We start from the raw sequence: 57,059 nt of genomic DNA on the forward strand, positions 1-57,059 counted from the left end.
AAGGGTCCGGGGCGTGACCGCAGGGGTTATCCGCGCGTACCCGCAGGTGGGACGGGCGGGCGTGTAAGAGCGCGGGCTCGGCCCGGCCGCCGCAGCCCGGAGCGAACGCACTACGCAAGACGTCCTTTCCGGGACTAGAGTGGACAAAAGAGGCTCCGGAGGCAACCAGCATCCGCATAGCCACCGTGATCGTCCGGATAAGAACCGGATCCCCACAGTCGTAATTGGTGCAGACATAATCTGCACCCGAGAGAGGTTTGCCGTGGCCGCAGAAGACACAACGGACATCCTGAGCGGGTTAACCAACCAGCTTCCGGACCGTGACCCCGAGGAAACCGCAGAATGGATCGAATCGCTTGACGAACTGATCCGTTCTCAGGGCACCGAACGCGCCCAGTACATCATGCGTTCGCTGCTTCAGCGTGCTGGTTCCCAGAGCGTTGGCGTACCGATGGTAACCACCACCGACTACGTCAACACCATTCCCGTCGACCAGGAACCGGAGTTCCCGGGCGACGAGGAAACCGAACGCCGTTACCGCGCCTGGCTGCGCTGGAACGCCGCCATCATGGTGCACCGCGCCCAGCGCCCGGGCATCGGGGTTGGCGGACACATTTCCACCTATGCCGGAGCAGCGACCCTGTATGAAGTGGGCATGAACCACTTCTTCCGCGGCAAGGACCATCCGGGCGGCGGAGACCAGATTTACTTCCAGGGTCACGCCTCCCCCGGCATGTACGCCCGCGCGTTCCTTGAAGGCCGGCTGTCCGAAGAGGACATGGACGGTTTCCGGCAGGAGAAGTCCCGTGAGGGCCACGCCCTGTCCTCCTACCCGCACCCGCGTTCCATGCCGGATTTCTGGGAATTCCCCACTGTTTCCATGGGCATTGGCCCGATGAACGCCATCTACCAGGCGCAGTCCAACCGCTACCTGCAGAACCGCGGCCTTAAGGACACCTCCGAACAGCATGTCTGGGCTTTCCTGGGCGACGGCGAAATGGACGAGCCCGAATCGCGCGGCCTGCTCCAGCTGGCTGCCAACGACAAGCTCGACAACCTGACCTTTGTGGTCAACTGCAACCTGCAGCGCCTGGACGGTCCGGTCCGCGGCAACGGCAAGATCATGCAGGAACTTGAGGCCTTCTTCCGCGGCGCCGGCTGGAATGTCATCAAGGTTGTCTGGGGCCGCGAGTGGGACTCGCTGCTGGAGAAGGACAAAGACGGGGAGCTGGTGGACATCATGAACTCCACCCCCGACGGCGACTACCAGACGTACAAGGCCGAAAACGGCGGATTTGTCCGCGACCACTTCTTCGGCAAGAGCCCAGCGACCAAGGAACTGGTCGCGAACCTCACCGACGAGGAAATCTGGCAGCTCAAGCGCGGCGGGCACGATTACCGCAAGGTTTACGCCGCGTACAAGGCCGCCATGGAGTTCAAGGGCAAGCCGACCGTAATCCTGGCCCACACGGTCAAGGGCTACGGTCTGGGCACGCACTTCGAGGGCCGCAATGCGACCCACCAGATGAAGAAGCTGACCCTGGATGACCTGAAGGCCTTCCGCGATCACCTGCGCATCCCGATCAGCGACGAGCAGCTCGAAGCCGATCCGTACAAGCCGCCGTACTTCAACCCGGGTCCTGACGCTCCGGAGATCAAGTACCTGCTGGAGCGCCGCCGCGAACTGGGCGGCAACGTTCCCGAACGCCGGGTGAAGCACAAACCGCTGCACCTGCCCGACGAGAAGGCCTACGAAGTTGCCAACCGCGGCTCCGGCAAGCAGATGGCTGCCACCACCATGGCATTCGTCCGCCTGCTCAAGGACCTGATGCGGGACAAGGAGTTCGGCAAGCGGATTGTGCCGATCATTCCGGATGAAGCCCGCACCTTCGGCATGGACTCGTTCTTCCCGACGGCGAAGATCTACAACCCCAAGGGTCAGAACTACCTGTCCGTGGACCGGGACCTGGTCCTGGCCTACAAGGAATCCCCGCAGGGCCAGATCGTGCACGTGGGCATCAACGAGGCCGGATCCATTGCCGCTTTCACTGCGGCTGGAACGTCTTACGCGACCCACGGCGAGCCGCTGATTCCGGTCTACGTGTTCTACTCGATGTTCGGCTTCCAGCGCACGGGAGACTACATTTGGGCGGCCACCGACCAGATGGCCCGCGGCTTCATGATTTCCGCGACCGCCGGCCGCACCACCCTGACTGGTGAAGGCCTTCAGCACGCTGACGGACACTCGCCGATCCTGGCCTCCACCAACCCTGCGGTGAAGACCTACGACCCGGCCTACGGGTACGAGATCGGGCACATTGTCCGCCACGGCCTCGAGCAGATGTACGGTCCGGATTCCAAGGATCCGAACGTCATTTACAACCTCATGGTCTACAACGAGCCGATCCATCAGCCCAAGGCTCCGGAAGAGCTCGACGTCGAAGGCATCATCAAGGGCATCTACCTTCTTGCTCCGGCAAAGATCGACGGTCCCCGTGCCCAGCTTCTCGCGTCCGGCGTTGCCGTGCCGTGGGCACTGGAAGCACAGAAGATCCTTGCTGAAGACTGGGGCGTATCCGCCGATGTGTGGTCCGTGACGTCATGGAACGAACTGCGCCGCGACGGTCTGGCCGCCGAGGAAGAAGCGTTCCTGAACCCCGACGCCGAACCCCGCGTGCCGTTCGTAACCCAGCAGCTCGCCGGTGCGACAGGTCCGATCGTTGCCTCGACTGACTATATGAAGGCTGTTCCGGACCAGATCCGGCAGTTTGTGCCGAACGAGTTCGCGACCCTCGGTGCGGATGACTTCGGGTTCGCCGACACCCGCGCTGCGGCTCGCCGGTACTTCAAGATCGATTCGCACTCCATGGTCGTACGCACCCTGGAAATGCTCGCCCGCCGCGGCGAGGTGGATGCCGGGGCTCCGGCCGAAGCGATCAAGAAGTATGACCTGCTCAATGTGAACGCAGGAACCTCCGGCAACGCCGGCGGCGACGCCTAGCGTTGAGGCCCGACTGATCGGGAGCCCTTGATTGGAGTCCTCTGGTCAAGGGCAAAAAGAAAAGAACCGTCGCACTGCGGCGGTTCTTTTCTTTTTGCCCTCTTGGGGCCGTCTTATTTAGCCGACTACCTGAAGCAGAAAACTCTCAAATCCTGCCCGGATCACTGGTACGTTCACGGCCTGGCGTCCTCACATATCGGTTTCGGCCACAAGGTCAATGTGCGCCTGCATTGCCTTCGCCGCTGCACCGGGGTCAGACGACCTGATCGCGTTGGCAATGGCTCGGTGCGACTCCAAGGACCGCTGCGGCCGCCCCGGCTGGCCCAGCGATGCCAGCCGGGTCTCGCGGACCAACTCTGAAATGAACGTCATCATGGACGCCAGGATGGATGAATGGGCAGCCGCAGCCACCGCTTGGTGGAATTGCTCGTCCCCAGCGGTTCCACGGCTTCCGGCAGCTATCTCCGCAGCCATGGTGTCCAAAGCCTTGTCGATGGCGGCCAGATCCGCTGCGGTGCGACGCTCGGCTGCGAGTTCGGCAAGCTTCACCTCCAAGGTGCTGCGGGCTTCAACGATTTCCGGCATCCGGTCGCGGTGCTCGCGCAGTTCACGCAGCACCGACGCGACACTTGGCCGATACACCAGCACCGCCCCGGTTCCGTGCTGCACATCGATCACCCCGAGGACTTCAAGGGCGACCAGCGACTGCGCCAGCGTGGCCCGGGAAACTCCCATCCGCTCAGCCAGATCCCGCTCTGCCGGCAACAGGTCTCCCGGCCCCAGACCGGCTGAGGCGATATAACCCAGAAGCTGTTCCACCAGCCGCTCATACAATCGGGGTCTTGAGACACGGACAAAACCGTTGCCGTCACCATTGCCGGGCATGGCATCCTCTTTCTACGTCCACCGGGCATCCCCACGGCTGGAACGAAGTATAGCCAGCATTGACAAAGAGACCGAGAGTCTAAGAGGCTAGTCCAGTGATGTGGCCTGCATCACTTATAGAACTGCGGCTGGCAGCCCGGGGGGAATGCCGGCGCCGCCTTCGAGCAAGGGAACAATGATGTCCGCTCCGCTCCTCTCCATCCTGATATTGGTGGCCATGTTCATTCTGGCCACGGTCCTCCCGCTCAACATGGGGGCGTTGGCCTTCGTGGGAGCATTTCTCCTGGGATTCGTCTTCCTCGGCATGACCACCGAGGAAATCCTCGCTAACTTTCCCGGCGCGCTGTTCCTCACCATCGTTGGCGTGACCTACCTGTTCGCGATAGCCCAAAACAACGGAACCATTGACCTTCTGGTCCGGGGCGCCGTGAAGCTCGTCGGCAACCGTGTGGCGCTGATCCCGTGGATCATGTTTGCCATCACTGCCGTCATCACCGCTGTCGGTGCACTGTCTCCCGCAGCCGTTGCCATCGTGGCCCCGATTGCGCTCGGCTTCGCCGCCAAGAACAAGATCAACCCGCTCATGATGGGCATGATGGTGATTCACGGTGCCCAGGCGGGAGGCTTCTCCCCCATTGCCGTTTACGGTGTCACCGTCAATGGAATCATCGCGAAGACGGACCTGGAATCGAGCCCGTTTGCGGTGTTCATGGCCAGCCTCCTCTTCAACACCTTCATTGCCCTCATCCTGTTCTTCGTCCTCGGCGGCACCAAACTGCGCCGCACCACCACCGGAGCTTTCGTTGAGCAGGTCGCTGAAGCCCGCATGAACTTGAGCGTGGCAGGACGCGCAGACGTTCCGTTCAAGGGAACCGGCTCTGACATCTACGGACCCCGTGACCCCGCCGGCGACGGTCTGAGCGCCACAAAGACACGCAGTGACTTGTTCCCCCAGCTCGCCACCATCGCCGGCCTGATTGCCCTGGCCGTCATTGCCCTCGGCTTCAAGGTGGACGTCGGCTTCGTCTCCATCACCATTGCCGTAATCCTCGCCCTCGTCTCCCCGCAGGCGCAGAAGGGTGCCGTCAACAAGATCAGCTGGACCACAGTGCTGCTGATCTGCGGGATGCTCACCTTCGTGGGCGTCCTCCAGGAAGCCGGCACGGTGGAATACGTGTCCGACGGCGTGGTGGGGCTGGGCATGCCCATGCTGGCAGCACTCCTGATCTGCTACATCGGCGCCGTCGTTTCGGCCTTTGCCTCCTCCACCGCGATCCTTGCCGCACTGATCCCGCTGGCCGTGCCGTTCCTGGCCTCCGGTGAGATCGGCGCCGTCGGCCTCATCTGCGCTTTGGCCGTTTCCTCCACCATCGTGGACGTTTCGCCGTTCTCCACGAACGGTGCCCTGGTCCTGGCCAACGCCCCCGAAAACCTGGATAAGGACCGCTTCTACAAACAGATCCTCTCCTACAGCGGCATTATCGTCGTCGCTGGACCACTGGTGGCCTGGCTGGTGATGGTGGTTCCCGGCTGGCTCTAGGACCCGCTCACCACCTGCACCCGCCACCTGCACCGGCGCACCGCCCGCATTCCCAACACAAAAGGAACTCCTCATGACCGCCCTTCCCACCTCCCGCGGACCGCTTGACGGCTACCTGGTAGTTGATTTGAGCCGCGCCCTTGCCGGCCCCCACGCCGGAATGATGCTTGCGGATCTCGGCGCCCGCGTCATTAAAGTCGAGACCCCGGGCACCGGTGATGACACCCGCAGCTGGGGGCCGCCGTTCGTGGGTCCGGAAGATGACCTGCAGGCCACCTATTTCCTTTCCTGCAACCGCAACAAGGAATCGATCAGCCTGGATCTCAAGTCCGACGACGGCGTGGGCGTGCTGCGGGATTTGGTCCGGCAGGCAGACGTCCTGGTGGAGAATTTCCGCCCCGGAGTGCTGGACAGGCTCGGCTTCTCGCCGGCGCAGCTGCACGAACTCAATCCCCGGCTGGTGATCCTGTCCATCAGCGGTTTCGGGCACGACGGCCCCGAGGCCACCCGCAGCGGCTACGACCAGATTGTCCAGGGCGAGGCCGGCCTGATGTCCCTGACAGGTTCCGGCCCCGAGGACCCCCAGCGCGTGGGGGTGCCCATTGCCGATCTGCTCTCCGGAATGTACGGGGCCTTCGGCCTGCTGGCGGCACTGCTGGAACGCGAGCGCACCGGCAAGGGACAAGTGGTCCGCACATCGCTGCTGGCCGCCGTCGTCGGCGTTCATGCCTTTCAGGGCACCCGGCACACCGTGGCCGGAGAGGTTCCGGCGGCTCAGGGAAACCACCACCCCTCGATCGCCCCCTACGGACTCTTTTCCTGCCGGGGCGGCAGGGTCCAAATCAGTGTGGGCAGCGAAAAGCTCTGGGAGACGTTCGCGGCCACCTTCGGCATCGACACCTCCCGCCCGGAGTTTGCCGGCAATGCCCAGCGGGTACGCAACCGCCAGGCTGTCATCGCCGCCGTCGAAGAAGCGTTCGCAGACTTCGACCCCGAGCCCCTGTTGGAGAAGCTGCGTGCCGCGGGCATTCCCGCCGGCAAGGTAAGGACGCTCGATGAGGTCTACGAATGGGAGCAGGTGCATTCGCAGGGTCTGGTGGTCGACGTCGAACATCCCGTCCTGGGAAAAGTGGCCCTCCCAGGACCGCCGCTGCGTTTCTTTGACGCGGAGGAAGGCACCGAGACCACCAACCGAAGCCACGCAGCGCCGCCGCTGCTGAACCAGCACGGGAGCGAGATCCGGAATTGGCTGGCTGACGCTACCGGGCAGGCAGGAACCGAAAGCCCAAGCCAATGAGCGTCCAGACACAGCCTCGGCGGCTCAATGCCCGCGCCCTGTTGGACCTGGTGGTGGATCGCGGGAGCTACCTGTCTTGGGACTCCCCGGTTACCTACACCCAGCACAGCGGGGCCTACGAAGCGGACCTCGGGGCCGCCCGGAAGAAGACCGGGGAAGACGAGTCCGTCCTGACCGGCGAAGGACTGGTGCATGGACGCCGTGTCGCGCTGGTTGTGTGTGAGTTTGGTTTCCTCGGCGGCTCCATCGGCGTGGCTGCGGCAGACCGCCTGACCGACGCCGTGGAACGTGCCACCCGTGAAGGCCTGCCCCTGCTGGCCGGACCGGCTTCCGGCGGAACCCGGATGCAGGAGGGCACCCTGGCCTTCCTCTCCATGGTGAAGATCACCGCCGCGGTCCGACGGCACAAGGAGGCAGGTCTCCCCTATCTGGTGTACCTGCGTCATCCCACCACCGGAGGCGTCATGGCGTCCTGGGGTTCGCTGGGCCACATAACCGTCGCCGAGCCGGGCGCGCTCCTGGGCTTCCTCGGCCCCCGCGTGTACGAATCCCTGTATGGCGAACCGTTTCCCGAAGGAGTGCAAACCGCGGAGAATCTGCAGGCCCGCGGGCTGGTGGACGCCGTGCTGCCACCGGAGGAACTCGCCGGCACCATCCACCGCGCCTTGTCCATGCTGCTTCCGGGGCCCGCGGACCCGGTGCCCGAGCCGGCATCCCTCACCGCTTCCCCTGCAGTGGTGCCGGCCTGGGAATCCATCACCATTTCCCGCAACCGCCAGCGGCCCGGCGTGCGCCAGCTGCTGCACTTCGCCGCCGACGACGTCCTGCCGTTGAACGGAACCGGCCAGGGTGAGAAAGATCCCGGACTGCTGCTGGCACTGGCCCGGTTCGGGCAGACCTCCTGTGTCGTTCTGGGGCAGGACCGCCAGCGCGGTGAGGAACAGCCAGCGCTGGGACCGGCTTCGCTGCGGGAGGCCCGCCGGGGCATGCGTCTGGCCGAAGAGCTGAACCTCCCCCTGCTCACAGTTATCGACACTGCCGGAGCCGCCCTGTCCAAGGAAGCCGAGGAAGGCGGACTCGCCGGGGAGATTGCCCGCTGCCTGAACGATCTGGTCGGCTTGGCCTGTCCCACCGTTTCCGTGCTGCTGGGCCAGGGAGCCGGCGGCGGAGCCCTCGCCCTGCTGCCAGCAGACCGGACGGTGGCCGCCCAGCATGCCTGGTTGTCATCCCTTCCGCCGGAGGGTGCCAGTGCCATTGTCTACCGGGACACCGACCACGGAGCCCAAATGGCCCAGGAGCAGGGCGTCACCGTCTCTGCCCTGGCTGCCCACGGCATTGTGGATCACGTTGTCCCTGAGGAGCCCGACGCCGCTGCGGAAGCGCCCCCCTTTTGCCGGCGGATGGGCGAGGCGGTGGAATACGAGCTCGCGTCGCTGCGGACAGTACCGTCCGCAGCGCGGCTTGAGCAGCGTACAGCCCGGTTCCGAAAACTCGGATCTGCGGGGTGATCTTCCGGCCTCATCCATACCCCGAGTTGTAGCCTTCGCACAAAATGGTGCTTGTTCAGTGAACCCCGTAAGCTCAGCTTTATGCCAGTGACTCGCAGCACAGCCGCGCCTCGACATGGGATGCGCGCCGAACCGGCGGATCCCCCCACAGTGGAACGCCTCAAAGCAAATATCGGAAAGCTCTCCACTGCCACCCTGAAACAGCTCGATCTATCCCTGCCCTGGTACCGGGGGCTGCGGCCGGACGAACGCTCCGCCCTGGGCATGGTGGCCCAGAAGGGCATCGCCTCCTTCGTGAACTGGTACGAGCGCCCGGCCTCCCCGGCCTGGGTCCTCAGCGACGTCTTCGGCACCGCCCCCACCGAACTCACCCGTTCCATCAGCCTGCAAAAAGCCCTGCAGCTGATCCGGGTGGTGGTTCAAGTGGTGGAGGACCGGGTGCCGGAACTGGCCGACGACGACGTCCAAGGCCCGCTGCGTGAAGCCGTCCTGCGCTATTCACGGGAAGTGGCCTTTGCCGCAGCAGACGTCTATGCGCGCGCGGCGGAAACCCGCGGCGCCTGGGACACGCGGCTCGAGGCGCTCGTGGTGGATGCCATCCTGCGCGGTGAAAGTTCCGATGCCCTGCGCTCCCGCATAGCCGCTGTGGGCTGGACCTCCACCGCGCGGATTACCGTAATGGTGGGCAGTTCGCCGTCGGACACCAATGCCTCCTTCGTCAATGAGCTGCGCCGCGCCACTGCCCGGCTCAGCGAAGACGCTCTGGTGGGAATCCAGGGTGAACGGCTCATCCTGGTGCTCGGCGGCCTGGATGAGAACTCCGGCGCCTACGCACGCCTCGCAGAACTCTTCGGCCCCGGACCCGTGGTTTACGGACCTCCCGCTGATTCCCTGGTCGATGCCGGGCCGTCGGCGCAGGCGGCCTTTGCGGGGCTCACCGCCGCGCGTGCCTGGCCTGCGGCACCCCGCCCGGTGGCGGCTGACGACCTGTGGCCCGAACGGGTGATGTCCGGCGACGACAGTGCCCGCAAGGCCCTGGTCCGGAGCATTTACCGGCCGCTGCTCGGCGCCTCCAACGGGCTGGCCGAGACCCTCTCCGCCTACCTGTCGCTGGGGCATTCCCTGGAGGCGACGGCGCGTGAACTCTTTGTCCACGCCAACACGGTCCGCTACCGGCTGCGCCGGGTCTGCGACGTCACCGGATGGGATCCGATGCTGCCGCGCGAAGCCTTCGTGCTGCAGACGGCCCTGGTGGTGGGGCGCCTCGCACCGCCGGGCAAAGCCGTGCCGGAGCGCCCCGCCAGCCGCTCCTGAGGCGGTTGCATCCGCACACTCGCCTTGTAGACTTCCTACAACGCCGCACCGGGAGCTTGGTCTACCCAAACACCCGGGATCTCACCGTCTCTTTGGAAAGCTTGATACGTGCTCGCAATTGTCTGCCCCGGCCAGGGGTCCCAAACGCCAGGTTTCCTTTCTCCGTGGCTGGAACTGCCCGGAGTCCGGGAACACCTCGAATCCCTCAGCGCCATCGCCGGCCTCGATCTGATCGCCCACGGCACCGTCTCTGATGAAGAAACCATCAAGGACACCGCAGTGGCCCAGCCGCTGATCGTCGCCGCCGGACTGATGGCAGCACGGTTGCTGGTGGAACCGCAGGCCATGACCGCTTCCACGGTTGTCGCCGGGCACTCCGTCGGTGAAATCACCGCGTCGGCCCTCGCCGGAGCGCTGACCGAAGCCGATGCCCTGATCTTCGTCCGGGAACGCGCCAACGCCATGGCCCGGGCCGCCGCGGAAACCCCCACCGGCATGAGCGCCGTCCTCGGCGGAGACCCCGATGAGGTCGCCGCCGCCCTGGCAGCTGCCGGCCTCACCGCAGCCAACGCCAACGGCGGCGGACAAACGGTTGCAGCGGGAACCTTGGAACAGCTCGCAGCTTTCGCAGCAGCACCGCCTGCCAAGGCCCGCGTCATCCCGCTGAAGGTTGCCGGCGCCTTCCACACTTCCCACATGGCACCGGCCGTCAGCGTGCTGGAGAACCTCCGCCCGCAGCTGCGCCCCGCAGCCCCCCGTCCCACGCTGCTCTCCAACTACGACGGCGCTGCCGTAGTCTCCGGCGAAGCCAACCTGGACAGCCTCATCAGCCAGGTCTCCCGCCCGGTCCGCTGGGACCTGTGCATGGAGTCCATGGCAGCCATGGGCGTCACCGGCATGCTGGAACTGCCGCCGGCAGGAACGCTTACCGGACTGGCCCGCCGCGGGCTCAAGGGTTTGCCCACCCTGGCCCTGAAATCCCCCGAAGATCTCGACGCCGCCCGGGAGTTCATTACTGAACATTCCGGCACGGCCGCCGCAGTAGCAGCAGCAACCACCACCGGAGAAGGTAACGCGTGAGCACGCCCACCCTGAAGCAGTCCCCCGTCCACCAGTTCAGCCGGATTCACGGCATTGGTGCGTTCCGCCCCGATGTCATCGTGAGCAACGAGGACGTCTGCCAGTGGATCGACTCCTCGGATGAGTGGATCCGCCAGCGCACGGGCATCATCACCCGCCACCGCGCCGACAAGGGAACGTCGGTGGTGGACATGGCGGAAGCCGCCGGCCGCGACGCCCTCAAGAGCGCCGGAATCGAGGGTTCGCAGCTTGGAGCCGTCATCGTCTCCACCGTGACGCACCCCTTCGCCACGCCGTCAGCGGCCGCTGAGATCGCCCACCTGCTCGGCGCTGCCCCCGCCCCGGCCTACGACGTGTCCGCAGCGTGCGCCGGCTACTGCTACGGCGTTGCCCAGGCCGACGCCCTGGTGCGCTCCGGCGCAGCCGAGTACGTGCTGGTCATCGGCGTGGAAAAGCTCTCGGACTTCATCGACAACACCGAGCGCACCATTTCCTTCCTGCTCGGCGACGGTGCCGGCGCCGTCGTCGTCGGTCCCGCAGACGCAGCGGGCATCGGCCCCTCCGTGTGGGGCTCGGACGGCAGCAAATCCAGCACCATCGGCATGACGCATTCCATGCTGGACATCCGCGAACTGTCGCTGGCCGCCGAAGCCGAAGGAACCGCCGTAGGCGTGTCCGAGGTGGCGGAACGCGACACCAAGCTGTGGCCCACCCTGCGCCAGGACGGCCAGAGCGTCTTCCGCTGGGCTGTCTGGGAGATGGCCAAGGTTGCCCAGCGTGCGCTGGATGCGGCCGGTGTCACGGCCGAAGATCTTGGCGCCTTTGTCCCCCACCAGGCCAACATGCGCATCATCGATGAAATGGCCAAGCAGCTGAAACTGCCCGAGTCCGTGATCATTGCGCGCGACATTGCCGACGCCGGCAACACGTCCGCTGCCTCGATCCCGCTGGCGACGCACCGCCTGCTGCAGGAAAACCCCGAGCTCAGCGGCAAGCTCTCCCTCCAGATCGGCTTCGGAGCAGGCCTGGTCTTCGGCGCACAGGTTATCGTTCTTCCGTAACCCGTCCGCCCCCTTTCACCACACCGCCCCGCGGTTGGACCACCCACGCCGGTTCTGCCGGCATCACGAGAAAAAGGAGCCAACATGGCTAGCAACGAAGAAATCCTGGCCGGCCTCGCCGAGATCGTCAACGAGGAAACCGGTCTGGCCCCCGAGTCCGTCGAGCTGGACAAGTCCTTCACCGATGACCTGGACATCGACTCCATCTCGATGATGACGATCGTCGTCAACGCCGAAGAGAAGTTCGGCGTGCGCATCCCGGACGAAGAGGTCAAGAACCTGAAGACCGTCGGCGACGCCGTGGACTTCATCTCCAAAGCCCAGGCGTAATCCGCCGGCGGCCGCTGCCTTCATTGGCGGCGGCCGCCGCGTCAGCGCAGTTTGCAGTTCCCGCACCACCAACGTCTTCGAGAGAGTGAATCATGGCCCGCAAAGTAGTCATCACCGGTTTGGGTGCCACCACGCCCATCGGCGGCGATGTTCCCACCATGTGGAAGAACGCGCTCAAGGGTGTCGCCGGCGCCCGCACCCTCGAGGACGAGTGGGTGGAAAAGTACAGCCTTCCCGTCACGTTCGCCGCACGCGTCACCACGCCGGCCACCGACGTCCTCTCCCGCGTTGAAGCCAAGCGCATGGACCCCTCCACCCAGTTTGCCGTGGTGTCCGCCCGGGAAGCCTGGGCCGACTCCGGCATCGAGGATGTCGACCATGACCGCCTTGCCGTGTCCTTTGCCACCGGAATCGGCGGCGTGTGGACCCTGCTCGACGCCTGGGACACCCTGCGCGAAAAGGGTCCCCGCCGCGTCCTGCCCATGACCGTTCCCATGCTGATGCCCAACGGCCCCGCTGCCGCCGTCAGCCTGGATTTGGGTGCCCGCGCCGGCGCCCACACCCCCGTTTCTGCCTGCGCGTCCGGCACTGAAGCCCTGCACCAGGGGCTGGAGCTGATCCGCTCCGGCAAGGCCGACGTCGTCGTTTGCGGCGGTGCCGAAGCTGCCATCCATCCGATGCCGATGGCCGCGTTCGCTTCGATGCAGGCCCTGTCCAAGCGCAATGATGATCCGGAACGCGCGTCCCGTCCCTATGACAAGGACCGTGACGGCTTTGTCATGGGTGAAGGCGCCGGCGCGCTCGTGCTTGAGTCCGAAGAGCACGCCCTCGCCCGCGGCGCCCGGATCTATGCCGAGCTCGCAGGCACGGCAGTCACCGCTGATGCCTACCACATCACGGCTCCTGATCCCGAGGGTCTGGGCGCGACGCGTGCCCTGAAAGCCGCGCTCTACGACGCCCGTGCCCAGGCCGAGGACGTGGTGCACGTCAACGCGCACGCCACCTCCACCCCCGTGGGTGACAAGCCCGAGTACACGGCGCTGAAAGCCGCACTGGGATCCCACGTGGATAACGTCGCCGTGTCGGCGACTAAGTCACAGACGGGTCACCTGCTTGGAGCGTCAGGTGCGGTGGAAGCCGTCATGACGGCCATGTCGGTGTTCGACCGCCAGGCCCCGGCCACCATTAACCTGGACAATCAGGATCCGGAGATCCCGCTCGACGTCGTCACCTCGGCCCGAACCCTGCCCGGCGGCGACATTGTGGTCCTGAGCAATTCCTTCGGGTTCGGCGGGCACAATGCCGTTATTGCCCTTCGCAGCTACTAGAAACCTGCCCGGCTGCCAAAGCCGGGCTCGCAGCTGAGCTCCAACAGTTAAAAAGCTGCGGCGGATTCCTTGCGGGAATCCGCCGCAGCTTTTTAGTGTCCAGCGGTTTGGAGGCGTCACCGCGGAATTCGAAGTTAGCCGACTTGATGCAGCCAGCGGACGTTGGCCCCGTCTGCGGCGTGCCGGAAGGGTTCCAGTTCATCATCCCAGGCCTCGCCCAGGGCGAGGGACAACTCGTGATAGACGGCGGAGGGGTCGCCGGCGCCGCTTTCATAGGCGTAACGGATCCGGTCCTCGGAGACCATGATGTTGCCGTGCACATCAGTGGCTGCATGGAAAATGCCCAGCTCAGGGGTGTGGCACCAGCGGCTGCCGTCAGCTCCGGGACTCTGGTCCTCAGTGACTTCGTACCTCAGGTGGGCCCATCCGCGCAGCGCAGAGGCCAGAAGCGATCCAGTGCCCTGCGGACCGGTCCATTCCAGTTCGGTCCGCAGCATTCCGGGAGCAGCCGGCTGAGGGGTCCACTGTAGATCCGTTCGCTTTTCCACGACGGATCCAATGGCCCACTCAATATGCGGGCACAACGCAGACGGGGCGGAGTGTATGAATAACACGCCGTGGGCCATCACAACAGACATTCCATCCTCCATAGCTGTAGGTACGTCTTCCCCAACGACCTTCAACTTGTGCGGAATCCTCGTGTTGCTTTTCCGGCTCCAGTACGAACTGCTCCTGGTTTTCCCTGCTGGTACCTTCCGATTTCTCTGAGACTTTCGTCCGGTGCGGACTTAGCCTTATTGTGCCGCAACTTAGCCGAATGCGCCAATAAATGGTGAAGGCCGATAATTGCACTCATTTCGCCTCCCCATGAAGCAGGTGTCAGGCCCTGGGATGGGCCTGCTGGTAACTGGCCTTCAGCCGGTCCACGGACACGTGGGTATACAGCTGCGTCGTGGCCAGCGATGAGTGTCCCAGGATCTCCTGCACCGCTCTCAAGTCTGCCCCGCCGTCGAGCAGGTGGGTTGCCGCAGTGTGCCGCAGCGCGTGCGGGCCGGTGGCACCGGTGTCCCCCAACGCGGCGAAGAGCCGGGAGACCACTGCGCGGATCTGACGCTGGTCCACCCTTCGGCCGCGCCGGCCCAGGAACAGGGCGGAGCCGCTTTCGGCAGTTGCCAGGGCCGGACGGCCGCGGCGCAGCCAATCATCAACGGCCGCCGCCGCGGGTTGCCCGTAGGGAACGGTCCGTTCCTTGTTTCCCTTGCCGATTACCGTCAGCGTGCGCCGTTCCGGGTTCAGGTCATCGATGTCCAGACCGGTGAGCTCCCCCACCCGGATGCCGGTGGCATAAAGAAGCTCCACGAGTGCCAGGTCCCTGATTGCCACCGGTTCCCCGTCACCAGTGGCTGCTGCGAGCGCTTCGAAGAGTTCCCCGATCTGTCCTGCCCGCAGCACAGCAGGCAGAGTTCCTTCCCGTTTCGGTGCACGGAGGCGGATTGCCGGGTCAGTGCTGATGAGTTCCTCACGCAGCGCCCATCCGGTAAAGCTGCGGGCTGTGGCGGCCCGCCGTGCCAGTGTTGACCGGGCCAGGCCGGCGGCGCTGAGCTCACCGAGCCAACCGCGCAGAACCCCAAGATCGATTCCGTCCAAGGTCCGCACGCCTACGGCGAGTGCATAGTTCAGCAGCTGGGCAACGTCACTCTCGTATGCCCGGACCGTGTGCTCGGAACGGCCGCGTTCGCTGGTCAAGTAGCGGCTGAACCGGCGCAGGGCACGGCTGAACTCGCCGGGCCAGGCCGGGGTCTCGGGAATCGGATCGCTGCCTGATGATGTCACCCCTTTACTGTCCTCGCATCACCGCCGGTCCTCAAGCAGGCACACCGGCGGCGTCTGCACACTGCATGCGCAGCGCCGCGGTTGCCTCTGATTTTTCGTGCTCCAAGAGGAACCTCTTGGTATCTATGCCGGAGGAATAGCCGGTGAGTGAACCACGAGATCCCACGACCCGGTGGGTGGGGATGACGATGTTCAGCGGGTTGCGGGAAAGAGCAGCGCCAACGCTTCGGGCCTTTGCCGCATCCCCAAGCCGAATCGCCAGCTGCTTGTAACTGCAGGTTTGGCCGTATGGAATGGCTGACACTTCAGCCCACACCAGGCGTTGGAAATCCGTGCCCTTTATGTCCAGATCAAGATCGAAACAGCAGCGCTTGCCGTCGAAGTACTCGGCGAGCTGGCGTTCCGTTTCCTCAAAACCCTCCTCGACAATACGTCCCAGCCCGTGATCGGAAGCGGGATCGGGCACCCCGGCGAAAACGGCCTTAAGATATCCCTCCTCGGAAGCGAGGGTGAACACCCCCAGCGGTGTGAGAACACTCTTGTGGATTTGCACGGCAGTTCCTTTCATTCGGGAAAGCATGGTTGGTGGTGGTGACGGTTGGGTGGTCAGGCGTCCGCAGAGTGCACTCATCCGCGGCTCCGCCTCCACTTGTCAGGCCCGTCCCGTGCCGCGAGGCCTTCGAGCTCCAAACGTGCCAGGCCCGCCCGGACGGCGGACACCGACAACCCGGCAACGGACGCCAACTTTTCAACAAGTGATCCGCTGCGCAGCGGAAGTGCGTCAAGCAGGAGCATGTCCTCGATCGTGAGCCCGTCGTGAACGGCTTTTACCTCCTCGTGAGTGCTTTCCGCAGCGTCCCCGGTCGAACCAATCGGGCTGCCCAGTTCAACGATCTCGGCGGCATCCGTCACGCAGACAGCGCTCCCGTCCCGCAGCAGACGGTGACACCCGGCTGAGTTGGCTGAATACACGGATCCGGGGACTGCGCCCACTTCGCGCCCCAGCGCCGCTGCATGGTGTGCCGTGTTAAGGGCGCCGGAACGCCATCGTGCTTCAACCACGACCGTCACGGCACTGAGGGCGGCAATAATCCGATTGCGCTGAAGGAACCTCCAGCGGGTGGGTGCGGAGCCTGGCGGGACTTCCGAGAGGAGGAGACCATGGCGGACAACTTCGCGAAGGAGTTCCTCATTGCCGGCTGGATAGTAGCGGTCGACCCCGCACGCCATGACGGCGATGGTGGGAATCCGTGCCTGGCTTCCGGTGACCAAGGCTGCACGGTGTGCCTGGGCATCGATGCCGTAGGCCCCGCCGGACACCACTGTCCATCCCCGCGTCACGAGCCCGGCAGAGATGTCCCCGGTCACCGATGCCCCGTACCCCGTGCTGTCGCGTGATCCAACCACGGCGGCGGTCTGGTGCAGCGCCGGAATGCCCTTGCTCAAGTCTCCCCGGGTCCACAGGCACAACGGCATGCCGAGCCCCAGATCCCGCAGAGCTTCCGGCCAACGGGAGTCCTCGGGAATGAGAAGCTCCCCTCCTGCCCGTCCAATCATGCTGAGGTCACGGTCGGGGGCCAGGTCAGGGACTCTGGTAATCCACCGTTCCAATGCGGACGACAGGCTGTTTCCTGTGGCCGGTATACCGGCAGCGGTCAGGACCTCCAACACCTCACGGGTAAGCGCCTCACCGGCGCGGATGGCCCCGGTAGCCACCCGGAGTGCATCTCCCGGTCCGGCCGCTTCGACAAGAGCGAGGCCAACGTTGTCCGAAGGCTCGAACATCCGGGAAAGGGCTGCACGTGTGCGCAAGAGGTCCATCCGCTCGCCGTTCATGCTGCTTCTCCCTGCTGCTGCCGGAACCCCAATGCCTGGCCTACGTCATCGGCGTCGGGCGCTGTATGGCCGGCGAGATCGGCAACGCTCCAGGCGACCCGAAGTACCCTGTCGTAGCCCCGGGCGGTTAGTGTTTGCCGTTCCATGGCACGATCCAGTGAAACAGTGGCTTTCGGCGGGGGCCGCAACGGTCCTCGGAGCAGGTTTCCGGCCACCTCCGCATTGGTCCCGTAGCCCCAGTCCTTCAACCGGGCATGCTGGACTTTGCGTGCTTCGTCGACGCGCCGGGCTATAGCGGCACTGTCCTCGGCACGGCCGTCACCGGCAAACTCCCTCAGCGAGACCCGTTGCACCTGGAGCTGCAGATCCACCCGGTCCAGCAACGGTCCTGACAGCCGGCTGAAGTATCTGCGCCGTTGCTGCGGAGTGCAGGTGCAGTCGATACCCTTTCCGGATGCCAGCCCGCAGGGGCAGGGGTTCGCGGCCAGGACCAGCTGGAATCTCGCCGGATAGGTGGCCGTTCCCGCGGCCCGGTGCAGTTCAACCTTTCCGCTTTCCAGCGGCTGACGCAGGGCATCCAAGACGCGCCGATCGTATTCCGGCGCTTCATCAAGGAAGAGGACACCGCGGTGGGCGCGGGAAGCGGCTCCCGGACGGGCAATGCCTGAGCCCCCGCCGATAATCGCAGCCGACGAAGCAGTGTGGTGGGGGCTCTCAAACGGCGGACGCCGCAGCAGCTGGGAACAGGTGCGGCCGCCTGAAACCAGTGAATGGATGGCGGTCACTTCCATGGCATGGGCGTCGGAAAGATTGGGCAGCAGGCTGGGCAGCCGCTCGGCCAACATCGTCTTGCCCGCTCCTGGCGGCCCCGTCATCAGTAGATGATGTGCGCCTGCGGCCGCCACCTCTACGGCGAACCTTGCTTCGGACTGACCCGCGATATCCGACATGTCCCGACTCCGACCTGGTGCTCCCAGCGGCTCATCGCCCCCGCCTTCGGCTGGCCGGTCCGGAATCTGCGGCGGAAAAATCAGCCGCTCGGGAGCTGCGCCCAGGAATGCGGCTACTTCGGCCAGCGAACCGAACCCGTTCACCTCGGCGCCGGGGACGAGTGCGGCTTCATCCGCGTTTGCTTCGGCGACGGTGATTTCCGGGTATCCGGCTTCCACCGCTGCCATGACAGCCGGAAGGATTCCCCGAACCGGCCGCAGCCTGCCGTCAAGGCCGAGTTCGGCGATGAAGACGCGGCGGCCGCTGCATCGGATGTCGCCCGCGGCAGCGAGGGCTGCCATCACAATGGCCAGGTCGAAACCGGAACCGCGCTTGTGAACGTCAGCCGGCATCAGATTGACCGTGATCCGTCTGCGGCTCAGCGGCAGGCCGGCGTTCTTGGCTGCGGATCTGACCCGGTCCTTGGCTTCGTTCAGGGACGCATCCGGCAGGCCCAGCAGAACAAAAGACGGCAGGGTCTGGCCGATGTCGGCTTCAACTTCCACCATCCGTCCGTCCAGGCCGACGAGCCCCACGCCGTAGGTTCTGCCCAGCGTCACAGCGCAACCTCTCTCAGGTGTTCGATGACAGGTGCGCCCGCACCGTTGTCAAGAACTGAAACCGCATCCACCCGGAACGAGGGAAAATGCCGCGATGATGCCCGCCTCCATTTGCTGGCGAGCAGGTAGAGGCGGGCGAGTTTCGCCGGTGTAATGGCCTCCAGCGGGTCCCCGTAGTCCAATGAAGAGCGCGTTTTGACCTCAACGATCACCAGCGTGTCGCCGTCGACGCCAACAAGGTCAATTTCGCCGTCGGAACACCGCCAATTGCGGTCTATTACTTCGATACCTGTCGCCGCCAAATAGACAGCGGCCAGGTCCTCGCCGCGCCGTCCCAGTGTGTCCTTAGCTCTCATGTGCCAACCCTGCGCCGTTCGAAAGATCTTTACGGAGCAGCGGCCGCCGGTTGTGGACGACGTCGTCCGTTCCAGCGCGGGACGCGGCTTGGGGAGGAATTGTGGTGCAAATCGAGTCTTGCCGTGATCTTGATGCCATCTTGAGTCCGTGCTGAGAGTACTGGGACACGATGGGCTGGCCCCCCGCCAAACGACCGAAGCTTTCTACTGATTGCCGAAGGAACCATGAACAACGTTTTTAAAACCACGGCTGCTGCCGCCGCCACTGCTGTTGTGATCGGCGGATTTTCTCTAACAGCCATCCAACCGGCCGTTGCAACCGTCCCCGATAACGGCGGGGACACTGTTCCTCACGTGTCTCAGGAGGTAGGTGCATACGTCTACCTGAAAAAGGACCCTGCCAAGCCTGCCGCTTGGGAAAACTCCGGCCCGCAGCGCCTCCTGGACACCAAAGAGGGAACCGCTTGGTTCGAGAATCTGATTAGCCTGCTGCCCGCGGATGTCTGCGGGCCGGGCTGGGGCATCCAGCAGGACAAGCTTGACATCACGGGAGAGTTCGTCTGGCCCAACACACTCGTCTATCCTGAGCTGTTTGCAGCCAATGCCGTCTTGACGGATGACAAGCATGAGGACCTTGAGGTCTACGGTCAGGTTCCGGATTGCGACCCTGAGCCTGAGCCTGAGCCCAGCGTGCCGCCGGCACCTGTACCCACGCCGGACCCCAAGCCGACACCGGATCCGAAACCGTCACCCGAACCCACGCCGGACCCGACACCGTCACCCGAACCCACGCCGGACCCGACACCGTCACCCGAGCCCACCCCGGATCCCAAGCCGACACCGGACCCGACACCGTCGCCCGAACCCACACCGGACCCGACACCCACACCGGACCCCAAGCCGACACCGGACCCGACACCGTCGCCCGAACCCACACCGGACCCGACACTCACACCGGACCCCAAGCCGACACCGGACCCGACACCGTCGCCCGAACCCACACCGGACCCGACACCCACACCGGACCCCAAGCCGACACCGGACCCGACACCGTCGCCCGAACCCACACCGGACCCCAAGCCGACACCGGACCCGGAATCTACCGTTCCGACCGAGGACCCGACGGCACCACCGGCAGTGAACACGGAGCCGCGGCTGCCGAACACCGGCGCCAGTTCCACGATGGCCGCGCTGGCCGGAGCCGGTGTCCTGGTTGCCGCCCTGGGCGCCACCGTTCTGGTTCGCAACCGGCGACGCGCTGGTCTGAGCAACGACTAACTGAAGTAGCAACATAAACGTTCGGCCCCGGTGCATTCACCGGGGCCGAACTCTTTTAGGTGCAACGGTGCAACGCTTTATTCCAAGACCGTGTACACCACCGGCATGGACTCCAAGCGAACCGTGGCCGGTATCGGGGCTCCGGCAACCGGAAGGGAACCGCCCTGCACACCACGCGTCGGCGCCGGCAACGTTCCAGCAAAACCGCGGGCCAGGGTGATGTGGGGGCGAAGGCCGGAAGCAAACATGAAATTGGGATCTGCAGCAGTGAATGCGGCCGCGTCCTCGATCCCGCAGCTGTGCAGGAAATCGACAAGTACCCCATAGGCCCGTTCATGGGCGGACATGAGGGCCGACGAGGGAAAGTACTCCAGGACCAGCGTCCGGCCGTGCCGCCCGAATCGGGACAGCACCGCCGGCTCCAAAACAACGGGCTGCCGCGGCATGGCGGCTTCGGTCTCCCTTACGTAGTCCGCGAGGAGCTCCTCGTACGTGTGCCAGGAAACCTCCGCGGCGGCTGAGACCGCAGCGTAAACATCCCTGACCTTGCCGAAATGGATCAGTGTCAGGTGGATCTGCCGCTCGGGTATCCAGCGGGGACGGCCGCCGTCGTTCACTCCAGGGTGCTCCGCCAGGGACTGCTGCAGCCGCTTCACCTGTTCCAGTGAGTCCGCGTCCGGCCTTAACTGAGCATAAAGGCGCCGGTTTTGGGCCAGGTACCCGGTCAGCGGAGGGTCAAGAGGTGCCATTGCAGCAGTCTAGGAGATGCACGCCAATGCGGCATCCGTGGCGCTAAGGTAGGTCCATGCCTTTTGACATCCCCGTCCTGTCCGATCGAGACCTCACGCTGCGCCCGCACAACGAGGACGATATTGATCCGGTGCTTTCCCGTTCCGTCGATCCGGTGTCGCAGCAGTGGACAACCGTTCCGCTGGAGTACACACGGGAGATGGCGGCGGAGTATGTCGCGGCGATTTCCCGTCCCCAGGAAAAGGAGATTTCCTGGGCGCTGGATGTCAACGGCGCTTACGTCGGAACCCTGGATCTGCGGTTCAAGGGTGACAACTCGGGCGACCTGGGATTCGTCACCGCCCCGGAGTACCGGGGCAGGGGGCTGATGTCGCGCGCCGTCGGCCTGGCGGTCACCTATGCCCTGGATAATCTCGGTTGGGACCTGGTGAGCTGGTCGGCGAATACCGGGAACATCGGCAGCTACAAGACGGTGTGGCGAAACGGTTTTCCGCCGCCGATCGCTGTTCCGAATCTTCTGCCGCACCGCGGACGGATGGTCGACGGCTGGGTTTCGAGCCTCGCCGCCGGAGATCCGCGGGAGCCCTCAGGAACGTGGGCAGCATGGAACGACGTCGCCGCCAACCTTCCGCCGCTCCCGTCAACGACACTTCGGTCCTGACGGGGCACAGCGGACTCAGCCCAGTTCGTCGGCCTTGGGGATGGTCAGGTCATCGTTGCGCGTGAGTTCCTCGACGTTGACGTCCTTGAACGTGATCACCCGAACGCTTTTGACGAACCGGGCTGAACGGTAGACGTCCCAGACCCAGGCATCCTGCAGGGTCAGGTCGAAGTAGATCTCGCCGTCCGCGGAGCGTGCCTGCAGGTCCACGTGGTTGGCCAGGTAGAACCTGCGCTCGGTTTCCACCACGTAGCTGAAGAGTCCCACCACGTCCCGGTATTCACGGTAGAGCTGAAGCTCCATGTCCGTTTCATAGTTCTCAAGGTCTTCGGCACTCATAGTTCCATCATCCCCCAACGACGCTCTCATGGTCCCGGGCATCCGCTTCCGGACGCGTTCCCAACTGCCAGGACATCCGGTGCAGGGGCGTGGGCCCAAACTCGTCTATCGCCAGCCGATGGGACGCCGTGGCGTATCCCTTGTTCACTTCCCAGCCGTACTGAGGATGTGTCACAGCGTAGTCCACCATCATCGTGTCCCGCTCCACCTTCGCCAGAACGCTGGCTGCGGCCACGCTGAGGCAGGTCATGTCCGCCTTGATTTTGGTGTGTACGGGCGCCTGGCAACCGCCGTCGTCGTTCCCCGGCAGGTCAAAAAGGCTCGCCTGACGCGCCGGGGAAAGCCAGTTGTAGTTGCCGTCCAGGAGCACCACGTCGGGGGTCAGGTCCGCGCAGACCCGGTCCCAGGCGCGGGTGCCGGCGAGCCGCAGGGCACCCATGATGCCATGCAGGTCGATTTCCGCGGCGCTGGCATGGCCGACCCCCCAGCCCCGGGCCCATTTCTTGATCTGGGGAACCAGCGTTTCCCGGTCGCTCTGGGAAAGCAGCTTGCTGTCCCGCACACCCTTGAGTGAACGGACGGTGGCCAGGTCCACGGCTACGAGGCCCACACTGACCGGACCGGCCAGCGCGCCCCGGCCCACTTCGTCGCATCCTGCCAGCACCTTGTAGCCGACGGCGGCGAAGGACCGCTCGTGCCGCAGCGTGGGAGCCTTGCTTCCGGCACCCGTCTTAGGGCGCGGCCGGGCGGAAACGGCGGTCATTTGGATCCGGCCGGAAGGGAGCTGGAAGGATCCGGGATGTTCTCGAAGACTTCCGGATAGCTGCCGATGAAGCCGGCGCGGTTCAGCGGCCAGGCCGTCACTGCGGCCTTGCCCTCGATGTCCTTGACGTCGATGAACCCGCCGCCGGCATCCTGGAGGTGCTCGCGTGAATCAGCGGAGGCGTTGCGGTGGTCCCCCATGACCCAGACTTTGCCTTCGGGAACAACCACGTCAAACGGAATGTCGGAAGGGGACGCGCCCGGATAGATGTAGGGCTCGTTTAGGGGTTCGCCGTTGACCGTGATCCGGCCATCGGCGTCGCAGCAGACCACGTGGTCGCCCTCGGTGCCGATGACGCGCTTGACCAGGTGTTGCTCCGAGGTGTCCGGAACCAAGCCCACAAAGATGAGCGCGTCGCGGATCCACGCGCCGGGACCTTCAGTGGCCGGAGGAAGCTCGGGCAGCCAGCCCTGGGTGTCCTTGAAGACCACCACGTCGCCGCGGTTCAGGTCGAAGGGTTCGGGAACCAGGAGGTTTACGAAAATCCGGTCATTGATTTCCAGAGTTTCTTCCATGGAGCCTGAGGGAATGTAGAACGCCCGGAACAAAAAGGTCTTGATGAGGAAGGACAGGAGCAGGGCGATCACAATGATGGTGGCCACTTCGCGCAGCCAGCCGCCGAAACCGCGGTTTTTGTCCTTGCCGTTCCGGTCCGGACCTGCTGCCCGGGGACGCGCTGAATGCGCTCCGTGAACGTTGGGTCCGGGATTCCGGGTGGGCTCGTCAGGGACGTCCTGAGCCATGTGCTGTCCTCTTATTCCGCCGTGTTCCACTCGGCTCCTAACTCTAGCCGCTCGATATCCGAACCGCGCTCCAGCGGCCACAAGATTGCCGTCGCACGTCCGATGACGCGTTCCTCCGAGATGAGGCCGCCGCCCGGGGCGCCCAGAAGTGACCGCGAATCGGTTGATTCGGACCGGTGGTCGCCCAGGAGCCACAGCCTTCCCTCGGGAACGACGACGTCAAAGTTGTTTTCGCTGGGAGCGTCTCCGGGATAAACGTACGGCTCCTCCACCGGAGTTCCATTAACGGTCAGCCGCGGTTCCTCCGCCGAGCAGCAGGTGATCCGGTCCCCCGGAACTCCGATCACCCGTTTCACGTACACTGTGCCGCTGCCCATCACGCCCGCCCAGCGGGCCAGGGACTTCACCGCCGCAACCGGGGCGGCATCGCCGCTGTTCAGCGGTGCGAGGGAGCCCCTGCCGTCAAAGACCACCACGTCTCCGCGCCGGATCTCATCGGAGCGGTACTGGGTGCGTGAGACAACCACGCGGTCGCCCGGTTCCAGCAGCGGCTGCATCGATTCTGAGGGGATGTAGTAGACGTCCACGACAAACGCGCGGACCAGTGCCACCAGCACAACGGCTGCGGCGAGGGCGCAGAGCACGAAACGCCAGCCCACATACGTGGACCGGCGTTTCATGTGCTTCCCGGGAGGGTCCGAAGATTCCCGGGAAGCGGATGCTGCGTGGATCAAGAAATTACTTGGCGGGACGTGCGTCGCGCTTTTCCTTGATCTTGGCTGCCTTGCCGCGCAGGTCGCGCATGTAGTACAGCTTGGCGCGGCGGACGTCACCCTTGGAGACGACCTCGATCTTGTCGAGAACCGGGGAGTGCACCGGGAAGGTACGCTCCACGCCGACGCCGAAGCTGACCTTGCGGACCGTGAAGGTCTCGCGCAGGCCGTCGCCCTGGCGCTTCATGACGAAGCCCTGGAAGACCTGAACACGGGTGTTCTTGCCTTCGATGATGTTTACGTGAACCTTGACCGTGTCACCGGCGCGGAACTCGGGGATGTCTGAACGCAGCGAGGCTGCATCAACAGAATCTAGGATGTGCATTGTTTATCACTCCTGGTGAACGCCACAGGTCATCCACTTTGGTAACGGCAGGCAAGGATGCGGCCACGGGGGCCGCACAGATGCTGCCGAAGCTATAAGACCGGCGAAGCCGAGGATTGGCTGCCGGTGTGCACTCTGTTGGCCGCGCTCCCCCTGTGGCAGGTGCGGACCCAGATGACACAGTTATCCATTCTGCCACACCCGGCCTAACGCCACCAATCAACCGCGGGGCAGGATCCGGTCCTTCGTCACTTCGTATCCCAAGGCCGTAAGGGCTGCCTTGTCGGCCTTGGTCAGCTGGGAGGCGTCGAACTTATCCAGCAGGTCCGGCCGGCGGGCTGCGGTGCGCTGCAGCTGCTGCTCCCGGCGCCACTGGGCGATCTTGCCGTGGTTGCCGCTGAGCAGGATCTCCGGCACGTCCCGCTCGCGCCAGGACGAGGGCTTGGTGTACACCGGGTACTCCAGCAGCCCGTCGGAGTGCGATTCCTCCACCAGGGATTCCGGATTGCCGACGACGCCGGGCACCAGGCGGCCGATGGCCTCCACCATCGCCAGGACAGCCACTTCTCCCCCGTTGAGGACGTAGTCTCCCAGGCTCACCGGGCGGACGTCGAACCGTTCTCCGGCCCATTCCAGGACGCGTTCGTCGATGCCTTCGTACCGCCCGCAGGCGAACACCAGATGCTTCTCCTCGGCCAGTTCGTAGGCCATGGCCTGGGTAAACACGGCGCCGGCGGGCGACGGAACAATCAGCACGGGGCGGGTGCCGCCGTCGGAGGTGCCGCCGTCGTTCGCCGTGCCGCCGTCGGTTCCTGCGTCGGCGACGGAGGCCAGTGCCTGCGCCCAGGGTTCGGCCTTCATGACCATGCCGGCGCCGCCGCCGTAGGGGGTGTCATCCACGGTGCGGTGGCGGTCCGTGGTGAAGTCCCGCAGGTCGTGGACATTGAGGTCCAGCAGCCCGTCCTGCCGGGCCTTGCCGATCAGCGACAGATCCAGTGCTGCCAGGTACTCCGGGAAAATGCTGACTACATCAATACGCACTTAGCGGCCGGCCTCGTTCTGAGCGTCCTTGTCCTTGCTGCCGCTGTCCTTCTCCGGCTTGTCCTTCTTGTCCTCGGGAAGGTTCAGTTCAAAGAGTCCCTCCGGAGGGGTGAGCAGCACGTAGCCGCCCTCGATGCTGACCTCGGGCACGATGGCTTCGACGAAGGGAACGAAGACCTCGCGGCCCTCATTGTCGTCAATCACCAGCAGATCCTGGACGGTCAGGGTGCGCAGGCCGCTGACAGTACCCACGACGTCGTCGCCGATCTTGGCCTTCAGGCCAACCAGCTCGTGCTCGTACCAGCCCTCGTCGTCGTCCTCGTCATCCAGCTCGTCGGTGTCCACGGAGAGCATGGCCCCGCGCAGTTCCTCGGCACCGTTGCGGTCCACTACTTCATCGAAGCCGAGCAGCAGGATGTCCTTGTTCCAGCGTGCGCTGATGACGGTGAGCGGGCCCTTGGACGCGGGCTCGACGGTGAGCTCGGTTCCGGGCACGAAACGGTCCTCGGGGGCGTCGGTCAGGACCTGGACGGTTACTTCGCCGCGGATGCCGTGCGGCTTGCCGATGCGTGCCACCTGTAACTGCATGGGGAATTCTCCTTGTTGTGGTGCGGCGGGGTGCTGCAACCGGGGTTGGGCAGGTTAGGACCCGGAAAACACATCAGGCCCCTCCACCATTATCTGGTGCAGGGGCCGGATGCCGTGAACTGCGTTCAACTGGTAATGCTATGAAAGTGCTGTGAACTGCCGATGCAGTCCGGCCGTGCCGCGGATTGTCAGCGGCGGCGGTCGGTATCCACTACGTCGACGCGAACCGGCTCTCCGTTCGCGAGGGCGGCGATCACGGTGCGCAATGCACGTGCCGTCCGTCCCTGGCGTCCGATGACGCGGCCCAGATCATCCTGATGAACTCGCACCTCGAGGGTTTCCCCGCGGCGGTTGCTCTTGGCGGAAACCTTGACGTCCTCAGGACTGTCAACGATTCCGCGGACGAGATGCTCCAGCGCTTCGGCCAGCAAGTTACTCAGCCTCAGCCTCTGCGGAAGCCTCGGGAGCCTCGTCCTTCTTGGCCTTCGGGGTGATGGCCTCGGGAACGATCACGGACTTCTTTTCGGGAGCCACGAAAGCTTCCTTGGGAGCCTTGACCTGGAGGGTGCCCTCCTGGCCTTCGATGTTCTTGAACTTCTGCCAGTCACCGGTGATCTTCAGCAGAACTGCAACCTGCTCGGTGGGCTGGGCGCCGACGCCGAGCCAGTACTGGGCGCGGTCCGACTTGATGTCGATGTACGACGGGTTCTCGGTCGGACGGTACAGTCCGATTTCCTCGATGGCACGGCCATCGCGCTTGGCACGGGAATCCATGACAACAACGCGGTAGTGTGCTGAGAACTTCTTGCCGAGGCGCTTAAGGCGAATCTTTACGGCCACTTTTGTGGTCACTCCTGATCTGAAATGGGGCGAACCCGTACTTCTGCTCCCGTGGGGCGGGCCATAACGTTGGGGTTCAAAAAGGACAAGATGCATGCACGGAGAGAGGGGCCGCGCAGATCGAGTACCTGACCATTGTGCCAGATGACTCCATGTTTGGCGACTCGGGTGCAGGCAGCACTAAAACGGGCGGATTAGCCGACGGCGACGCGCAGCCGGTTGCGCCAGGGATCCTCGAACCGCAGTTCCGCGCCCGTGTGGTGACTGGAGATACCGGCCACCGTCAGCCGGTCGGCCAGCCCGGCGACGTCGTCGGCGGAGGGAACACTGATGAGCACCTCTCCAAGACCCAGGGTGTCCCGGCGGGGACCTGCCCCGCGGCTGTTCCAGACGTTCATCGCCATGTGGTGGTGATACCCGCCGGCGGAGACAAACAGCGCCTGCCCGTGGAATCCGGCGGTCCGTTCAAATCCGAGGGTGTCCACATAAAACGCTTCAGCCGTGGCCGTGTCGCCCACCTGCAGATGCACGTGGCCCACCCCGGCAGCGGAGGTCTTGAGGTCAGCCAGTGCCTCTTCGGTGAGGTGTTCGCGGAAGTACGCCTGCGGCGGGAGGGCCAGCGAGGCCATCCGGACCTCGCGGCCGGACGCGGTGTCGTCCCAGCTCCAGCTGTCCCGGGGCTTGTCGTAGTACAGCTCGATCCCGTTGCCCTCCGGGTCGGTGAAATAAAATGCTTCACTCACCAGATGGTCGGCCGCACCCACGAAGGCAGCGGGGTCATACTGCGCGGCGGCGGCCACCGTGGCGGCCAGAGCGGCCTGCGTCTCGAAGAGTATGGCCGTGTGGTAGAGCCCCGCTTCGCCTCGGGTTGCCACGCGAAGTCCGGGCGCCGGAGCCAAATGGACCACGGGAACGGTTCCGCGGCCCAGGTACTGGCCGCCGTCGGCTTCCGCTACGACCTCCAGGCCGAGGGCACCGCGGTAATACGCGGAAACCTTGGCCATATCGCCCACCTTGAGCATGACCGTGCCCATGGACAGCTCGGCGGGCAGGAGATCCGAAGAATTTACTTGAAGGTTCATGCAAAGAGTTTACTTGAAGCTTCATCTAAAGCCAAAGACGCACGACGACGTCGGCATTCCGCCGGGCGGGTCCGGTTGCCGTTGTGGTTGTGGTTGGCCTACTGCAGGTTCAGTTCCTTAACCATCGCCACACGCGGCCCCAAAGCGTCCAGTCCGAGCTGCCGCTCGTGCTCCCGCAGGGCACGCAGTTCCCCGTGCAGGTCATCCACCGGTTCGAAACCGCAGCTCCGATAGAACGGAGCGTTGAACGGAACGTCGGCAAAAGTGCACAGCGTCATGGACCGGTAGCCCTGCTCCTGCGCCCACCGCAGCGCGGACTGCACCAGCAAACGGCCCGACCCGGCACCGGCAGCGGAAGGATGAACGGACAGCTGCTCCAGATGTGCCTGACCATCCACTTCCTCGATACGGGCAAATCCCACCGGAGGCTTCCCCGCCACCAGGATGTGGAGCGCTGCGGCCAGCTCGGCCGTGGTGGCCGGCGCCGGCAGCCCGTGGGAGCGAATGAGCACCCCGTCCAGCTCCGTCACCCCGTCCAGGAGGGTATCCGATGCCGCCTCCAGCTCGGGAAGCCGGGCGAGATCTTCGGCTCCGGCGTCCCGGATTGCAGGCACCGCGCGGGGCTTCATTTGCCGCCCGCCTCGGTCCGGCGGGCACGGGCGAGGAAATCCCTGATGGCCTTGCGGCCGCCGCCGGTGTCCTGCGGGCGGTGATTTCCTCCCACCTGGCTGTGCTCGGCCCCGGTGGACACCAGGAAATCCGCGACCTCCTCATACAGCGGTTCCCATCCACCGGTGAGCACCAGGGTGGGCACTCCCGGAACGATGTCCAGCGGCGCCTCCCAGGGCGGGGTTTGCAGCCGTAGCCGCGCAGCCGAACGCCTGGCAGCCTCATCGGCAGGCGCACTATGGCCCGGCCGGGCGGCACGTCCTGCGGCGGCCGCGTCGGCGGCAAAGACCCGGCGGACGTATTCGCGCTCATACTCCTCGTCGCTCATCTCCGGCGCCGCGTCAAACAACGGCTGCAACAGCTCCCGGTGGGCCCTGGTGGCGGGCAGGTCGCGGGTCAGGGAGAAGACCGCCGGCTCGCAGAGAATGAGGGAGAAGACTTTGCCCGGATCGCGCAGGGCGGCGAGCATGGCCGGAACGGCCCCCTCCGAATGCGCCACAAGGTGCCCGCCCTCGCCCAGGGCTTCACGGATGATGGCAACATCAGCTTCGAGATCCGGAGCCTCCGGCGCCGCAACGGCATCGAAGCCGTGCCGCTTGAGGAACAGGCAGTCATAATCCAGGGCCAGTCCGTGCTGCCGAGGCCAGGCTGCGGCTCCGAAGGTTCCGGCACCGTGCACAAATACCACTCGTTCAGAGGAAATGCGGGACTCCTAACGTCCTAGAATTCCGGAAAAGCCATCCACCTGCGGCATCATCCGGCGCGGCGGCGGCGCCAGGACATGTCCGCCCCGGGCCGGCGTGCCGTCAATCAGTTCCATCACGGTTCCCAGGTCCAGGGCTTCCATTCCGGCGACCAGCAGGCCTGCCGTCGCAGCGGCGAAGACCTCCGTTCCCTCCCCCAGGGCAACAAAACGGGCCTCGCGCTCACCTCCGGCTCCGCTGAACCCGGTCACCGATGTGGCCAGCGTGCCGCCGTCGAACACAAAAGCGATGGAGTCCCCCTGTCCGCCGCCCTGCCGATCCCCGCCCTGAACGTAGTCCAGCACCAGCACGCGCCCGACGTCGACCCCGGCTCCCAGCGCCTCGCCCGCCCCGCGCCGGGCAGCCGAACGGGGGTCCTCCCCGCCCTTCACCACACCGCCGGGAAGCTCCCAGCCGCCGTTGCCGGAGCGCATCATCAAAATCCGCCCGTCCGCGGTGCGGATCAGGGCGAAGGCAGCGGTGCTGCGCTTGAATACCGACCCGTAAAAGCCGTTCAGACCCTGTGCTGTCACGCTTGGCCTCTCCCCTGCTGCCGGACTTCCCCAATGTGCCGCGTCAAAGCCGGTGCCTCACGCACCGCCGTCTGGCCCGGCAGCCAGCATACGCCGGAGCCTTAAACACGCACCGCCGGACTGATGGTCCGGCGGTGCGTAAAGTGAAGCAGTTACTTGCCCAGGAACTTCTCGAAGCCCTTGGGGAGATTCAGCGATGAAGGATCGAAGTCCGCGTCCTGGCCGCCGAAGGCGCTGCCGGTCGGGAGCGCCTTGCGGGCGCCGGCGCGGCGCGCCTCGGCCTCGGCCCGCTCCTGGGCCGCCTTGGCCGGGTTACCCGACTTGGCTTTCTTCTTTCCCTTGGCCGCCTGCTGCTTCTTCCGCGAGCCGCCGAATCCGCCGGGGCCAGCCATGCCGGGCATGCCCGGGACGCCGCCGCCGGCAGCCATCTTCTTCATCATTTTCTGCGCCTGGACAAAGCGTTCCAGCAGCCCGTTAACCTCGGAAACGTGCACGCCGGAACCGCGGGCGATGCGGGCGCGGCGGGAGCCGTTGATGATCTTCGGGGCGACCCGCTCGTGCGGAGTCATGGAGCGGACGATGGCTTCGACACGGTCGATTTCGCGCTCGTCGAAGTTTTCCAGCTGCTCACGCATGCCGGCGGCACCGGGCATCATCATGAGCATCTTCTTCATGGAGCCCATTTTGCGCAGCTGCTGCATCTGCTGGAGGAAGTCATCCAGGGTGAAGTCTTCCTGGTCGGCGAACTTCTTCGCCATCCGGGAGGCTTCGTCCTTGTCCCAGTTCTGCTCGGCCTGCTCGATGAGAGTCAGGACGTCGCCGAGGTCCAGGATGCGGCTGGCCATGCGGTCCGGGTGGAAGACCTCGAAGTCGGTCAGGCCCTCACCGGTGGAGGCGAACATGATCGGCTTGCCGGTCACGGACGCAACGGACAGTGCGGCACCGCCGCGGGCGTCGCCGTCGAGCTTGGTCAGGACCACGCCGGTGAAGTTGACGCCCTCGTTGAAGGCCTGCGCCGTGTTGACGGCGTCCTGGCCGATCATGGCATCGATGACAAACAGGACTTCGTCCGGGTTGATGGCGGCGCGGATGTCCGCGGCCTGCTGCATCAGTTCGGCGTCCACGCCGAGGCGGCCGGCGGTGTCCACAATAACGACGTCGTACAGCTTGGTGCGGGCCTCTTCGATGCCCTGGCGCGCGACGGCGACCGGGTCACCGGTGGCGGACTCGAACTCGGAGGAGACGCCCGGATGCGGCGCGTAGACCGGCACGCCGGCGCGTTCGCCGTTGACCTGCAGCTGCTTGACGGCGTTGGGGCGCTGGAGGTCAGCGGCGACCAGCAGCGGGCTGTGGCCCTGGGACTTCAGGTGCTTGGAGAGCTTGCCGGCTAGCGTCGTCTTACCGGCACCCTGCAGACCAGCGAGCATGATGACCGTGGGCGGGTTCTTGGCCAGGCGCAGCCGGCGGGTTTCGCCGCCGAGGATGCCCACGAGCTCCTCGTTGACGATCTTCACGACCTGCTGCCCCGGGTTCAGCGCCTGCGACACCTCAAGGCCGAGCGCGCGCTCCTTGACGGAGGCGGTAAATGCACGGACCACGGGCACGGCGACGTCGGCGTCCAGCAGCGCGCGCCGGATCTCGCGGACCGTGGCGTCGACGTCGGCCTCGGTCAGCCGGCCCTTGCCGCGGAGGTTCTTGAAGGTTGTAGTCAACCGGTCAGACAGTGAATTGAACACGTGCCGCGCACTTCTTTCGTCAGATCTTCGCCATGTTTGGCAGGCCCAGCTGTTAAGGGTACCAAGGCGGGTTGGAAAACTTCCGCAAAACCCTAACCGGTTGTGCGGCCCGGATGGCAGGGTGGATCCATGAGTGAAACTTCTCCCCTGCGCACCCTTCTGATTCTCGGCGGCACCGGCGACCTCTCCAAGCGGCTGCTGCTGCCGGGGCTGGGCCAGCTGATCGGCAGCGGCCGCGCCCCCGCTGAGCTCCACGTCATCGGTTCAGGTTCCCGGGACTGGGACGACGCCACCTGGCAGGACCTGCTGAAAGAGTCCTTCGCCGCTGCCCGCAGCGAGGCCGACGACGACGGGAAGGAAGCGCTCGACGCCGCGGTCCGAAACGGCAGCTACCAGCAGGTGGACCTGAAGGATCCGGAGCGGCTGGTGAACGACATCCGCAGCCTGGACACACCGTTGGCCGTCTATTTCGCGCTGCCGCCGGAAGTTACGCAGTCCACCGTGGCGGCGCTGAAACCCGGAGACCTGCCCCAGGACACGCGGCTGGTGCTCGAAAAGCCGTTTGCCAGCGACGAAGCCTCGGCCCGCGAGCTGAACCGGATGCTGGCGGACCTGCTGCCCGAAAGCGACGTCTACCGGGTGGACCATTTCCTGGGCATGGCCACGGTGATGAATGTTCTGGGGCTGCGGTTCACCAACCGCATCCTGGAGCCGGTGTGGAACAACCTCCATATTGAACGCGTGGAGATTGTCTTCGACGAGAAACTGGGGTTGGAGGGACGCGCGAAGTACTACGACGGCGCCGGCGCCCTGCGCGACATGATCCAGAGCCACCTGCTGCACACCATGGCGGTCATTGCGATGGGTGCTCCGGCAACCCTCGGCCAGCGGGATGTGCGGGACCTGATTGCGGCCACTCTTCGGGCGTCCAGTGTGCCGGAGGACTATAAGCGCAGTACGCGGCGGGCCCGGTGGTCTGCCGGGGAGATCGACGGCGAAGAAGTTGAGGCATACGCCGATTCCCCCGGGGTTGATCCGGACCGGGAGACGGAGACACTCGCAGAAGTTGAAATCCGGGTCGAGAATGACCGCTGGGCCGGTGTTCCGTTCATCCTGCGCTCGGGCAAGGCTCTGGGTAAAACGCGGCAGGAAGCCGTCATTACCTTCAAGCCGGTGAGCCACCTGCCCGATGGATTCACCGGTTCGGCCGGTGAAGCCTCCAGGCTGCGGATCTCCTTCGCCCCGGCCCGGCTGGAACTGGAGTTGAACGTCAACGGTCCGGAGAGTGTCTTCACCCTGGAACGGACCGGGCTGAGTGCTCCCATGCACAAATCGGCGATGACTCCGTACGGCGAAGTGCTGGACGGCATCCTTTCGGGTGATCCGCTCGTCTCCGTGCGCGCGGACATCGCGGAGGAATGCTGGCGGATTGTGGATCCGGTACTTAAGGCATGGGCGGCCGGCGAGGTTCCGCTTGAGGCATACCCTGCCGGAACCATGGGCCCGGCGGAGTGGGAATCGAGCCGCGCGGGTTTGTGACCGCTCTTACCGCTGTCTCACACCGTTCCCGCTCTCGGTCGATTTGATCGCTTTTGAATTTCCTCTGGTGCACTGTGGATAACTCCGTATGCTGTCGTCCAGGCTCGTAGCATTGGCGTCACATCCAGTCCCGCACCATTTTTCCCGGGGGTAATTCGATGATCCGTACTTCTGTCCGTTCTGCTGTTCCCGCTGCACGGTTTGGAGTGTTCGGACTGGCTGCCGTTCTGGTGCTCGGCGGATGTTCCGGATCCGGCGGCGACCCCAACGCCGAGGCAGCCGAGAACAACTCCAGCAGCCCTTCAGCGAGTGAGAGGCCCACGGAGAGCGCTACTCCCTCCGCGACGCCAACCCCAACTGCCGCCTACAAACCGGCAACCGCTGAGGGCCCCGCCGAGAATGTGCCTCTACCTGTCATGCCCGAGGTTGCGAAGGAAGAGTCCGCGGAGGGACTGAAAGCCTTCGCCACCCACTGGTACGACCTGATGAATTACGGGTTTGAAACGGGGGATGTGGAGCCACTGAAGCAGATCAGCGGCCCGGACTGCGTCGTTTGTGGCAACGTATACAGGCTCCTGGGTAATGGCTACGACGAAGAAGATTGGATATTCGGCGGGGAGCTGGTGGTTATGTCGACCAAAACAAATTATGTAGTAACCAGCAAAGGTGTATACCAAGTTCTGATACAGATAAGACAAGACCCTTATGAGTTCCGCGGCCCTGGGGGCCTTTTATATGGGGAAAATGATGGCGTAGAAGGAACTACTGTTCAAATGATTGAAGCAACCTACAATAATGGACAGTGGTTCGCCCACAATGCTGTTACGATTCAGTAAGGCCCGAAATGAAACTCAAAGTTTCCGCCATTGTGGCGTTTATCGCACTTTTCCTATCTGCCGGCGCCCCAGCTAGCGCTAAAGACAACGGCGGTGGAAGCGGAGAGGGCGGGGTGGACGACGATAGAGTTTATGTTGGTGCATACTTTGAAATTCCTGGAAGCGGTGAATGGTCCCACTTTGACACGGGGGTGCCAGAGAATCTGACTGAATACAGGTTTGAGCTAAAATGTTTTGAGGGAGACGTCGGCAACATACTCTGCCTTAATGAGAATGAAAGATATTGCAAGGCTGCGGCGGGCGGTAAATTGGTCTATTGGTTCTCACGACTAAAAGACAGCGGGCAAGCCTGGAATCCTCTGAGCCCTGATCCGTCCTGCATTTACGCAGAAAAACCACGGGATATTGGCGACCAGATTCGAGAAACCATACTCAACGAGTTCCAGTCACGACCTATATTGCCGGGCACACTTGCGTTGCAGCCAAGTCCTCACACCCTGATTGGTGCGCACACAAACTTCTACGTAGAAGCGACTGAACAAGTTTTTGACTTTGCAATGTTTGAACAAGATATTCGAATTGTCGCTCGACCAACAGAGTACGAGTGGAGCTACGGAGACGGCACCGTTTACGGTCCTGCATCTCCGGCCGGAGGACCCCTCCCCCCAGGCCGCTGGGGTGAAGAGACCTCGACTAGCCATGTATACCGGGCAACGGGAAACTTTCAAGCCTCCGTCACGGTGTACTTTTCAGCGGAGTATTCGATCAACGGCGGCCCCATGGTGCCCATCGACGGCCGAGCTACGGTCCCGTCTGCCCCCGTGGCCATCAGCGTGTGGAAATCAGAATCCCACAACGTCGCCGATGACTGCCGGGTAAATCCGGCTGGCTACGGCTGCTGAGTTGGCGTCACATCTCAGTCCCGCACCTGTTCCAGGGGGTAATCCGATGATCCGCACTTCTGCCCGACCTGCTGTTCCCGCTGCACGGTTTGGAGTGCTGGGACTTGCAGCCATCCTGGTGCTCGGCGGATGCTCCGGATCTACCGGCGAGCCCAACGCTGAAGCCGCCGAGAACAGCTCGAGCAGCGCTTCTGCCACTAACAGCTCCGGCCCGATTGAAAGCGCCACCCCCTCTACGGCGCCGGCACCCGCTGCCGCCTACAAGCCGGCGACCGCTGAGGGCCCAGCCGAGAACGTGCCCCTGCCGATCATGCCAGAGCTTGCGAAGAGAGAATCCAAAGAGGGCTTAATAGCTTTCGGGGCCTACTGGTTCAGCTTGTTGAACTACGGCTACGAGACCGGAGACGCTTCACCGGTAAAAGCACTAAGCACACCCGAGTGCCAGCTCTGTGAGCTCTACTACGTGGATCTGGAGGAAGGATACGAGAATGACGACTGGATCCAAGGCGGGAAAATAAGTATTTCCTCAAGCGGTTCTCAATTTCAGAAAACATCGGAGGGTCGCTACCAGTTGCTGCTGTCAATCCGGCAGGGCGCAGGGGTGAATCGGGGCCCAAACGGAGTGATCTACGGTGAAGGTTCCGCCGGCGATAAACAAGCAACAGCACAAATTATGGAGGCAACGTACGTCTCCAACCACTGGGTCGTGAACTTGGTTGAAAATATGTAACCACTGAAGGCATCTGGCATCATCCTGTGGATAACTCCGGATGAGTGCCGCAGCCTCATACCCTTGCTGTCACAAGCAGTCCCGCACGATTGTTCGCAAGGGGTACTTTGATGATCCGTTCTGCTGTCGCTCCGCTCCGGCTGGGTGCCCTGGGCCTGGCCGCCATCCTTCTGCTCGGCGGATGCTCCGGATCTACCGGCGAGCCCAACGCTGAAGCCGCCGAAAACAGCCCGAGCAGCCCTTCCTCCAGCGAAAGCACCAGCCCGATGGAAAGCGCCGCTCCCTCTGCGACACCGACGCCCACTGCCGCCTACAAGCCGGCGACCGCTGAGAGTCCCGCCGAGAATGTGCCTCTGCCTGTCATGCCTGATGTTGCGAAGGAGCAATCGAAGGAGGGTCTCGAGACTTTCGGAGAGCACTGGTTTGACTTGGTGAATTACGGGTACGAAACCGGGGAAACTTCACCTGTGAGAGCGATAAGCGCACCGGACTGTGAGCGGTGCGAGTCATTCTATGCGGATGTGAATGAGGGGTATGTCAATGACGATTGGATTCAAGGTGGACATCTCAGGGTAATTTCTCGCGGCACTCAATTTATCCAGACGCCTGAAGGACGGTTCCAGTTAATTCTGTCAATCAGACAAGATGCTAGCTTCAATCGTGGTCCGAACGGCAAGATTTATCATGAAGCCGCTGCCGATGAAGAATCCTCCGCATTCATTATGGAAGCAACGTACGTCTCCGACCACTGGGTCGTGAACTTGGTTGAGAACATGTAACCGCTGAAAGCATCTGACATCACTCTGTGGACAACTCCGGATGCGTGCCGCAGCCTCGTACCCTTGCTGTCACAACCAGTCCCGCACCACTGTTCGCAAGGGGAACTCTGATGATCCGTTCTGCTGTCGCTCCGCTCCGACTGGGTACCCTGGGTATTGCCGCCATCCTGGTGCTCGGCGGATGCTCCCGATCCAGCGGCGAACCCAACGCTGAAGCAGCCGAGAACAGCTCGAGCAGCCCTTCCTCCAGCGAACGCACCAGCCCCACGGAAAGCGCAGCTCCTTCTGCCACACCCACCGCCACCTACAAGCCGGTAACCGCTGAGGGGCCCGCGGAGAACGTGCCTCTGCCTGTGATGCCCGAGGTTGCGAAGGAAGAGTCGAAGGAAGGGCTGATCGCCTTCGGTGAGCACTGGTTCGACCTGGTGAACTACGGGTACGAAACCGGAGACGCTGCGCCGGTAAGGGAAATCAGTGCACCCGACTGCGAGATCTGCGAATCATTCTATGACGATCTGGAAAAGGGATACGTGGACGGCGACTGGATCCAGGGTGGAAAAATAAACGTTCTCCAGACCGGAACCAAGTTCATCCAAACTCCAGAGGGACGCTACCAACTCCTCTTGTCGATTAGGCAGGATGCGAGCGCTAACCGAGGACCTAACGGGAAAGTGTATGTTGAGGCTCCGATTGATGAGTCAACGACTGCACAAATCATGGAGGCAACGTACATCTCCGACCACTGGGTCGTGAACTTGGTTGAAAATATGTAACCACTGAAGGCTTCTGGCATCACTCTGTGGATAACTCCGGATGAGTTCCGCAGCCTCGTACCCTTGCTGTCACAACCAGTCCCGCACGATTGTTCGCAAGGGGTACTTTGATGATCCGTTCTGCTGTCGCTCCGCTCCGGCTGGGCTCCCTGGGCCTAGCCGCCATCCTTCTGCTGGGCGGGTGCTCCGGAGGCGAAACGGATCCCGAAGCACAGGCTGCCGATCAAACCACGAACAGTGCCGAGCCAAGTGAAACCACTGATGCCGGTGAAACCGCTGTTCCAGCCCCGCCTCCAACACCTACCGCTCCCGCATACAAGCCTGCGAGCGTGAAGGGTCCTGCCGAGAATGTGCTGCTGCCGGAAATGCCTGAGCTCGCAAGGCAGGAATCCCGGGAAGGTCTCGAGGCCTTCGCAGCGCACTGGTACGAGTTGGCCAACTACGGTTATGCAACCGGAGACGTTGAACCGGTACGCACCGTCAGCGGTGACACCTGTCTTGTCTGCGACGGTTACTACCGCACCTTGGCCAGCGGGTACGTGGACGGTGATTGGATGGCCGGGGGCAAAGTCCACGTCGAAGGTGTCACCACCCCTTCCTTCGACTTCGTTCCAACCGTTGATGGTTACTTCCAAGCGATCATCACGATCACCCAGGAACCTTTGGTGTATTACGGTCCGGAAGGCTACCAAGGGACAACCAAGGGCATCGGCATTCCCATTGAGCAAATCATGGAGGCCGAGTTCCTTGATGGTGGCTGGCATGTCAGGACCTTGGAAACGCTGCAAGTGCAACAGTGAATGCGTGCGCGCGACCGGCGCAGCCGGCCCGGTCCTTGTGGAGACAAAAGAATCGAGAAGACCCCTCGGGTTGGCTGCAACCACACAGCCTTCCCAAGGGGTCTTCCTGTCCCCCACACCTACAGCGCGGAGTCCCCGCGTTCGCCGGTGCGGACCCGGAGGGCTTCCTCCACGTTGACCACCCACACCTTGCCGTCGCCGGCGCGGCCGGTGTTGGCCGTGGAGACCAGTACATCCACAATGTCGTTGAGCCATTCGTTGGCCACCAGGACCTCAATGCGGATCTTCGGCAGCAGGTCCACGGTGTATTCGGCGCCGCGGTACACCTCGGTGTGGCCGCGCTGGCGTCCGTAGCCGTTGGCCTGGCTGACGGTCAGCCCCTGCACGCCGTAGCTTTCCAGGGAACCGCGGACGGCATCGAGTTTTTCGGGCCGAACAATGGCCGTTACGAGTTTCATGAGTTGACGCTCTCCTTCGTGGCGGTGCGGACGGCTTCGTGAGTGGGACGGAAGGAACCGCCCACGCCCAGGCCGCCGAATTCGTAAGCGGTTTCTGCGTGTTCGCTCAGGTCCACGCCATTGACTTCCTGCTCCTCGGAGACCCGGAAGCCGATGGCCTTATGGATGGCCAGGCCGATCACCAGGGTCAGGACGGCGGAGAAGAGGATTGCTACGACCATGGCAACCAGCTGTGCACCGAGCTGCGCGAAGCCGCCGCCGTAGAACAGGCCGCCGCCTTCACCCTCGATTGGAAGCGCAATGAAGCCCAGCGCCAGGGTGCCCACGATGCCGGCCACCAGGTGCACGCCCACCACGTCGAGTGAATCGTCATAGCCCAGCTTGTACTTCAGGCCGACGGCGAGCGCCGAGAGGACTCCGGCCAGCAGGCCCAGCCCGACAGCGCCCAGCGGGCTGACGTTGGCACAGGCCGGAGTGATGGCCACGAGACCGGCAACAATGCCGGAGGCGGCGCCGAGCGACGTCGGGCGTCCGTCACGGATGCGTTCGGTCAGCAGCCAGCCGACCATCGCAGCGGCCGGAGCGGCCATGGTGTTGACCCAGATCAGGCCGGCTTCCTCGGCGCTGCCGGCGGCTCCTCCGTTGAAACCGAACCAGCCGAACCACAGCAGGGTGGCGCCCAGCATGACAAACGGAATGTTGTGGGGACGCTGGCTCGGGTCCTTGCCGAAGCCCTTGCGCTTGCCGATGATCAGGGCCAGCACCAGGGCTGCCACACCGGCGTTGATGTGAACCACGGTGCCGCCGGCAAAGTCGATGGCTTCTCCGACCACCGAGCCGATGGCGCCCTCTTCGCCGAGCAGTCCGCCGCCCCAGACCATGAAGGCCAGCGGGCAGTACACCAGGGTCACCCAGACGGGAACGAAGACCGCCCAGGCGCTGAACTTGGCGCGGTCCGCAATGGCGCCGCTGATCAGGGCCACCGTGATGATGGCGAAGGTGGCGCCGAAGCCGGCGCTGATGAGGTCTTCGGTGCCGATCAGGGACTCAAGTCCGAAGGAAGTGAAGGGGTTGCCGAACAGCCCGCCCACGCCGTCGCCCCCGGTCATGGAGAAGCCCCACAGAACCCAGACAACCCCCACAAGGCCGATGGAGACAAAGCTCATCATCATCATGTTCAGTGCTGCCTTGGCGCGGGTCATGCCGCCGTAAAAGAATGCCACTCCGGGCGTCATGAGCAGCACCAGTGCCGCCGAAATCATCACCCAGACGTGACCTGCTGACAGATCCATCTTCACGTCCCTTCACCTACCGCGGGCCCTTCCCGCACCATGAACTCTGCCGGTGCAAGATTTCGGCAATGGCCCGGGGAGGTTGCCGGAACATTACAAACCGCGGGTCGGTGTAAACAGTCGGTGACGGAAAAGTTTCCGCTGCGTTTCGCCGCTTGTCCGGGGACCAGTGAGGAGGGCCCCGGCGGGCCTTCGGTCGCCCTGCCCGCCGCTAGGATGGTTCCTAAGTCTCACCAACCGGAGGTACATCCTTTATGCCCGAGCAGTTTCCGCCAGCCGGCGGTCCAGATTCCCTGGCCGCCGACGACGGCCAGAACAAACCCCCCGGCAAGAACAAGAAGAAATCGTGGATCATCTCCGGGACAGCTCTGGTGGCCGTGCTGGCCGCCGGAGCCGTTGTGGCACCGATGGTGATGAACGACGCCGATCCCGCCCCGGCCGCGGCTCCCTCCCCCACCGGAACCCCGTTCACTGTGTCGGCCGAGCCGACGCTGCCCCCTGCACCGGCTGTCACTTATTACGACCAGGTTGGTCCGCCTGCCGGATCGCCGCTGAATCCCGTGGAGCCGCTGAGCATCAATGTCGCTGCGGCGAGCACCGGCACTGCCCTGCCGGACGGACTGATCGGGCTCTCCCTGGAGGCCACGGACCTGGCGGATCCTTCGCTGTCCGGTGACAATCCCGAAATGGTGGAGTCGATTTCAGGTCTCGGCCGGCCGCTGCTGCGCTTCGGCGGCAACGCGGTGGACCGGCGCTTCTTCTGGACTTCCGCCGGCGAAGCCATTCCCGGAAACCTCTCCGGCGATAAGGCCCATCCCGTCCGCGCCGTCACCCCCGCGGATCTGGAGCGGGTCAACACCCTGCTGGAAGCCGTTGACGGGCAGATTGCCCTGACCGTGGATCTGGGCAACTACGATCCGGCCCGCGCGGCCGACATGACCAAGTACGCCGCCGCAGCGTTCGGCGAGCGCCTGGTCGGGATCACGGTGGGCAACGAGCCCAACGGCTTCGCCAAGACCGGACTTCGGAACTCCGGCTACGGTATTCAGGACTACCTGACCGAGCTGAAGGCCTACGCGGAGGCCATGTATGCCGTGGCTCCGGAAGTCCCCATCGTGGGCCCGGGCACCTATGAGCAGACCTGGTGGGGTCCGTTCACCGAGGTGGAACTGCCGCAGAAGAAGATCCTCTCCTTCCACCACTACCCGCTGTCCTCCTGCGAAGGCGCGGATCCGCTGGGCGAGCCCATCCTGGCAAACCTGACCACTCGCCACCTGCATGACCACGCCAACAACTTCCGCGGCGCGGCCATGGAACCGGCCCGGACGGCGGGATTGGAAACCTGGATCCCCGAAACCGGCGTCTCGGCCTGCCCCGGCTCCAACGAAACCACCAAAACCCATGCCTCGGCTCTCTGGAGTGCGGACTACGCACTGAGTGCCGCACAGATGGGCATCTCCCGGGTCAGCTTCCACAGCTCGCTGATCACCTGCCAGGGCGGACCGCCCATGTCCGCCATCTGCGCCGGCGGCGCCTACCTGCAGCCCAACGGAGCAGTGGATGAACGGGCCAACTACTACGGCCTGTCCATGGTGGCCGAAATGCCGGCCGGCGAATTCCTGCAGCTGGATACCACCGGCGGCGGCCTGTCCTACCCGTACGCCGTGCGTCACGCGGACGGCAGCATCAGCGTGGCAGTGGTCAACAACAACAACCCCGAAACGGATGCCCAGACCCAGGTCACTCTCGAGCTCCCCGGCAAGGCACTGACCGGGACCATGTCCCAGATGACGGGCACCTCCTACACGGCCCAGGACGGCACCCTGATCGACGGCGCTCCCGCCGAAGGCACGCCGGCCGCCGAGCGTCTCACGGTGCCGGGCTTCGAATACGGTTCCAGCACGCAGACCTTCCCGCTCACCGCGGGCACGGTGACGGTGCTGAACTTTACGTTCTAGCCAAAAGCCGTCCGCAGGGAGCAATCCTGCAACGGCAAGACAAAGGGCTCCGCACTTCCCCTCGGGGAAAGTGCGGAGCCCTTGGCGTTTTGGGGAGGTGCCTAGCTCAGCAGCGCGTCCACAAAGCCGTCGGCTTCGAACGGCGCCAGGTCATCGGCGCCTTCACCCAGGCCGATGAGTTTCACGGGTACGCCCAGGGTGCGCTGGATGGCGACGACGATGCCGCCCTTGGCGGTGCCGTCCAGCTTGGTCAGGACAATGCCGGTGATATTGACGACCTCAGAGAAGACCTTGGCCTGCATCAGGCCGTTCTGGCCCGTGGTGGCGTCCAGGACCAGGAGGACCTCGTCCACCTCGGCCTGCTTTTCAATGACGCGCTTGACCTTGCCGAGCTCGTCCATCAGGCCAACCTTGTTCTGCAGGCGGCCGGCGGTGTCGATCAGCACCACGTCCACCTCGCCGTCGATGCCGGCTTTCACTGCTTCGAAGGCAACGGAGGCGGGATCGGCACCGTCGATCTCGGAACGCACGGTGGGAACGCCCACCCGCTGTCCCCAGGTCGCCAGCTGTTCCGCGGCGGCGGCACGGAACGTGTCCGCAGCACCCAGCAGCACGTCCTTGTCCTCGGCCACCAGCACGCGGGCCAGCTTGCCCACCGTGGTGGTCTTGCCGACGCCGTTCACGCCCACCACCATGACGACGGCGGGCTTGTCCGCATGCCGGGTGACGGCCAGGGAACGGTCCATGGTCGGATCCACGATCTTGATGAGCTCCTCGCGGAGCATCTGGTGGACTTCCTGGGGGTCGCGGCTGCCGGAAATCTTTACCCGCTCGCGCAGGGCATCGACCAGTTCCATGGTCGGTTCGGTGCCGAGGTCCGCCAGCAGCAGCGTCTCCTCGATCTCGTCCCAGACATCCTCGTCAATCTTGTCGCTGGACAGCAGCGCCAGCAGCGCCTTGCCCAGGGCATTGTTGGACTTGGACAGGCGGGCGCGCAGGCGGGCCAGTCGGCCCTGCACCGGATCGGGGGTTTCCAGCGACGGTGCCTCGGGGGCGGGTGCCGCTTCCTCCAGATCGCGCAGGTCATCGGGCACGACGACGTCGGTCTCCGCCGGGGGCGCATCCAGGACGTCGGTGCCGGCAGCGTGCGCACCGGTTCCGGTCACGGGATCATTGGCGTCACGGGTGGTGGGATACATCCCCTTGGGGGTTCGGCGGGTCCGTACCAGCAGAGCTGCCACGGAGCCGACGACGGCAAGGGCGATGACCACATAGATCACAATCGCAAGAGTCTCATTCACGCTCTTTAGCATGTCACACCGGTGTGTTTCCGGGCACCCGTGCACCGGTGTGCGCAAGCGCACGGCCGGTCCCTCCATCGTCCGCCCCGACACGCATTCGGGAGGCGAGAGTGTCTGAGAGAATCAGAGCATCATGGTCCGACCTCCCCGTCTCGCGATTCCGCGGGAAATCAAAGTCCTCATTGCCGCTGCGTTTGTCATCGCCCTCGGTTTCGGCCTCGTGGCCCCGGTGCTGCCGCAGTTCGCCCAGAGTTTCAACGTGGGTGTTGCCGCGTCCTCGGTCATCGTCAGCGCGTTTGCCTTCACCCGGCTGATCTTCGCCCCGGCCGGCGGAGCGCTGCTGGAGAAGTTCGGCGAGCGCCCGGTCTACATAGCGGGGCTGCTCATTGTTGCCGCCTCCACTGCAGCCTGCGCCTTCGCTGAAAGTTACTGGCAGCTGCTGGTCTTCCGCGGCCTGGGCGGCATCGGCTCCACCATGTTCACCATCTCGGCCATGGCGCTGATCATCCGGCTGGCCAAACCCGCGGTCCGCGGCCGGGTATCCGGCGCCTATGCCTCGTCCTTCCTGCTCGGCAACATCCTCGGCCCCCTCGCGGGCGGGCTGCTGGCCGGATTCGGGCTGCGCGTGCCCTTCCTGGTCTACGCGGGGGCGCTGGTGGTGGCCTCCGCCGTCGTCGCCTTCCAGCTCAAGGACGCCCGGCTGGCCAGCGGCGCGCCCAAGCCCGCCGCCCGGCCGGTCCTGACGGTCCGCGAAGCGCTGGGTGATTCCGCCTACCGTGCCGCGCTGGCCTCCAGCTTCGCCAACGGCTGGTCCTCGTTTGGGGTCCGCAACTCGCTCCTGCCATTGTTCGCTGCAGCAGCTCTGTCCGCCGGCCCGGAAATTGCCGGCATCTCGCTGACCGCGTTCGCCGCCGGCACCGCCGTCGTCCTGACCTTCTCCGGCCGCCTCGCCGACGGCTGGGGCCGCCGGCCGCTTGTGCTCACCGGCCTGGCGGTGAACGCCGCGGCCACCGCCGCCATCGGCTTCAGCACCAGCGTCCCCATGTTCCTGGTGGTTTCCGCCATCGCCGGCATGGGCACCGGGCTGCTGAACCCGGCGCAGCAGGCCGCCGTCGGCGATGTGGTGGGCAACGACCGCAGCGGCGGAAAAGTGCTGGCCACGTTCCAGATGGCCAGCGACAGCGGCGCCATTGTGGGTCCCATCCTGGCCGGGCTGCTCGCCGACTCGCTGGGCTTCAACTGGGCGTTCGGGGTGACCGGGGCGATTGTGGTCATGGCGTGCTTCGCCTGGATCGGTGCCCGCGAGACCCTGCAAACCGAAGCGGAATCCACTGTCCCTCCGGCTGCTCCGGAGCCCGGTGCGGGGCCGGACGCCTCAGCAGGGCCGGGCGGCACTACGATCAAGGAATGAAGCCTTTCCTCCTGCTGGCCTCCCGGGCCGAAGACGATGCCGCCACCGAAGAATATGAGGCGTTCCTCCGCTTCGGAAACCTGGAACCTGACCAGCTGCAGCGGATCCGGCTCGAGGCCGGTCCCCTGCAGCACCTCGATCTGGACGACTACAGCGGGATCATCGTCAGCGGCAGTCCGTTCAACGCCAGTGATCCGGACAGCTCCAAGTCGGAGCTGCAGCTGCGGGTCGAGAGTGAGCTGGGAGCGCTGCTGGACGACGTCGTCGAGCGCGATTTCCCCTTCCTGGGCGCCTGCTACGGAGTAGGCACCCTCGGCCGCCACCAGGGCGGGACCGTGGACCGGCAATTCGGGGAAGCGATCGGCGCCGTGGACATCAAGCTCACGGCCGACGGCCGGCAGGACCCGCTGCTCGACGGCGTGCCGGATTCCTTCACCGCCTTTGTGGGGCACCGCGAGGCCATCTCCGTGCTGCCGCCCAACGCGGTGAACCTTGCCGGTTCCTCCTCCTGCCCGGTGCAGATGTTCCGGATCAAGGAGAACCTCTACGCCACGCAGTTCCATCCCGAGCTGGACGTTCCGGGCCTGCTGACCCGCATCACCGTGTATCGGCATGCCGGTTACTTCCCGCCGGAGGAGGCCGACACCGTCAAGGCGTCCGTACGCGACGCAGACGTCAGTGTGCCGCCGCTGATCCTGGGCAACTTCGTGCGGCGCTACGCCCGGTAACGGGCCGGCCGAGTGTCGCCGGCAGCCCAGTCGCTACCCGCGGACCTTGTCCTTATCCAGCCGCTGGCTGATCACGGTGGAGACGCCGTCGCCCTGCATGGTCACCCCGTACAGCGCGTCAGCCACTTCCATCGTCCGCTTCTGGTGGGTGATGATGATCAGCTGGCTGGACTCCTTCAGCTCCTCGAAGATGGTGATCAGCCGGCTCAGGTTGGTGTCGTCCAGGGCAGCCTCCACCTCGTCCATGACGTAGAACGGCGAGGGCCGCGCCTTGAAGATCGCCACCAGCAGGGCCACCGCGGTCAGGGACCGCTCTCCGCCGGACAGCAGTGACAGCCGTTTGATCTTCTTGCCGGCGGGCCGGGCCTGGATCTCGATGCCGGTGGTGAGCATGTCACTCGGATCGGTCAGGACCAGCCGGCCCTCGCCGCCCGGAAAGAGGGTGGCGAACACGCGTTCAAACTGTTCGGCCGTGTCCCGGTAGGCCGCGGTGAAGACTTCTTCCACCTTGCGGTCCACGTCCTTGATGATGTCCAGCAGATCGCGGCGGGTGGCCTTCAGATCCTCCAGCTGTGTGCTGAGGAACGTGTGCCGTTCCTCCAGTGCGGCGAACTCTTCCAGCGCCAGCGGATTGACCCGGCCAAGTGCGGCAAGATCGCGTTCGGCCTGCTTCAGCCGCTTTTCCTGTGCTGCCCGGTTGTAGGGAACACCGGTGGTGAGCGGATTTCCGTCCTCATCCACGGGCGTGTGCAGGGCTGCCCATTTGTCGCCGGAGGATGCCGCTGGATCCGCCTCCACCGGTACCGGAACCGGCTGGTCCGGGCCGAACTCCGCCACCAGGTGCTCCGGCGTCATGCCCAGCTCTTCGATGGCGCGGGTCTCCAGCGCCTCCACGCGCAGCTGCTGCTGGGCGCGGGCCAGTTCATCGCGGTGCACCGAATCGGTAAGCCCGGCCACCTCGGCGGCGGCATTCGCTGCAGCTGTGCGGACAACCGCCAGTTCCTCATCCCAGGCGGTGCGCACCGCCTCAGCGGAGTCCCGTTCAGCCGCTGCCGCTTCCAGCGACACGTCCAGGAACCGCAGTGCCGAGCCTGCAGCTTCCGCCACTGCGGCTGCCTTTGCCGCCTGCAGTGCACGACGGCGTGCGCGCACCTCTGCGGCGGCGCGGGCCCGGCGTTCGCTTTCCGCCGCGCGTTCCAGGCCGGCCGCCCGTCCGGCCACCGCCTTGTGCTGCTCCTCGGCGGAGCGCAGGGCCAGTCGGGCGTCGGTTTCGGCCCGGCGGGCGGCGGCAGCGGCGAGCGCCAGCGCCTCGCGCTGTTCCGTGGACGGTTCGGCTTCCGCCGGTGCGTCACTCGCGGCAGCCAGGCGTGCCGCTGCCGCCGCCAGGGCTTCCTGTTCGGCAGCAAGATTCGTTTCCGCGGCTGAGACCAGCTGTTTCAGCCGTTCGGATTCACCGACGGCCGAACGCAGGGCCGAACCGAGGGTGCCGAGCCGTTCGGCGACGGCGGCCAGGCGGGCATCGGAGTCGTGCAGTGCTGCCAAAGCGTCATCGGTGCGCTGCTGAGCGGCGTTTCGGCGGGCAATGGCTCCGGAAAGGGCGAAGCCCGCTTGTTCGGACCGGGCGGCGGCAGCCCGGATCCGTGCCTCGGTTTCCTCCACTGCGGCCTGCAGCTCAAGCAGCCCCGGCGCTGAGGCCGATCCCCCGCGTCCGGAAAACACGGAGAGCACTTCTCCATCGGCGGTCACGGCGGTCAGTTCCGGATGTTCCACCAGCAGCTCGGCCGCGTCGGACAGGGACGCCACAATGACGGTGTCCGCCAGCAGCCGGCCCAGAGCGGGACGCAGCTCCGCCGGAGCGTCAACGGCATCCAAGGCCCAGACCGCTCCTTCAACGGCTACCCGCCGGCCGGAAGGTGCTCCGCCGTCGGCAGCCGGCTTCCCCAAACCTGTGTCCCCGGCACTGGCATCCACCGCCGACCGGGACGCCAGCACCAGGTCCACCTGCCCGCCGTCGGCTTCCTTGAGATGCGTCAGGGCGCGGACCGCAGCTGCAGTGTCCGCCACCGCCACCGCGGACGCCGCGGAGCCCAGGGCCGCAGTGACGGCCCGTTCGCAGCCGGCCCGGACGGTGAGCTGCGACGCGAGCGGCGCCAGCACGCCCTCCACTCCGGCGTCCAGCAGCACGGCGGAACCGTCCCGGCGGTCCAGCCCCACCCGCAGGGCGTCGCGGCGGGCGGTCAGGGTTTCCCGTTCCCGGTCCGCCTCCTGTTTGGTGCGGCGCAGCTCCTCCAGCGCGGCAACCGCTTCGTCGAGGTCGGCCACGGCGTCCTCGTACTCTGCGTCCAGTCCTTCTTCGCTTTCCTCGGCGCCGGCCGCGGAGTTCTCCAGCGCGGTGAATTCCTGCTGCGCCTGCCGGCGGCGTTCCTCCCCGGCACTGATGGACGCACGCAGCCGGCCCAGTTCCGCCTCGGCTGCATCCACCCGGGATCGGGCCGAGCCCACGGCTCCGGCAATCCGGGCCAGGCCTTCGCGGCGGTCAGCTGCGGCCCGCAGCACGGCGGCCAGGCGCCGCTCTTCGGCGGCGGCGTCTTCCTCGGCTGCGGCTCGGACTTCCTCGGCGTCCTCGAGGGCGCCACGGCGTTCCTCGATCGCCTGTTTCAGGGACTCCGCTTCGGCTCGGACCCGTTCGGCCTGAGCCTGCAACCGCTCCGGGTCCTGTCCGAAGTCTTCCCGCTGGTCCGAAGATCCCAGCAGCCGGCGGCGCTCCTGCGCCAAGGCGATCAGGGACAGGTACCGTTCCCGCTGGGCGGACAGGGCGTACCAGGTGTCCCGGGCAGCGTTGACCTGCGGGGTGGCCTGCGCGGCCAGAGTTTCCAGCTCAGCCTGGCGGGCACGGGCAGCGGCCAGCACGGCGGCCGCTTTGTCGCGGCGGGCCAGCAACTCGGCTTCCTCGGCCGCGTCACGGGCCAGGGTGCCGTTCAGGGTCACCAGGTCATCGGCCAGCAGCCGGGCTCGGGCGTCGCGGGCATCCTGCTGCACGGTGCGGGCCCGGCGGGCGACGGCGGCCTGCTTGCCCAGCGGTCCCAGCTGGCGGCGCAGCTCCGAGGTCAGGTCCGTCAGCCGGGCAAGGTTCGCCTGCATGGCTTCCAACTTGCGCACGGTTTTTTCCCGCCGGCGGCGGTGCTTGAGGATGCCGGCAGCCTCCTCGATGAACCCACGGCGTTCATCCGCCCCGGCATGCAGGATACGGTCCAGCTGACCCTGGCCGACTATGACATGCATCTCACGGCCCAGACCGGAATCGGACAGCAGCTCCTGGATGTCCAGCAGCCGGGCGGGGGCGCCGTTGATGGCGTATTCGGAGCCGCCGGACCGGAACAGGGTCCGGGAAATGGTGACTTCGGAGTATTCGATCGGCAGGGCGCCGTCGGCATTGTCGATCGTCAGGGACACCTGGGCGCGGCCCAGCGCCGGTCGTCCGCTGGTGCCGGCAAAAATAACGTCTTCCATCTTTCCGCCGCGCAGGGTCTTGGCTCCCTGCTCCCCCATCACCCAGGCCAGGGCGTCCACCACATTGGACTTTCCGGAGCCGTTGGGCCCCACCACGGCGGTGACTCCGGGTTCAAACTCGAAGGTGGTGGCTGATGCGAAGGACTTAAATCCACGCATGGTCAGCGTCTTCAAATGCACGGGGGCCAATCTTTCCTGCTGTCGGGTGATTCCCTAAATCTACTTGGTGCCTGAGACTTATCTGCAGTACTCGCAGAGCGTAATCGCGGCCTGCTCGCCCCTTTGGCCTCACGGGGAACGTAGGATTCTCTAAGGAACAAGTGAATCAAGACGTGGATGCAGGCTCCCCCCAGCCCGTCAGCGCGATCACTTCAGCAGGAGACAAGGCAGGCATTTTGACCGGGAACTTCAACTTCCAGCACGAAAACACGGCTCTTCTCAGCGTCACAAGCGTTGAAGCACCGGTGGTTATGACCTCAGCTGAATTCGACGAGCGTCTGGCACCGTCCCTGAAGCGGCTCCGACTCTCCAAACGGCTCCTGGAACGGGTGGCCGGCGTGAGTGAAAGGCGCTGGTGGTCCCCCGGGACGGACTTCGACGACGCGGCCATCGAGGCCGGCGCGAAAGCGATCGCCGAGGCCGGCGTCGAGCCTTCCGAAATCGGGCTGCTCATCAACACTTCGGTGACCCGGCGGAACCTGGAGCCTTCAGTTGCGGTGAAGATCCACCATCAGCTGGGGCTGCCGTCCTCCGCCCTGAACTTTGACCTGGCCAACGCATGCCTGGGCTTCGTCAACGGCATCACCATGGCCGCGAACATGATTGAATCCGGGCAGATCAAGTACGCCCTGATCGTGGCCGGCGAAGATGCGCAGGGCACCCAGGAGGCAACGTTCAAGCGCCTGAACAGCCCGGACTCCACCCGCCAGGATTACCTGCGCGAGTTCGCCACACTCACCCTGGGCTCCGGTGCTGCCGCCGCCGTGATCGGCCGCGCCGATGAGCATCCGGGCTCGCACCGCATCGTGGGCGGGGTTTCCCGGGCCGGCACGCAGCACCATGAGCTGTGCGTGGGCGGCGTTGACGGCATGTACACCGACACCAAGGGCCTCTTGGACGGCGGCCTGGAACTCGTGGTGGACGCCTGGAACGAGGCCCACGAGGACAAGGGCTGGGACTGGCGCTCCATGGACCGGTACGTCACCCACCAGGTCTCCAATTCCTACACCAACGCCATCATCAAGGCCGTGGACTTGGTTCGGGAACGGGTGCCCATCACGTTCCCGCGCTGGGGCAACGTGGGCCCGGCGTCGCTGCCGATGACCCTGGCCCAGGAAGCCCGCACGCTGAACCCGGGCGACCGGGTGCTGTGCATGGGGGTGGGCTCGGGCCTGAACACCACCATGATGGAGATTGCGTGGTAGCCGAGCTGTGGCCCGGCGTCGCGGAATCCTGGTCTTCCTTCGTCCAGGTTCCTTCGACTGCGGCCGTTGACCCCCGCGGAACCGTCCATAAGTGGCATGTGCTGGACAATGGCCCGGACCTTGCCGCCCGCGGCGTGGAACCGGCCGGGACCCTGCTTTGCGTGCACGGCAACCCCACCTGGTCCTACCTCTGGCGCAGCCTGCTCGCCGCAGGCTCGGAAGCTGAGCAGCCCTGGCGGGTCATCGCCGTCGACCAGCTGGACATGGGCTTCTCCGCCCGGACCGGCGCCTTCCGCCGCCTCGAGGACCGCATCACCGACCTCGGGGACCTCACTGACGCACTCGGCCTGAACGGCAAGGTCATCACCGTGGGCCACGACTGGGGCGGCGTCATTTCCCTGGGCTGGGCGCTGAAGCACCGCAGCCAGCTTGCCGGGATTGTCCTGACCAACACCGCAGTGCATCCGGCCGGTTTCACGCTGCCGCCGGCCCTGCAGCTGGCCCTGCATCCGGCAGTGCACGGCTGGGGCACCAAAACCACCGACGCGTTCATCCGCGTCACCCACTCCCTGGCCCAGCCGACGCTGCCCAAGGATGTCCGGGCCGCCTTCGCCGCGCCGTACCGCGGCTCCGCCCGGCGCGCGGGTGTCGCCAACTTTGTTGCCGACATCCCGGCCGACTCCACGCATCCGAGCTGGCGCACCCTGAACCGGGTGGCCGACGGCATCAAGCGCCTGGACGTGCCCGCACTGCTGCTGTGGGGACCCAAGGACCCGGTCTTCTCCGACCGCTATCTGCGGGACCTGATGGACCGGCTGCCCCAGGCCGATGTACACCGCTTTGAGGGTGCCAGCCACCTGCTGCCCGAAGATGTGGACATCACCGCGCCGGTCTTTAGCTGGCTCGAGAAGGGCCCGGGCACCGAAAACCGGGAGATCCGCAGCCGCAACACGGCCGGGCTGTCCGTCTTCCGGCCCATGCTGGCCGAACTGGACGAGCGCGACGGCGATGCCTCCCCCGCCGTCGTCGACATGGCACCGCTGGGCGCACCCGCCGGCACCGAACCTGCGACCCTGTCCTGGGCGGAGCTCGCGGCCCGGGTCAACCAGCTGGCCGCCGGGCTGTCCGCCGCCGGCGTCCGCGCCGGCGACCGCGTGAACCTGCTCGTGCCTCCGGGCATTGAACTCACCTCGCTGATTTATGCCTGCCTGCGGCTGGGCGCCGTCATCGTCGTCGCCGACGCCGGGCTGGGTACCAAGGGCATGGGCCGCGCCATCAAGGGGGCCGGGCCGGCGTACATTGTCGGCATTGAACGTGCGCTGACCGGTGCGCGCCTCTTCGGCTGGCCGGGCATCCGGATCAGTGCCGAAACGCTGTCCCCCGCCAAGGCTCGGCTGCTGGGCGTGAAGCACTCCGTGCCGGAACTGATAGCCGCCGGCAGAGACGCCACCGCCGGCAGGGACTCCGACGGGCAGTGGCTGCGCACCGATCCCGACGCCGACGCCGCCGTGCTCTTCACCTCCGGCTCCACCGGACCGGCCAAGGGCGTTGTCTACACGCACCGCCAGCTCACCGCCATGCGCGATGCGCTCAAGAACACCTACAACCTGCAGGCCGGCACCTCGCTGGTCGCCGGGTTTGCGCCCTTTGCCCTGCTGGGGCCGGCGCTGGGTGCCACGTCCGTCACCCCGGACATGGATGTCACCTCGCCGCGTACCCTCACCGCTGCGGCACTGGCCGACGCCGCTGCCGCCGTGAACGCGACCACTGTGTTCGCGTCTCCTGCGGCCCTGGTGAATGTGCTGGCCACGTCCGAAGACCTGACCGAAATTCAGCGCAAGGCACTGCAGCAGGTGGAACTGCTGCTGTCCGCCGGAGCACCCATTCCCGAGCCGCTGCTGGCCCGGGTCTCGGCTTTGACACCCAACGCTGAGCTGCACACCCCGTACGGGATGACCGAAGCGCTGCCGGTGACCGACATCAGCCTGGACGACATCCGGGCCGCCGGTGCCGGCAACGGCGTTTGCGTGGGCACCCCGGTTTCCGGAGCGCAAGTGGCCATCGCCGCGCTCTCTCCAGACGGATCGATTGGCGACACGCCTCTGGTGGAACCCGGCCTCACCGGTGAAATCCTGGTCTCCGCACCCCACGTCAAGGACCGCTACGACCGGCTCTGGATCACCGAGTCCAAGAGCTCATCGCTGCCGGGCTGGCACCGTACCGGAGACGTCGGGCATCTGGATGAACAGGGCCGGCTCTGGGTGGAAGGCCGCCTCGGCCACATCCTGACAACGCCCGACGGCGTGGTCACCCCGGTTGCCGCCGAGCAGGCCGCCGAGTCCGTCCCCGCCGTGGGCCGTGCCGCCGTCGTCGGCGTGGGACCTGCCGGAGCGCAGGTGCCGGTGGCCGTGCTGGAACTGGTTGACCCCGTGCGCCGTCCCGGTACTGCCCCGCAGGACCTGGCCGCAGCTGTTCGGGCGGCTGTAGCCGCCGGTGCCGGTCTGGAGCTGGCAGCGGTGCTGGTGCTGCCGGCCATGCCCACCGATATCCGGCACAATTCCAAGATTGACCGCACGGCCCTGGCGGGCTGGGCGGACACGATCCTGGCCGGCGGGAACGCCAAGGTGCCCGGCACTGGCGGACGCAAATGAGTCCTGCCTCGCAGCCGGACAGCGGAATGAACCCGGTCGAAGCGCCGCGGCGGGTCCTGGTGACCGGTGCGAGCGGCCTGCTGGGCGGCGCCGTAGCCCGGCTGCTGGCAGAGAAGGGCCACACGGTCCGAACCCTGCAGCGCACACCGATGGCCGGAAGCACGGCCGCAGCCAGCGAGTCCATCGCCGGTTCCGTCTCCGACCCGGCCGCCGCAGCGCGCGCTGTGGAGGGGATGGACGCCGTCGTGCATCTGGCCGCGAAGGTTTCCTTCACCGGCGAGTGGCAGGACTTCGTGGACACCAACATCACCGGAACGCGCACGCTGATCGACGCGGCGAAGGCCGCCGGGGTCCGGGATTTCGTCTTTGTCTCCTCTCCCTCGGTGGCGCATTTCGGTGAACCCATCGCCGGCGCGGGCGCAGGTACCGCTGATCCGGAGCGGGCGCGCGGTTTCTATGCCCGGTCCAAGGCAGCCGCCGAGCTGCTGGCCCTCGCAGAGGATGCGCCGTCGTTCCGGGTGGGAGCCATCCGTCCGCACATTGTCTGGGGCCCGGGCGACACGCAGCTCGTGGAGCGGGTCATCGACCGGGCGCGGTCCGGCAGGCTGCCGCTGCTCAACGGCGGCGCCGCGCTGATCGACACCACGTACATTGCCAATGCCGCAGCCGCCATTGTCCGCGGCCTCGAACGCATGAACCACGCACACGGACAGGCCCTGGTGGTGACCAACGGCCAGCCCCGCCCGGTGGGAGAACTGCTGGCAGGCATCTGCATCGCCGCGGGTGTCACCCCGCCGGCGTGGAGCGTTCCCGGCTGGCTCGCCCGCGGCGCCGGATCCATCATTGAACGTGCCTGGCTGGCCGCCGGAACCCGCGGACTGGTGCACGACGAGCCACCCATGACGCGGTTCCTCGCCGAACAGCTTTCCACCTCGCACTGGTTTGACCAGCGCCGCACCCGCAAAGTGCTGGACTGGACGCCGGAGGTTACGGTGGAGGATGGCATGCGCCGGCTCGCTGCCCACTACGGAGGCACTGCGGCTTAGCTGCATCCGGAACCGTTGCGTCACAACCGCTTCACTGAAGAGGAACCCCATGGACAGCGTCACAGCAATTGAAAACTGGCCGGTGGAGCATGCCGCCGCCGCCGTCATTCTGGCCGACGGCAGCGTGGCCGGCAGCTCCGGTGACACCGAACGGCGTTTTCCGCTGGCGTCGGTGACCAAACTGCTCACGGCGTACAGCATGCTGGTGGCGTTGGACGAAGGTGCCTTGGAACTGGACCAGCCCGCCGGACCCGAGGGTTCCACCGTGCGGCATCTGCTCGCGCATTCGGGCGGGTATGACTTCGCGGAGCGCACCGTCCGCTATGCACCCGGAACCCGGCGGCTGTATTCGAACGCAGGGTTTGAAGTGCTGGGTGAAACCCTGGAAGAAGCCACCGGCATTCCCATGGCCGAGTACATGCACGAGGGCGTCCTGGCTCCCCTGGGCATGAACTCCACCGCTTTGGAGGGCTCCCCCGCGGCCGGAGCTGTGTCGACGGTGGCCGACCTTTCCCGTTTCGCCGCCGAGCTGCAGCAGCCGGTGCTCACCGCACCCGGGCGGCTGACCGAGGCGACCACGGTCGTGTTCCCCGGGCTCGCCGGTGTGCTGCCCGGGTTCGGCCGGCAGAAGGAGAACGACTGGGGCCTGGGCTTCGAGATCCGCGATTCGAAGTCTCCGCACTGGACCGGCGCGGACAGCTCTCCGCGGACCTTCGGGCACTTCGGCCAGTCGGGCACGTTCCTGTGGGTGGATCCCGACGCCGGTGCTGCCGCCGTAGCGCTGACGGACCGCGACTTCGGTCCCTGGGCGGCCGAGGTGTGGCCTCCGTTCACGGACGGTGTGCTTGCGGAGCTTCGCCGCGCCTGACGTTATCGGGATGTTCGGTTGTCGGCGCTGTTCGGAGGCTGCTCGGCCTTCCGGTGCGCAGCTCTGGCGGGTTAGCTTCTGCTCCGGTTCATCCGGTGTGCAGCTCTGGCGGGTCTGGCCCAGCGCCGGTTCATCCTGTGTGCAGCTCTGGCGGGTGGTAACGCCGTGAAGTCGCCAGAGGTGCACACACGAGGTGAATCATCCGCAGGCAAGGCGCCACATCTGCACACGCAGCCCGGACCGATGCAAGCCTGGCGAAGCTTCGCGGTTTCAGTCCACCCCGTGGGCAGATACGGCGGGTTGGGACGACTGGAAGTCGCCAGAGGTGCACACACGAGGAGGACCGCCCGCGCGTAGGTCGCCAGATCTGCACCCACGTGGGAATCGTCCACGGACAGACCGCGCGGCAGGCCTCCGTTGCCCAGATAACGGGCCCAAAACCGCGTGATAAGCCCGTTATCTGTATTACGGACCGAAGCAGGGAAAGACCTACCAGCGGCCGTTGCGGGGCCTCGGCTGGCACACCGGGCAGCTGTACGAGGAGCGGTTCATGAACGAATCGCGCCGAATCAGCGTCGAGAGGCCGGCGGCGGCGCACCGCGGACAGGGTTCACCCTCGCGGCCGTAGGCGTTCAGGGACCGGGAGAAGTAGCCGGACGCGCCGTTGACGTTGACATACAGGGAGTCGAAGCTCGTTCCGCCGGCGGCCAGAGCCCGGGTCATCACGTCGCGGGCGGAGTCGATCAGGCGCAGGGCGTCGGCACGGCGCATGGTGTCGGTCGGCCGGGCAAAGTGCAGCTTGGCAGCCCACAGGGCTTCGTCCGCATAGATGTTCCCGACCCCGGAGACTAGCCCCTGGTCCAGCAGGGCCCGCTTGATGCCGGTGCGCCGTCTGCGCAGCCGTGCATAAAAGTCATCGAAGGAGAACGCCGGGTCCAAGGGATCACGGGCAATGTGGGCCGCTTCTTCGGGAATCAGCGGCAGCTCGGTCTCGGACAAACCGCCGGGAGCTCCGTCGGGGGTGGGCAGCAGGTCGGTGAGGAACACTCCCCCGAAGATCCGCTGGTCAACGAAGCGCAGCTCAGCCGGCATGGGGCTTCCGTCGGCAGTATTTGCGGGGCTGAGCCGGAAGCGGACCTTGAGGTGTTTCTCGTCCGGCAGATGCGGATCTTCCATCAGCAGCTGTCCGCTCATGCCCAGGTGCGCCATCAGCGCCAGGCGCGGAACGCCGTCGTCGTGCGCTTCCGGGACAGTGCCTGAGACAGGGTCCGCAACCGGGGCGGACACGGAAGCGGCTTCCACCAGCGGCATCCAGAGGAATTTGCCGCGGCGGACGACGTCGGTGACCACCGCGCCCTCAAGGTTGCCGACAAGGTCCTCGGGACCTGCGGCGTGGCGGCGCACGGAGCGGGGGTCGAGGATGTCGACGCCGGTGATGGTCCGGCCGCGGACCCATGAGGCCAGTCCGCGGCGGACCACTTCCACTTCGGGCAGTTCGGGCACGGAGCTAGGCTCCGGCGGCCGTGCTGCCTGAGGGGCAGATAATCTTCCAGGTGGCGGCGGCAGCTTCCTGCTCCGCTTCCTTCTTGGAGTGTCCCACGCCGGAACCGTACGGCTTGTCGCCGATGTGGAGCACGGCAACAAAACTGCGGGAATGGTCGGGGCCGGAGCCGGTGACCTCGTAGTGGATGTCGCCGAGCTTTCGGCTGGCGGCGATCTCCTGGATGCTGGTCTTCCAGTCGGTGCCGGCGCCCAGGGCCTCGGCGTTGCGCAGCAGCGGACCGATCAGGCGCATCACCATGGCCCGGGCGGTTTCCATCCCGTGGCAGAGGTAGACGGCGCCGATCAGGGCTTCGGTAGTATCCGCCAGAATGGAGGACTTGTCCTTGCCGTTGGTCAACTTCTCGCCCTGGCCCAGCAGGATGTACTGTCCCAGTTCAAGGTCGCGGGCCACGCCGGCCAGCGCGCGCGTGCTGACGACGGCGGCGCGGCGCTTGGCCAGGTCGCCCTCGGACAGGTCGGGGTTGTCCCGGTACAGCGCGTCGGTGACGGAGAAGCCCAGAATGGAGTCACCCAGGAACTCGAGGCGTTCGTTCGTGGGGATGCCGCCCTGCTCGTAAGCGTAGGAGCGGTGCGTGAGGGCAAGACGAAGCGTCCCGGCGTCGATATCGACACCGAGACGCTTCAGAAGCTCTTCAGTATTCTTCACT

53 protein-coding genes are annotated in these 57,059 nt (G+C 65.3%); 25 read left to right on the top strand and 28 right to left on the bottom strand.

The genetic code is table 11. The features are described 5' to 3' along the window. The first annotated feature begins 262 nt into the window (after positions 1–262). Positions 263–3,001 (top strand): pyruvate dehydrogenase (acetyl-transferring), homodimeric type, encoded by a 2,739-nt coding sequence (aceE, locus tag MUG94_RS10995; RefSeq protein ID WP_227908284.1) that lies wholly within the window; start codon positions 263–265, stop codon positions 2,999–3,001. 189 nt (positions 3,002–3,190) lie between these two features. Here aceE and MUG94_RS11000 read toward each other — a convergent pair whose 3' ends face one another. Further along, positions 3,191–3,886 carry a FadR/GntR family transcriptional regulator gene (locus MUG94_RS11000; RefSeq protein WP_227908283.1) on the bottom strand — a complete coding sequence of 232 codons (696 nt, stop codon included), beginning with the start codon at positions 3,884–3,886 and terminating at the stop codon, positions 3,191–3,193. A gap of 178 nt (positions 3,887–4,064) precedes the next feature. Here MUG94_RS11000 and MUG94_RS11005 point away from each other — a divergent pair, with 178 nt between their 5' ends. The 8 genes from MUG94_RS11005 (at position 4,065) to fabF (ending at position 13,344) form a co-directional block, all read left to right on the top strand. Beyond that, positions 4,065–5,426, top strand: coding sequence for an SLC13 family permease (locus MUG94_RS11005; protein WP_227908282.1), 1,362 nt, complete (start codon positions 4,065–4,067; stop codon positions 5,424–5,426). A 73-nt stretch (positions 5,427–5,499) separates the two neighbouring features. Next, positions 5,500–6,723: a CaiB/BaiF CoA transferase family protein gene (locus MUG94_RS11010; RefSeq protein WP_227908281.1), complete on the top strand. Its 1,224-nt coding sequence runs from the start codon at positions 5,500–5,502 to the stop codon at positions 6,721–6,723. Then, entirely contained in the window at positions 6,720–8,231 is a 1,512-nt protein-coding gene (locus MUG94_RS11015) for an acetyl-CoA carboxylase carboxyltransferase subunit alpha/beta (protein WP_227908280.1), read from the top strand. Before MUG94_RS11010 ends, MUG94_RS11015 begins: the two co-directional genes overlap by 4 nt. A gap of 81 nt (positions 8,232–8,312) precedes the next feature. Continuing rightward, positions 8,313–9,545 carry a PucR family transcriptional regulator gene (locus MUG94_RS11020; protein ID WP_423724394.1) on the top strand — a complete coding sequence of 411 codons (1,233 nt, stop codon included), beginning with the start codon at positions 8,313–8,315 and terminating at the stop codon, positions 9,543–9,545. A gap of 108 nt (positions 9,546–9,653) precedes the next feature. After that, entirely contained in the window at positions 9,654–10,625 is a 972-nt protein-coding gene (locus MUG94_RS11025) for an ACP S-malonyltransferase (RefSeq protein ID WP_227908279.1), read from the top strand. Next, positions 10,622–11,686 carry a beta-ketoacyl-ACP synthase III gene (locus MUG94_RS11030; RefSeq protein WP_227890215.1) on the top strand — a complete coding sequence of 355 codons (1,065 nt, stop codon included), beginning with the start codon at positions 10,622–10,624 and terminating at the stop codon, positions 11,684–11,686. Before MUG94_RS11025 ends, MUG94_RS11030 begins: the two co-directional genes overlap by 4 nt. 84 nt (positions 11,687–11,770) lie before the next feature. After that, on the top strand, positions 11,771–12,016 hold the full coding sequence (locus MUG94_RS11035; RefSeq protein WP_104053860.1) for an acyl carrier protein: 246 nt from the start codon (positions 11,771–11,773) through the stop codon (positions 12,014–12,016). Between the two features lie 92 nt (positions 12,017–12,108). Beyond that, the gene (gene fabF / locus MUG94_RS11040) at positions 12,109–13,344 is read left to right on the top strand and encodes a beta-ketoacyl-ACP synthase II (protein WP_227890216.1); all 1,236 of its coding nucleotides are present in this window, start codon (positions 12,109–12,111) and stop codon (positions 13,342–13,344) included. Between the two features lie 134 nt (positions 13,345–13,478). On the opposite strand, the gene MUG94_RS11045 is transcribed toward fabF, so the two are convergent. The 6 genes from MUG94_RS11045 to MUG94_RS11070 all read right to left on the bottom strand — a co-directional run bounded on the left by MUG94_RS11045 (position 13,479) and on the right by MUG94_RS11070 (position 18,919). Further along, a complete protein-coding gene (locus tag MUG94_RS11045; protein ID WP_227890217.1) occupies positions 13,479–13,982 on the bottom strand; it encodes a DUF3145 domain-containing protein in 504 nt (167 codons plus the stop codon). Positions 13,983–14,223: 241 nt separating this feature from the next. Next, positions 14,224–15,177, bottom strand: a complete 954-nt coding sequence (locus MUG94_RS11050; protein WP_227908278.1) for a tyrosine recombinase XerC — start codon at positions 15,175–15,177, stop codon at positions 14,224–14,226. 31 nt (positions 15,178–15,208) lie between these two features. After that, entirely contained in the window at positions 15,209–15,808 is a 600-nt protein-coding gene (locus MUG94_RS11055) for a methylated-DNA--[protein]-cysteine S-methyltransferase (RefSeq protein WP_227908277.1), read from the bottom strand. Next, positions 15,805–17,013, bottom strand: a complete 1,209-nt coding sequence (dprA, locus tag MUG94_RS11060; RefSeq protein WP_227908276.1) for a DNA-processing protein DprA — start codon at positions 17,011–17,013, stop codon at positions 15,805–15,807. Before dprA ends, MUG94_RS11055 begins: the two co-directional genes overlap by 4 nt. Continuing rightward, entirely contained in the window at positions 17,010–18,563 is a 1,554-nt protein-coding gene (locus tag MUG94_RS11065) for a YifB family Mg chelatase-like AAA ATPase (RefSeq protein WP_227908275.1), read from the bottom strand. The genes dprA and MUG94_RS11065 overlap by 4 nt, the downstream gene beginning before the upstream one ends. Further along, positions 18,560–18,919 carry a YraN family protein gene (locus MUG94_RS11070; RefSeq protein ID WP_227908274.1) on the bottom strand — a complete coding sequence of 120 codons (360 nt, stop codon included), beginning with the start codon at positions 18,917–18,919 and terminating at the stop codon, positions 18,560–18,562. Before MUG94_RS11070 ends, MUG94_RS11065 begins: the two co-directional genes overlap by 4 nt. A 225-nt stretch (positions 18,920–19,144) precedes the next feature. On the opposite strand from MUG94_RS11070, the gene MUG94_RS11075 reads away from it, so the two are divergent. Beyond that, the gene (locus MUG94_RS11075; RefSeq protein WP_227908273.1) at positions 19,145–20,197 is read left to right on the top strand and encodes an LPXTG cell wall anchor domain-containing protein; all 1,053 of its coding nucleotides are present in this window, start codon (positions 19,145–19,147) and stop codon (positions 20,195–20,197) included. A gap of 77 nt (positions 20,198–20,274) precedes the next feature. Here MUG94_RS11075 and MUG94_RS11080 read toward each other — a convergent pair whose 3' ends face one another. Then, entirely contained in the window at positions 20,275–20,946 is a 672-nt protein-coding gene (locus MUG94_RS11080) for a 2'-5' RNA ligase family protein (protein ID WP_227908272.1), read from the bottom strand. A gap of 56 nt (positions 20,947–21,002) precedes the next feature. Here MUG94_RS11080 and MUG94_RS11085 point away from each other — a divergent pair, with 56 nt between their 5' ends. Next, positions 21,003–21,608, top strand: coding sequence for a GNAT family N-acetyltransferase (locus MUG94_RS11085; RefSeq protein WP_227908271.1), 606 nt, complete (start codon positions 21,003–21,005; stop codon positions 21,606–21,608). A gap of 15 nt (positions 21,609–21,623) precedes the next feature. On the opposite strand, the gene MUG94_RS11090 is transcribed toward MUG94_RS11085, so the two are convergent. From MUG94_RS11090 to ffh, 14 genes are all read right to left on the bottom strand, one after another. Beyond that, positions 21,624–21,947, bottom strand: a complete 324-nt coding sequence (locus MUG94_RS11090) for a DUF2469 domain-containing protein (RefSeq protein WP_104053848.1) — start codon at positions 21,945–21,947, stop codon at positions 21,624–21,626. 7 nt (positions 21,948–21,954) lie between these two features. Beyond that, on the bottom strand, positions 21,955–22,710 hold the full coding sequence (gene rnhB / locus MUG94_RS11095) for a ribonuclease HII (protein ID WP_227908270.1): 756 nt from the start codon (positions 22,708–22,710) through the stop codon (positions 21,955–21,957). Then, positions 22,707–23,513, bottom strand: a complete 807-nt coding sequence (gene lepB / locus MUG94_RS11100; RefSeq protein WP_227908269.1) for a signal peptidase I — start codon at positions 23,511–23,513, stop codon at positions 22,707–22,709. Before lepB (MUG94_RS11100) ends, rnhB begins: the two co-directional genes overlap by 4 nt. An 11-nt stretch (positions 23,514–23,524) precedes the next feature. Next, positions 23,525–24,193, bottom strand: coding sequence for a signal peptidase I (gene lepB, locus MUG94_RS11105; RefSeq protein WP_227908268.1), 669 nt, complete (start codon positions 24,191–24,193; stop codon positions 23,525–23,527). A gap of 58 nt (positions 24,194–24,251) precedes the next feature. Then, entirely contained in the window at positions 24,252–24,611 is a 360-nt protein-coding gene (gene rplS / locus MUG94_RS11110; protein WP_104053845.1) for a 50S ribosomal protein L19, read from the bottom strand. Positions 24,612–24,830: 219 nt separating this feature from the next. Then, positions 24,831–25,652, bottom strand: coding sequence for a tRNA (guanosine(37)-N1)-methyltransferase TrmD (gene trmD / locus MUG94_RS11115; RefSeq protein WP_227908267.1), 822 nt, complete (start codon positions 25,650–25,652; stop codon positions 24,831–24,833). Then, the gene (gene rimM / locus MUG94_RS11120; RefSeq protein ID WP_227890229.1) at positions 25,653–26,240 is read right to left on the bottom strand and encodes a ribosome maturation factor RimM; all 588 of its coding nucleotides are present in this window, start codon (positions 26,238–26,240) and stop codon (positions 25,653–25,655) included. 188 nt (positions 26,241–26,428) lie between these two features. Continuing rightward, complete coding sequence (locus MUG94_RS11125; RefSeq protein WP_104053842.1) at positions 26,429–26,671, bottom strand: RNA-binding protein; 243 nt, start codon at positions 26,669–26,671, stop codon at positions 26,429–26,431. Between the two features lies 1 nt (position 26,672). After that, positions 26,673–27,080: a 30S ribosomal protein S16 gene (gene rpsP / locus MUG94_RS11130; protein ID WP_152217816.1), complete on the bottom strand. Its 408-nt coding sequence runs from the start codon at positions 27,078–27,080 to the stop codon at positions 26,673–26,675. 194 nt (positions 27,081–27,274) lie between these two features. Next, the gene (locus MUG94_RS11135; protein WP_227890230.1) at positions 27,275–28,162 is read right to left on the bottom strand and encodes a VOC family protein; all 888 of its coding nucleotides are present in this window, start codon (positions 28,160–28,162) and stop codon (positions 27,275–27,277) included. A gap of 98 nt (positions 28,163–28,260) precedes the next feature. Beyond that, positions 28,261–28,791, bottom strand: coding sequence for a GNAT family N-acetyltransferase (locus MUG94_RS11140; protein WP_227908266.1), 531 nt, complete (start codon positions 28,789–28,791; stop codon positions 28,261–28,263). Then, complete coding sequence (locus MUG94_RS11145; RefSeq protein ID WP_227890319.1) at positions 28,788–29,534, bottom strand: alpha/beta fold hydrolase; 747 nt, start codon at positions 29,532–29,534, stop codon at positions 28,788–28,790. The genes MUG94_RS11140 and MUG94_RS11145 overlap by 4 nt, the downstream gene beginning before the upstream one ends. A 9-nt stretch (positions 29,535–29,543) precedes the next feature. Further along, positions 29,544–30,107, bottom strand: a complete 564-nt coding sequence (locus MUG94_RS11150) for an NUDIX domain-containing protein (protein WP_227908265.1) — start codon at positions 30,105–30,107, stop codon at positions 29,544–29,546. Between the two features lie 152 nt (positions 30,108–30,259). Continuing rightward, positions 30,260–31,843: a signal recognition particle protein gene (ffh, locus tag MUG94_RS11155; RefSeq protein ID WP_227890233.1), complete on the bottom strand. Its 1,584-nt coding sequence runs from the start codon at positions 31,841–31,843 to the stop codon at positions 30,260–30,262. 129 nt (positions 31,844–31,972) lie between these two features. On the opposite strand from ffh, the gene MUG94_RS11160 reads away from it, so the two are divergent. From MUG94_RS11160 to MUG94_RS11190, 7 genes are all read left to right on the top strand, one after another. Then, positions 31,973–33,382, top strand: a complete 1,410-nt coding sequence (locus MUG94_RS11160; protein WP_227908264.1) for a glucose-6-phosphate dehydrogenase — start codon at positions 31,973–31,975, stop codon at positions 33,380–33,382. 158 nt (positions 33,383–33,540) lie between these two features. Beyond that, on the top strand, positions 33,541–34,218 hold the full coding sequence (locus MUG94_RS17235) for a DUF6318 family protein (RefSeq protein WP_227908263.1): 678 nt from the start codon (positions 33,541–33,543) through the stop codon (positions 34,216–34,218). 8 nt (positions 34,219–34,226) lie between these two features. After that, positions 34,227–35,120: a PKD domain-containing protein gene (locus MUG94_RS11170; protein ID WP_227908262.1), complete on the top strand. Its 894-nt coding sequence runs from the start codon at positions 34,227–34,229 to the stop codon at positions 35,118–35,120. Between the two features lie 46 nt (positions 35,121–35,166). Further along, positions 35,167–35,850 (top strand): DUF6318 family protein, encoded by a 684-nt coding sequence (locus MUG94_RS11175; protein WP_227908261.1) that lies wholly within the window; start codon positions 35,167–35,169, stop codon positions 35,848–35,850. A 110-nt stretch (positions 35,851–35,960) separates the two neighbouring features. Next, positions 35,961–36,629 (top strand): DUF6318 family protein, encoded by a 669-nt coding sequence (locus MUG94_RS11180; protein ID WP_227908260.1) that lies wholly within the window; start codon positions 35,961–35,963, stop codon positions 36,627–36,629. A 110-nt stretch (positions 36,630–36,739) separates the two neighbouring features. Further along, positions 36,740–37,402, top strand: coding sequence for a DUF6318 family protein (locus tag MUG94_RS11185; RefSeq protein ID WP_227908259.1), 663 nt, complete (start codon positions 36,740–36,742; stop codon positions 37,400–37,402). Between the two features lie 110 nt (positions 37,403–37,512). Continuing rightward, positions 37,513–38,202: a DUF6318 family protein gene (locus MUG94_RS11190; protein ID WP_227908258.1), complete on the top strand. Its 690-nt coding sequence runs from the start codon at positions 37,513–37,515 to the stop codon at positions 38,200–38,202. 119 nt (positions 38,203–38,321) lie between these two features. Here MUG94_RS11190 and MUG94_RS11195 read toward each other — a convergent pair whose 3' ends face one another. Further along, entirely contained in the window at positions 38,322–38,660 is a 339-nt protein-coding gene (locus MUG94_RS11195; RefSeq protein ID WP_104053827.1) for a P-II family nitrogen regulator, read from the bottom strand. Continuing rightward, the gene (locus tag MUG94_RS11200; protein ID WP_227908257.1) at positions 38,657–39,952 is read right to left on the bottom strand and encodes an ammonium transporter; all 1,296 of its coding nucleotides are present in this window, start codon (positions 39,950–39,952) and stop codon (positions 38,657–38,659) included. Before MUG94_RS11200 ends, MUG94_RS11195 begins: the two co-directional genes overlap by 4 nt. 254 nt (positions 39,953–40,206) lie before the next feature. Between MUG94_RS11200 and MUG94_RS11205 the strand changes: the two genes are divergently transcribed. Further along, entirely contained in the window at positions 40,207–41,910 is a 1,704-nt protein-coding gene (locus tag MUG94_RS11205) for a hypothetical protein (protein ID WP_227908256.1), read from the top strand. 101 nt (positions 41,911–42,011) lie between these two features. Here the strand turns inward: MUG94_RS11205 and ftsY are convergent, their stop codons facing one another. Then, positions 42,012–43,211 (bottom strand): signal recognition particle-docking protein FtsY, encoded by a 1,200-nt coding sequence (gene ftsY, locus MUG94_RS11210; protein ID WP_227890244.1) that lies wholly within the window; start codon positions 43,209–43,211, stop codon positions 42,012–42,014. A gap of 133 nt (positions 43,212–43,344) precedes the next feature. On the opposite strand from ftsY, the gene MUG94_RS11215 reads away from it, so the two are divergent. Together MUG94_RS11215 and MUG94_RS11220 are read left to right on the top strand one after the other, a co-directional pair. Next, the gene (locus tag MUG94_RS11215) at positions 43,345–44,622 is read left to right on the top strand and encodes an MFS transporter (RefSeq protein WP_227908255.1); all 1,278 of its coding nucleotides are present in this window, start codon (positions 43,345–43,347) and stop codon (positions 44,620–44,622) included. Beyond that, complete coding sequence (locus MUG94_RS11220) at positions 44,619–45,350, top strand: glutamine amidotransferase (protein ID WP_227890246.1); 732 nt, start codon at positions 44,619–44,621, stop codon at positions 45,348–45,350. The genes MUG94_RS11215 and MUG94_RS11220 overlap by 4 nt, the downstream gene beginning before the upstream one ends. Before the next feature lie 33 nt (positions 45,351–45,383). On the opposite strand, the gene smc is transcribed toward MUG94_RS11220, so the two are convergent. After that, the gene (gene smc, locus MUG94_RS11225; RefSeq protein WP_227908254.1) at positions 45,384–49,040 is read right to left on the bottom strand and encodes a chromosome segregation protein SMC; all 3,657 of its coding nucleotides are present in this window, start codon (positions 49,038–49,040) and stop codon (positions 45,384–45,386) included. A gap of 215 nt (positions 49,041–49,255) precedes the next feature. Between smc and MUG94_RS11230 the strand changes: the two genes are divergently transcribed. Genes MUG94_RS11230 through MUG94_RS11245 form a run of 4 tightly spaced genes read left to right on the top strand, consistent with a single transcriptional unit; the run spans position 49,256 to position 54,849 of the window. Continuing rightward, the gene (locus MUG94_RS11230) at positions 49,256–50,284 is read left to right on the top strand and encodes a 3-oxoacyl-ACP synthase III (protein ID WP_227908362.1); all 1,029 of its coding nucleotides are present in this window, start codon (positions 49,256–49,258) and stop codon (positions 50,282–50,284) included. Then, positions 50,278–52,935 (top strand): alpha/beta fold hydrolase, encoded by a 2,658-nt coding sequence (locus MUG94_RS11235; protein ID WP_227908253.1) that lies wholly within the window; start codon positions 50,278–50,280, stop codon positions 52,933–52,935. Before MUG94_RS11230 ends, MUG94_RS11235 begins: the two co-directional genes overlap by 7 nt. A gap of 26 nt (positions 52,936–52,961) precedes the next feature. Beyond that, positions 52,962–53,981, top strand: a complete 1,020-nt coding sequence (locus MUG94_RS11240; RefSeq protein WP_227908252.1) for an NAD-dependent epimerase/dehydratase family protein — start codon at positions 52,962–52,964, stop codon at positions 53,979–53,981. Between the two features lie 49 nt (positions 53,982–54,030). Then, positions 54,031–54,849, top strand: a complete 819-nt coding sequence (locus MUG94_RS11245; protein WP_227908251.1) for a serine hydrolase domain-containing protein — start codon at positions 54,031–54,033, stop codon at positions 54,847–54,849. Between the two features lie 489 nt (positions 54,850–55,338). Here MUG94_RS11245 and mutM read toward each other — a convergent pair whose 3' ends face one another. Beyond that, positions 55,339–56,352, bottom strand: coding sequence for a bifunctional DNA-formamidopyrimidine glycosylase/DNA-(apurinic or apyrimidinic site) lyase (gene mutM / locus MUG94_RS11250; RefSeq protein ID WP_227908250.1), 1,014 nt, complete (start codon positions 56,350–56,352; stop codon positions 55,339–55,341). 4 nt (positions 56,353–56,356) lie between these two features. After that, complete coding sequence (gene rnc / locus MUG94_RS11255) at positions 56,357–57,058, bottom strand: ribonuclease III (protein WP_227908249.1); 702 nt, start codon at positions 57,056–57,058, stop codon at positions 56,357–56,359. Position 57,059: the final 1 nt, after the last annotated feature.

Source organism: Arthrobacter gengyunqii, from assembly GCF_023022985.1.
GTDB lineage: Bacteria > Actinomycetota > Actinomycetes > Actinomycetales > Micrococcaceae > Arthrobacter_B > Arthrobacter_B gengyunqii.

What these genes read in the sequence shown, in the direction of transcription:
- MUG94_RS11000 (WP_227908283.1), bottom strand. Translation starts at nt 3,886, where the DNA reads ATGCCCGGCAATGGTGACGGCAACGGTTTTGTCCGTGTCTCAAGACCC.
- MUG94_RS11005 (WP_227908282.1), top strand. Translation starts at nt 4,065, where the DNA reads ATGTCCGCTCCGCTCCTCTCCATCCTGATATTGGTGGCCATGTTCATT.
- MUG94_RS11010 (WP_227908281.1), top strand. Translation starts at nt 5,500, where the DNA reads ATGACCGCCCTTCCCACCTCCCGCGGACCGCTTGACGGCTACCTGGTA.
- MUG94_RS11015 (WP_227908280.1), top strand. Translation starts at nt 6,720, where the DNA reads ATGAGCGTCCAGACACAGCCTCGGCGGCTCAATGCCCGCGCCCTGTTG.
- MUG94_RS11020 (WP_423724394.1), top strand. Translation starts at nt 8,313, where the DNA reads ATGCCAGTGACTCGCAGCACAGCCGCGCCTCGACATGGGATGCGCGCC.
- MUG94_RS11035 (WP_104053860.1), top strand. Translation starts at nt 11,771, where the DNA reads ATGGCTAGCAACGAAGAAATCCTGGCCGGCCTCGCCGAGATCGTCAAC.
- fabF (WP_227890216.1), top strand. Translation starts at nt 12,109, where the DNA reads ATGGCCCGCAAAGTAGTCATCACCGGTTTGGGTGCCACCACGCCCATC.
- MUG94_RS11045 (WP_227890217.1), bottom strand. Translation starts at nt 13,982, where the DNA reads ATGTCTGTTGTGATGGCCCACGGCGTGTTATTCATACACTCCGCCCCG.
- MUG94_RS11055 (WP_227908277.1), bottom strand. Translation starts at nt 15,808, where the DNA reads ATGAGTGCACTCTGCGGACGCCTGACCACCCAACCGTCACCACCACCA.
- dprA (WP_227908276.1), bottom strand. Translation starts at nt 17,013, where the DNA reads ATGAACGGCGAGCGGATGGACCTCTTGCGCACACGTGCAGCCCTTTCC.
- MUG94_RS11070 (WP_227908274.1), bottom strand. Translation starts at nt 18,919, where the DNA reads ATGAGAGCTAAGGACACACTGGGACGGCGCGGCGAGGACCTGGCCGCT.
- MUG94_RS11075 (WP_227908273.1), top strand. Translation starts at nt 19,145, where the DNA reads ATGAACAACGTTTTTAAAACCACGGCTGCTGCCGCCGCCACTGCTGTT.
- MUG94_RS11080 (WP_227908272.1), bottom strand. Translation starts at nt 20,946, where the DNA reads ATGGCACCTCTTGACCCTCCGCTGACCGGGTACCTGGCCCAAAACCGG.
- MUG94_RS11085 (WP_227908271.1), top strand. Translation starts at nt 21,003, where the DNA reads ATGCCTTTTGACATCCCCGTCCTGTCCGATCGAGACCTCACGCTGCGC.
- MUG94_RS11090 (WP_104053848.1), bottom strand. Translation starts at nt 21,947, where the DNA reads ATGAGTGCCGAAGACCTTGAGAACTATGAAACGGACATGGAGCTTCAG.
- rnhB (WP_227908270.1), bottom strand. Translation starts at nt 22,710, where the DNA reads ATGACCGCCGTTTCCGCCCGGCCGCGCCCTAAGACGGGTGCCGGAAGC.
- lepB (WP_227908269.1), bottom strand. Translation starts at nt 23,513, where the DNA reads ATGGCTCAGGACGTCCCTGACGAGCCCACCCGGAATCCCGGACCCAAC.
- lepB (WP_227908268.1), bottom strand. Translation starts at nt 24,193, where the DNA reads ATGAAACGCCGGTCCACGTATGTGGGCTGGCGTTTCGTGCTCTGCGCC.
- rplS (WP_104053845.1), bottom strand. Translation starts at nt 24,611, where the DNA reads ATGCACATCCTAGATTCTGTTGATGCAGCCTCGCTGCGTTCAGACATC.
- rimM (WP_227890229.1), bottom strand. Translation starts at nt 26,240, where the DNA reads ATGCAGTTACAGGTGGCACGCATCGGCAAGCCGCACGGCATCCGCGGC.
- MUG94_RS11135 (WP_227890230.1), bottom strand. Translation starts at nt 28,162, where the DNA reads ATGAACCTTCAAGTAAATTCTTCGGATCTCCTGCCCGCCGAGCTGTCC.
- MUG94_RS11140 (WP_227908266.1), bottom strand. Translation starts at nt 28,791, where the DNA reads ATGAAGCCCCGCGCGGTGCCTGCAATCCGGGACGCCGGAGCCGAAGAT.
- MUG94_RS11160 (WP_227908264.1), top strand. Translation starts at nt 31,973, where the DNA reads ATGAGTGAAACTTCTCCCCTGCGCACCCTTCTGATTCTCGGCGGCACC.
- MUG94_RS17235 (WP_227908263.1), top strand. Translation starts at nt 33,541, where the DNA reads ATGATCCGTACTTCTGTCCGTTCTGCTGTTCCCGCTGCACGGTTTGGA.
- MUG94_RS11170 (WP_227908262.1), top strand. Translation starts at nt 34,227, where the DNA reads ATGAAACTCAAAGTTTCCGCCATTGTGGCGTTTATCGCACTTTTCCTA.
- MUG94_RS11175 (WP_227908261.1), top strand. Translation starts at nt 35,167, where the DNA reads ATGATCCGCACTTCTGCCCGACCTGCTGTTCCCGCTGCACGGTTTGGA.
- MUG94_RS11180 (WP_227908260.1), top strand. Translation starts at nt 35,961, where the DNA reads ATGATCCGTTCTGCTGTCGCTCCGCTCCGGCTGGGTGCCCTGGGCCTG.
- MUG94_RS11185 (WP_227908259.1), top strand. Translation starts at nt 36,740, where the DNA reads ATGATCCGTTCTGCTGTCGCTCCGCTCCGACTGGGTACCCTGGGTATT.
- MUG94_RS11190 (WP_227908258.1), top strand. Translation starts at nt 37,513, where the DNA reads ATGATCCGTTCTGCTGTCGCTCCGCTCCGGCTGGGCTCCCTGGGCCTA.
- MUG94_RS11195 (WP_104053827.1), bottom strand. Translation starts at nt 38,660, where the DNA reads ATGAAACTCGTAACGGCCATTGTTCGGCCCGAAAAACTCGATGCCGTC.
- MUG94_RS11200 (WP_227908257.1), bottom strand. Translation starts at nt 39,952, where the DNA reads ATGGATCTGTCAGCAGGTCACGTCTGGGTGATGATTTCGGCGGCACTG.
- MUG94_RS11205 (WP_227908256.1), top strand. Translation starts at nt 40,207, where the DNA reads ATGCCCGAGCAGTTTCCGCCAGCCGGCGGTCCAGATTCCCTGGCCGCC.
- MUG94_RS11215 (WP_227908255.1), top strand. Translation starts at nt 43,345, where the DNA reads ATGGTCCGACCTCCCCGTCTCGCGATTCCGCGGGAAATCAAAGTCCTC.
- MUG94_RS11220 (WP_227890246.1), top strand. Translation starts at nt 44,619, where the DNA reads ATGAAGCCTTTCCTCCTGCTGGCCTCCCGGGCCGAAGACGATGCCGCC.
- MUG94_RS11240 (WP_227908252.1), top strand. Translation starts at nt 52,962, where the DNA reads ATGAACCCGGTCGAAGCGCCGCGGCGGGTCCTGGTGACCGGTGCGAGC.
- MUG94_RS11245 (WP_227908251.1), top strand. Translation starts at nt 54,031, where the DNA reads ATGGACAGCGTCACAGCAATTGAAAACTGGCCGGTGGAGCATGCCGCC.